The sequence below is a fragment of the Ruegeria sp. O6 genome (assembly GCF_056535045.1).
Window position 1 is genome coordinate 113028 of sequence record NZ_JBQERM010000004.1, and the last position, 56542, is coordinate 169569.

General features: G+C 58.5%; 58 protein-coding genes (2 of these 58 only partly in view). 11 read left to right on the forward strand and 47 right to left on the reverse strand.

Annotation, left to right across the window (positions count from 1 at the left end; all coding sequences use genetic code 11):
- The 31 genes from ACR0DY_RS07345 to ACR0DY_RS07495 form a co-directional block, all read right to left on the reverse strand.
- Positions 1-677 carry the 5' portion of a biotin--[acetyl-CoA-carboxylase] ligase gene (locus ACR0DY_RS07345; protein WP_480545719.1) on the reverse strand. The gene continues 73 nt to the left of window position 1, outside the view, so only the first 677 of its 750 coding nucleotides appear in the window; its start codon is at positions 675-677; the stop codon falls past the left edge of the window.
- Between the two features lie 54 nt (positions 678-731).
- Positions 732-2174, reverse strand: a complete 1443-nt coding sequence (gene nuoN / locus ACR0DY_RS07350) for an NADH-quinone oxidoreductase subunit NuoN (RefSeq protein ID WP_209597664.1) — start codon at positions 2172-2174, stop codon at positions 732-734.
- A gap of 15 nt (positions 2175-2189) precedes the next feature.
- Positions 2190-3734: an NADH-quinone oxidoreductase subunit M gene (locus ACR0DY_RS07355; RefSeq protein WP_480545720.1), complete on the reverse strand. Its 1545-nt coding sequence runs from the start codon at positions 3732-3734 to the stop codon at positions 2190-2192.
- Positions 3734-5887 carry an NADH-quinone oxidoreductase subunit L gene (gene nuoL / locus ACR0DY_RS07360; protein WP_480545721.1) on the reverse strand — a complete coding sequence of 718 codons (2154 nt, stop codon included), beginning with the start codon at positions 5885-5887 and terminating at the stop codon, positions 3734-3736. The genes ACR0DY_RS07355 and nuoL overlap by 1 nt, the downstream gene beginning before the upstream one ends.
- Positions 5888-5893: 6 nt before the next feature.
- Entirely contained in the window at positions 5894-6199 is a 306-nt protein-coding gene (nuoK, locus tag ACR0DY_RS07365; RefSeq protein ID WP_005984024.1) for an NADH-quinone oxidoreductase subunit NuoK, read from the reverse strand.
- A 4-nt stretch (positions 6200-6203) separates the two neighbouring features.
- Positions 6204-6692 carry a hypothetical protein gene (locus ACR0DY_RS07370; protein WP_480545722.1) on the reverse strand — a complete coding sequence of 163 codons (489 nt, stop codon included), beginning with the start codon at positions 6690-6692 and terminating at the stop codon, positions 6204-6206.
- Positions 6689-7291, reverse strand: coding sequence for an NADH-quinone oxidoreductase subunit J (locus tag ACR0DY_RS07375; protein ID WP_480516396.1), 603 nt, complete (start codon positions 7289-7291; stop codon positions 6689-6691). The genes ACR0DY_RS07370 and ACR0DY_RS07375 overlap by 4 nt, the downstream gene beginning before the upstream one ends.
- Positions 7288-7698: a carboxymuconolactone decarboxylase family protein gene (locus ACR0DY_RS07380; protein WP_170476531.1), complete on the reverse strand. Its 411-nt coding sequence runs from the start codon at positions 7696-7698 to the stop codon at positions 7288-7290. The genes ACR0DY_RS07375 and ACR0DY_RS07380 overlap by 4 nt, the downstream gene beginning before the upstream one ends.
- The gene (gene nuoI, locus ACR0DY_RS07385) at positions 7695-8189 is read right to left on the reverse strand and encodes an NADH-quinone oxidoreductase subunit NuoI (RefSeq protein WP_014874163.1); all 495 of its coding nucleotides are present in this window, start codon (positions 8187-8189) and stop codon (positions 7695-7697) included. Before nuoI ends, ACR0DY_RS07380 begins: the two co-directional genes overlap by 4 nt.
- A gap of 1 nt (position 8190) precedes the next feature.
- Positions 8191-9228 (reverse strand): NADH-quinone oxidoreductase subunit NuoH, encoded by a 1038-nt coding sequence (nuoH, locus tag ACR0DY_RS07390; protein ID WP_117868407.1) that lies wholly within the window; start codon positions 9226-9228, stop codon positions 8191-8193.
- Entirely contained in the window at positions 9221-9364 is a 144-nt protein-coding gene (locus tag ACR0DY_RS07395) for a hypothetical protein (RefSeq protein ID WP_480476092.1), read from the reverse strand. The genes nuoH and ACR0DY_RS07395 overlap by 8 nt, the downstream gene beginning before the upstream one ends.
- Before the next feature lie 68 nt (positions 9365-9432).
- A complete protein-coding gene (nuoG, locus tag ACR0DY_RS07400; protein ID WP_480545723.1) occupies positions 9433-11454 on the reverse strand; it encodes an NADH-quinone oxidoreductase subunit NuoG in 2022 nt (673 codons plus the stop codon).
- 5 nt (positions 11455-11459) lie between these two features.
- The gene (locus ACR0DY_RS07405; RefSeq protein WP_480481784.1) at positions 11460-11864 is read right to left on the reverse strand and encodes a DUF5333 domain-containing protein; all 405 of its coding nucleotides are present in this window, start codon (positions 11862-11864) and stop codon (positions 11460-11462) included.
- A 98-nt stretch (positions 11865-11962) separates the two neighbouring features.
- The gene (locus tag ACR0DY_RS07410) at positions 11963-12313 is read right to left on the reverse strand and encodes a hypothetical protein (protein WP_267362834.1); all 351 of its coding nucleotides are present in this window, start codon (positions 12311-12313) and stop codon (positions 11963-11965) included.
- 37 nt (positions 12314-12350) lie between these two features.
- Positions 12351-12767: an MAPEG family protein gene (locus ACR0DY_RS07415; protein WP_480481785.1), complete on the reverse strand. Its 417-nt coding sequence runs from the start codon at positions 12765-12767 to the stop codon at positions 12351-12353.
- A 6-nt stretch (positions 12768-12773) separates the two neighbouring features.
- Positions 12774-14072 carry an NADH-quinone oxidoreductase subunit NuoF gene (gene nuoF, locus ACR0DY_RS07420; protein ID WP_209504919.1) on the reverse strand — a complete coding sequence of 433 codons (1299 nt, stop codon included), beginning with the start codon at positions 14070-14072 and terminating at the stop codon, positions 12774-12776.
- A gap of 12 nt (positions 14073-14084) precedes the next feature.
- Positions 14085-14306 (reverse strand): DUF5337 domain-containing protein, encoded by a 222-nt coding sequence (locus ACR0DY_RS07425; protein WP_209598087.1) that lies wholly within the window; start codon positions 14304-14306, stop codon positions 14085-14087.
- Between the two features lie 30 nt (positions 14307-14336).
- Positions 14337-15437, reverse strand: a complete 1101-nt coding sequence (nuoE, locus tag ACR0DY_RS07430) for an NADH-quinone oxidoreductase subunit NuoE (protein WP_480898026.1) — start codon at positions 15435-15437, stop codon at positions 14337-14339.
- Positions 15437-16660 carry an NADH-quinone oxidoreductase subunit D gene (locus ACR0DY_RS07435; protein WP_267362846.1) on the reverse strand — a complete coding sequence of 408 codons (1224 nt, stop codon included), beginning with the start codon at positions 16658-16660 and terminating at the stop codon, positions 15437-15439. Before ACR0DY_RS07435 ends, nuoE begins: the two co-directional genes overlap by 1 nt.
- On the reverse strand, positions 16660-16782 hold the full coding sequence (locus ACR0DY_RS07440; protein ID WP_267362849.1) for a hypothetical protein: 123 nt from the start codon (positions 16780-16782) through the stop codon (positions 16660-16662). The genes ACR0DY_RS07435 and ACR0DY_RS07440 overlap by 1 nt, the downstream gene beginning before the upstream one ends.
- Position 16783: 1 nt before the next feature.
- A complete protein-coding gene (locus tag ACR0DY_RS07445) occupies positions 16784-16957 on the reverse strand; it encodes a hypothetical protein (protein WP_010442775.1) in 174 nt (57 codons plus the stop codon).
- Positions 16957-17562 carry an NADH-quinone oxidoreductase subunit C gene (locus tag ACR0DY_RS07450; protein ID WP_267362853.1) on the reverse strand — a complete coding sequence of 202 codons (606 nt, stop codon included), beginning with the start codon at positions 17560-17562 and terminating at the stop codon, positions 16957-16959. Before ACR0DY_RS07450 ends, ACR0DY_RS07445 begins: the two co-directional genes overlap by 1 nt.
- Before the next feature lie 12 nt (positions 17563-17574).
- On the reverse strand, positions 17575-18108 hold the full coding sequence (locus ACR0DY_RS07455; RefSeq protein WP_209504454.1) for a NuoB/complex I 20 kDa subunit family protein: 534 nt from the start codon (positions 18106-18108) through the stop codon (positions 17575-17577).
- On the reverse strand, positions 18099-18464 hold the full coding sequence (locus ACR0DY_RS07460; protein WP_209504455.1) for an NADH-quinone oxidoreductase subunit A: 366 nt from the start codon (positions 18462-18464) through the stop codon (positions 18099-18101). Before ACR0DY_RS07460 ends, ACR0DY_RS07455 begins: the two co-directional genes overlap by 10 nt.
- 193 nt (positions 18465-18657) lie before the next feature.
- Complete coding sequence (locus ACR0DY_RS07465) at positions 18658-19440, reverse strand: crotonase/enoyl-CoA hydratase family protein (protein WP_267362859.1); 783 nt, start codon at positions 19438-19440, stop codon at positions 18658-18660.
- Between the two features lies 1 nt (position 19441).
- Complete coding sequence (locus ACR0DY_RS07470; protein ID WP_267362861.1) at positions 19442-20293, reverse strand: hydroxymethylglutaryl-CoA lyase; 852 nt, start codon at positions 20291-20293, stop codon at positions 19442-19444.
- Positions 20294-20371: 78 nt separating this feature from the next.
- The gene (locus ACR0DY_RS07475) at positions 20372-22303 is read right to left on the reverse strand and encodes an acetyl/propionyl/methylcrotonyl-CoA carboxylase subunit alpha (RefSeq protein WP_480545726.1); all 1932 of its coding nucleotides are present in this window, start codon (positions 22301-22303) and stop codon (positions 20372-20374) included.
- 3 nt (positions 22304-22306) lie between these two features.
- Positions 22307-22732 (reverse strand): ASCH domain-containing protein, encoded by a 426-nt coding sequence (locus ACR0DY_RS07480; RefSeq protein ID WP_267362867.1) that lies wholly within the window; start codon positions 22730-22732, stop codon positions 22307-22309.
- A gap of 1 nt (position 22733) precedes the next feature.
- Positions 22734-24341, reverse strand: coding sequence for a carboxyl transferase domain-containing protein (locus ACR0DY_RS07485; RefSeq protein ID WP_480486221.1), 1608 nt, complete (start codon positions 24339-24341; stop codon positions 22734-22736).
- On the reverse strand, positions 24338-24712 hold the full coding sequence (locus ACR0DY_RS07490) for a hypothetical protein (protein WP_480481792.1): 375 nt from the start codon (positions 24710-24712) through the stop codon (positions 24338-24340). Before ACR0DY_RS07490 ends, ACR0DY_RS07485 begins: the two co-directional genes overlap by 4 nt.
- A complete protein-coding gene (locus ACR0DY_RS07495; RefSeq protein ID WP_480898029.1) occupies positions 24709-26232 on the reverse strand; it encodes an AMP-binding protein in 1524 nt (507 codons plus the stop codon). Before ACR0DY_RS07495 ends, ACR0DY_RS07490 begins: the two co-directional genes overlap by 4 nt.
- Before the next feature lie 136 nt (positions 26233-26368).
- On the opposite strand from ACR0DY_RS07495, the gene ACR0DY_RS07500 reads away from it, so the two are divergent.
- Positions 26369-26974 (forward strand): OmpW/AlkL family protein, encoded by a 606-nt coding sequence (locus tag ACR0DY_RS07500; RefSeq protein WP_209504463.1) that lies wholly within the window; start codon positions 26369-26371, stop codon positions 26972-26974.
- A gap of 50 nt (positions 26975-27024) precedes the next feature.
- Here ACR0DY_RS07500 and ACR0DY_RS07505 read toward each other — a convergent pair whose 3' ends face one another.
- The 3 genes from ACR0DY_RS07505 to ACR0DY_RS07515 all read right to left on the reverse strand — a co-directional run bounded on the left by ACR0DY_RS07505 (position 27025) and on the right by ACR0DY_RS07515 (position 30254).
- Entirely contained in the window at positions 27025-28188 is a 1164-nt protein-coding gene (locus ACR0DY_RS07505; protein ID WP_267362877.1) for an isovaleryl-CoA dehydrogenase, read from the reverse strand.
- 164 nt (positions 28189-28352) lie between these two features.
- Positions 28353-29543 carry a DegT/DnrJ/EryC1/StrS family aminotransferase gene (locus tag ACR0DY_RS07510; protein ID WP_480476061.1) on the reverse strand — a complete coding sequence of 397 codons (1191 nt, stop codon included), beginning with the start codon at positions 29541-29543 and terminating at the stop codon, positions 28353-28355.
- 39 nt (positions 29544-29582) lie between these two features.
- Complete coding sequence (locus ACR0DY_RS07515; protein WP_480545729.1) at positions 29583-30254, reverse strand: HAD-IA family hydrolase; 672 nt, start codon at positions 30252-30254, stop codon at positions 29583-29585.
- A gap of 134 nt (positions 30255-30388) precedes the next feature.
- On the opposite strand from ACR0DY_RS07515, the gene glmU reads away from it, so the two are divergent.
- The 4 genes from glmU to ACR0DY_RS07535 are packed head-to-tail and all read left to right on the forward strand — an operon-like array spanning position 30389 to position 34806.
- Positions 30389-31741 (forward strand): bifunctional UDP-N-acetylglucosamine diphosphorylase/glucosamine-1-phosphate N-acetyltransferase GlmU, encoded by a 1353-nt coding sequence (gene glmU / locus ACR0DY_RS07520; RefSeq protein ID WP_480545730.1) that lies wholly within the window; start codon positions 30389-30391, stop codon positions 31739-31741.
- Between the two features lie 3 nt (positions 31742-31744).
- Entirely contained in the window at positions 31745-33568 is a 1824-nt protein-coding gene (gene glmS / locus ACR0DY_RS07525) for a glutamine--fructose-6-phosphate transaminase (isomerizing) (RefSeq protein WP_480481798.1), read from the forward strand.
- Between the two features lie 3 nt (positions 33569-33571).
- Entirely contained in the window at positions 33572-34126 is a 555-nt protein-coding gene (locus tag ACR0DY_RS07530; protein WP_480481799.1) for a pyridoxamine 5'-phosphate oxidase family protein, read from the forward strand.
- Complete coding sequence (locus ACR0DY_RS07535; RefSeq protein ID WP_480481800.1) at positions 34120-34806, forward strand: DNA alkylation repair protein; 687 nt, start codon at positions 34120-34122, stop codon at positions 34804-34806. The genes ACR0DY_RS07530 and ACR0DY_RS07535 overlap by 7 nt, the downstream gene beginning before the upstream one ends.
- On the opposite strand, the gene ACR0DY_RS07540 is transcribed toward ACR0DY_RS07535, so the two are convergent.
- Positions 34794-35225, reverse strand: a complete 432-nt coding sequence (locus tag ACR0DY_RS07540) for a hypothetical protein (RefSeq protein WP_480481801.1) — start codon at positions 35223-35225, stop codon at positions 34794-34796. The genes ACR0DY_RS07535 and ACR0DY_RS07540 overlap by 13 nt on opposite strands.
- Before the next feature lie 90 nt (positions 35226-35315).
- Between ACR0DY_RS07540 and moaA the strand changes: the two genes are divergently transcribed.
- Entirely contained in the window at positions 35316-36323 is a 1008-nt protein-coding gene (gene moaA, locus ACR0DY_RS07545) for a GTP 3',8-cyclase MoaA (protein ID WP_267362895.1), read from the forward strand.
- A gap of 3 nt (positions 36324-36326) precedes the next feature.
- Complete coding sequence (locus tag ACR0DY_RS07550; protein ID WP_480545731.1) at positions 36327-37649, forward strand: 3-deoxy-D-manno-octulosonic acid transferase; 1323 nt, start codon at positions 36327-36329, stop codon at positions 37647-37649.
- A 42-nt stretch (positions 37650-37691) separates the two neighbouring features.
- On the opposite strand, the gene ACR0DY_RS07555 is transcribed toward ACR0DY_RS07550, so the two are convergent.
- The 5 genes from ACR0DY_RS07555 to ACR0DY_RS07575 are packed head-to-tail and all read right to left on the reverse strand — an operon-like array spanning position 37692 to position 44260.
- The gene (locus tag ACR0DY_RS07555) at positions 37692-38855 is read right to left on the reverse strand and encodes a M20 aminoacylase family protein (RefSeq protein WP_480898033.1); all 1164 of its coding nucleotides are present in this window, start codon (positions 38853-38855) and stop codon (positions 37692-37694) included.
- Positions 38856-38879: 24 nt separating this feature from the next.
- The gene (locus ACR0DY_RS07560; RefSeq protein ID WP_480545732.1) at positions 38880-40043 is read right to left on the reverse strand and encodes a M20 aminoacylase family protein; all 1164 of its coding nucleotides are present in this window, start codon (positions 40041-40043) and stop codon (positions 38880-38882) included.
- A 15-nt stretch (positions 40044-40058) separates the two neighbouring features.
- Positions 40059-41225, reverse strand: coding sequence for a M20 aminoacylase family protein (locus ACR0DY_RS07565; protein WP_267362903.1), 1167 nt, complete (start codon positions 41223-41225; stop codon positions 40059-40061).
- Positions 41226-41268: 43 nt separating this feature from the next.
- Positions 41269-42435: an acetylornithine deacetylase gene (gene argE / locus ACR0DY_RS07570; protein WP_480481804.1), complete on the reverse strand. Its 1167-nt coding sequence runs from the start codon at positions 42433-42435 to the stop codon at positions 41269-41271.
- Positions 42436-42439: 4 nt separating this feature from the next.
- Positions 42440-44260: an ABC transporter ATP-binding protein gene (locus ACR0DY_RS07575; protein WP_480545733.1), complete on the reverse strand. Its 1821-nt coding sequence runs from the start codon at positions 44258-44260 to the stop codon at positions 42440-42442.
- A 285-nt stretch (positions 44261-44545) separates the two neighbouring features.
- Here ACR0DY_RS07575 and ACR0DY_RS07580 point away from each other — a divergent pair, with 285 nt between their 5' ends.
- The 3 genes from ACR0DY_RS07580 (at position 44546) to ACR0DY_RS07590 (ending at position 48328) form a co-directional block, all read left to right on the forward strand.
- A complete protein-coding gene (locus tag ACR0DY_RS07580) occupies positions 44546-46252 on the forward strand; it encodes a peptide ABC transporter substrate-binding protein (protein ID WP_480481806.1) in 1707 nt (568 codons plus the stop codon).
- A gap of 95 nt (positions 46253-46347) precedes the next feature.
- The gene (locus ACR0DY_RS07585; RefSeq protein WP_480481807.1) at positions 46348-47355 is read left to right on the forward strand and encodes an ABC transporter permease; all 1008 of its coding nucleotides are present in this window, start codon (positions 46348-46350) and stop codon (positions 47353-47355) included.
- Positions 47348-48328: an ABC transporter permease gene (locus tag ACR0DY_RS07590; protein WP_480476031.1), complete on the forward strand. Its 981-nt coding sequence runs from the start codon at positions 47348-47350 to the stop codon at positions 48326-48328. Before ACR0DY_RS07585 ends, ACR0DY_RS07590 begins: the two co-directional genes overlap by 8 nt.
- 6 nt (positions 48329-48334) lie before the next feature.
- Here the strand turns inward: ACR0DY_RS07590 and ACR0DY_RS07595 are convergent, their stop codons facing one another.
- The 6 genes from ACR0DY_RS07595 to ACR0DY_RS07620 all read right to left on the reverse strand — a co-directional run bounded on the left by ACR0DY_RS07595 (position 48335) and on the right by ACR0DY_RS07620 (position 55057).
- Positions 48335-49471 carry an MFS transporter gene (locus tag ACR0DY_RS07595; RefSeq protein ID WP_480545734.1) on the reverse strand — a complete coding sequence of 379 codons (1137 nt, stop codon included), beginning with the start codon at positions 49469-49471 and terminating at the stop codon, positions 48335-48337.
- Between the two features lie 68 nt (positions 49472-49539).
- On the reverse strand, positions 49540-50817 hold the full coding sequence (locus ACR0DY_RS07600) for a DUF3422 family protein (RefSeq protein WP_209504482.1): 1278 nt from the start codon (positions 50815-50817) through the stop codon (positions 49540-49542).
- A 109-nt stretch (positions 50818-50926) separates the two neighbouring features.
- The gene (locus ACR0DY_RS07605; protein ID WP_209504483.1) at positions 50927-51283 is read right to left on the reverse strand and encodes a VOC family protein; all 357 of its coding nucleotides are present in this window, start codon (positions 51281-51283) and stop codon (positions 50927-50929) included.
- A gap of 155 nt (positions 51284-51438) precedes the next feature.
- The gene (locus ACR0DY_RS07610; protein WP_480898036.1) at positions 51439-52893 is read right to left on the reverse strand and encodes an NAD(P)(+) transhydrogenase (Re/Si-specific) subunit beta; all 1455 of its coding nucleotides are present in this window, start codon (positions 52891-52893) and stop codon (positions 51439-51441) included.
- A 13-nt stretch (positions 52894-52906) separates the two neighbouring features.
- Complete coding sequence (locus tag ACR0DY_RS07615) at positions 52907-54478, reverse strand: Re/Si-specific NAD(P)(+) transhydrogenase subunit alpha (protein ID WP_480481810.1); 1572 nt, start codon at positions 54476-54478, stop codon at positions 52907-52909.
- Between the two features lie 129 nt (positions 54479-54607).
- Complete coding sequence (locus ACR0DY_RS07620; protein WP_267364290.1) at positions 54608-55057, reverse strand: methyltransferase family protein; 450 nt, start codon at positions 55055-55057, stop codon at positions 54608-54610.
- A 172-nt stretch (positions 55058-55229) separates the two neighbouring features.
- Between ACR0DY_RS07620 and kynU the strand changes: the two genes are divergently transcribed.
- Positions 55230-56423, forward strand: a complete 1194-nt coding sequence (gene kynU, locus ACR0DY_RS07625; protein ID WP_480481811.1) for a kynureninase — start codon at positions 55230-55232, stop codon at positions 56421-56423.
- Here the strand turns inward: kynU and ACR0DY_RS07630 are convergent.
- Positions 56416-56542 carry the end of a TetR/AcrR family transcriptional regulator gene (locus ACR0DY_RS07630; protein WP_480481812.1) on the reverse strand. The gene runs 452 nt beyond the window's last position, so only the last 127 of its 579 coding nucleotides appear in the window; its start codon lies beyond the right edge, outside the window; it ends in the stop codon at positions 56416-56418. The two genes, kynU and ACR0DY_RS07630, sit on opposite strands and share 8 nt — an antisense overlap.

The following is a 56542-nucleotide window of genomic DNA, read 5'->3' on the forward strand; positions in this document are numbered from 1 at the left end:
TCTACCGTTTCGAAGGTCCCAACCGTCTCGGACGTTCCGGTACGGGCCGTGATAACCTCGCCCAGCCGGGCAGCACGGGACAGCCACGCAGTGCGAATGGGTTCGAACCCGTAGGTAACAAACTGAGTTTCATATTTGGCATAGGCCGAGGCAAGCTCGGTCAGAAAATCCTCGGGCGTGACGTTTGCACCGGTTTCCGACAACAGCGAGACGGGACGGATCGCGCCCGGTTCTACCGCGTCGGCGTCTGGGGCGTTGGCCAAATTCACGCCAATACCGATCGACAGATGCGCTACACCGCGCCCCTGACCGGCGCTTTCCAGCAAAATACCAGCAAGCTTACCTCCGTTCAGCAGTACGTCATTGGGCCATTTCAACGACAGCCCCGCCGCACGCCCTGTCACAGAGACGCAAGCGTCAAACAGAGCCAGTGCCGCAACAAAACTGCGCAGTGCCGCCTGTTCTGGTGCACCTTCGGGGCGCATCAAAAGGGTCGCGGCAAGATTGCCCATGGGGTTGGCCCATGACCGTCCGCGTCGCCCACGCGCAGCCGTCTGATGATGCGCCATGATCCAGACAGGACCACGGGCATTGGGGGCAATCCGCGCCGCTTCGTTGAGTGTGCTATCGACTTCCTGCACTTCGTGCAGACCATAGCCTTGTGGCCACTTGGTCATATCAAAAAGGCCCGGTCACGCGACCGAGCCCCTCTTTCAGATTGTTCATAACGTTCAGTTGACAAGAGTTGCTGCCGCGGCCGCGGCCGCTCCCTCGATCCCGAACTGATAAAAGACCCCGATCAGCATCAGCGCCGCGGACCCCATCAGGGCGACCCACAGAACAGGTGTCGACCGCGTTTCGATCGGGTCCTCGTTCTCGGCCCCGAAATACATGTAGAACACGATCCGCAGGTAATAGAAGGCGCCAATTACCGATGCGATGGCCGAAACCACAACAAGGCCGGTCAAATCGGCACTTACACCAGCCCGCCAAACACCAAATTTTGCAAAGAAACCCAGCATCGGTGGCACACCGGCAAGCGAGAACATCAGGATCAGAACAGCAAGGGCCTTGCCCGGATCACGTTTGGAATACTGGCGCAGCGCATCAATGTCTGTGACGGGTTTGCCGTCGCGTTCCATCATCAGAATAAACGCAAACGTGCCGATGTTCATGGTCACATAAATCGCCAGATACATCAGCATCGCCTGAATACCCAACTCGGTGCCAGCCGCCAGACCGATCAGCGCATAGCCCATATGGGCAATCGACGAGAACGCCATCAGTCGCTTGATGTCGCGCTGACCAATTGCGGCAACCGCCCCCAGCAGCATCGACAGCACCGACAGCAAAACAATCACTTGCTGCCAATCTTTGACCACGCCTCCGAAAGCGTCATGCAGAAGACGTGCGAACAAGGCCATTGCCGCGACTTTCGGAGCGGTGGCAAAGAAAGCCGTAATTGGCGTCGGCGACCCTTCATAGACATCTGGCGTCCACATATGGAACGGAACCGCCGACACCTTGAATGCCAGACCCGAGATCAGGAAGATCAGGCCAAACAACAGACCAACCGAGACGTCCCCATGATGGACCGTCTGAATAATGCCCGAGAACAGTGTCGTGCCGGTGAACCCATAGACCAGCGACGCACCATACAGCAGCAGACCTGAACTGAGAGCGCCCAGAACAAAGTACTTCAGCCCTGCTTCGGTTGATTTCGCGCTGTCACGACGCAGCGCGGCAACAACATAAAGCGCAAGGGATTGCAGCTCGAGCCCCATGTAAAGAGACATCAGATCGCCTGCGCTGACCATCATCATCATCCCGACGGCGGCAAGAGCCACCAGCAACGGATATTCAAAGCGCAGCAAACCCCGGCGTGCCATGTATTCCTGGCTCATCACCAGTACGGCACCTGCCGACAAAAGGATGGCAACTTTGGCAAAACGCGCGAACCCGTCATCTACGAACATGCCGTTGAAGGCCACGTTGGTACCACTGCCTTGGGTTGCGATCCAGATCGCCAGGACCGCCATCAAGCCCGCTGTGGTCCAGACCAGAACCGAAGCCAGCCCGTCTCTCGAGGTGTAGACAGCCCCCAACAGAGCCACCATCGCATAGATCGCCAGAACGATTTCCGGCAGGATAATTGTCAGATCAGCCTGGATCATGTCTCCAAAGCTCCCTTAATGCGAAGCGGTAGTCTGGGTCGCAGCCTCAGCCGCGGCCAGAGCCGTGTCATAGTTCGAAATGAGTGCCGTCGTCGATTGGCCGATCACATCGGTCACCAGCGACGGGTAAACGCCCAGAAGGATCGTCATCACGATCAGCGGGGCAAAAATCAGCCGCTCGCGCGAGCTCATGTCGGTCATCGCCTTCAGGCTTTCCTTAATCAGATCCCCAAAGACAACGCGGCGGTAGAGCCACAACGCGTAAGCTGCCGAGAAGATCACACCAGTCGCCGCAACAGCAGTCACCCAGGTGTTGACCTGGAATGTGCCCATGAGTGTCAGGAACTCACCAACAAACCCGCTGGTGCCCGGCAGTCCGACATTGGCCATGGTGAACAGCATGAAGACCAGCGCATAGGCGGGCATCCGGATGACCAGACCGCCATAAGCCTCGATTTCGCGGGTGTGCATCCGGTCATAGATCACGCCGACACAGAGGAAGAGCGCGGCCGAGATGAACCCGTGGCTCAGCATCTGGAAAATCGCGCCGTCAATGCCTTGCTGGTTCGCTGCAAAGATGCCCATCGTGACAAAGCCCATATGCGCCACCGAGGAATACGCGATCAGCTTTTTCATGTCTTCCTGCACCAGTGCCACCAGCGAGGTATAGACAACCGCTATGGCTGACATCCAAAGCACAAGATCAGTCATCACCGCCGTGCCAACCGGGAACATCGGCAGGCTGAACCGCAGAAAGCCGTAGCCGCCCATCTTCAACAGGATCGCCGCCAGCACAACCGAGCCCGCCGTCGGCGCCTGAACGTGCGCATCGGGCAACCAGGTGTGCACCGGCCACATCGGCATTTTCACCGCAAAAGATGCAAAGAAGGCCAGGAACATCAACGTCTGCATACCGCCGGTGACATAGACACCCAACACGCTGAAACTCTCGGATGCGAACTGATGGGCCATCAGAGCTTCGATATCCGTGGTGCCCGCGTCAGCATACATCGCGACCATGGCCACCAGCATCAGCACCGAGCCAAGGAAGGTGTAAAGGAAAAACTTGAAGCTGGCATAGATACGATCCTTGCCGCCCCAGATACCGATGATCAGAAACATCGGGATCAGACCCGCCTCGAAGAACAGGTAGAACAGCACAAGATCCAGCGCCATGAACACGCCCAGCATCAGCGTTTCCAGCAGCAAGAAGGCAATCATGTATTCCTTGACGCGGTCTGTCACATTCCAGCTGGCCAGAATGGTCAGCGGCATGATGAAGGTGGTCAGCAACACGAACAGAACGCTGATGCCATCCACACCCATCTTGTATTTCAGACCCATCAGCCATTCACCCTCTTCCACCATCTGGAAGCCGGTGTTCGAAGGATCAAAGCCTGTGTAGATGCCAATAGACACCAGAAACGTCACAGTTGTCGCCAGCAATGCAATCCACTTGGCGTTGCGCTGCGCTGCGACGTCGCTCCCGTGCAGGAACAGCGCCAGAATGCCTGCTGCGATGGCGGGGATAAAGGTGACAATAGATAGGATATTGTCCATTAGTGTGCGCCTCCGCCGATCGACATCCAGGTGACAAGGGCCGCAATGCCCAATACCATCCAGAAGGCGTAAGTAAAGATGTACCCGGTCTGCGCCTTGCCTGCGAGGCGGGTGAAGAAGGGAACAACGCCCATTGCAACCCCATTCAGGAAGCCGTCGATTGTATTGCCGTCACCGCGTTTCCACAGGAACCGGCCAAGGGCGACAGTGGGTTTGACAAAGATCGCGTCGTAGATTTCGTCGAAATACCATTTGTTCAGCAGGAACAGGTACAGCGGGCGCTGATTTGCGGCCAGACGCGCGGGTAGCGACGTGTTCACGATGTAGAACCAATAGGCCACGATAAAGCCAAGCACCATCGCAACAAATGGCGAAACCTTGACCCATTTCGGAGCCGCATGCGCATCGTCCAGAATGTGGTTGTCCGGCGCCATGTAAAGCGCACCTTCACCCGGCTCACCCGCAAACATATAATGGTGGTCCCCGCCCACTGCGGCATTCTCACCACTCGCGGCCTCGTCAGCATGGCTGTCAGCCGCATGGCTTTCATCGGCATGGCTGTCTTGGCCGTGCGACGCATCCGCTGCCGCGTGATCACCGGCCTCGGCATGCTCTGAAGCTTCTGCAACCGGAATACCGTAGAATTTGCCGACCTTGTCGGCATGGCCAAAGAAGTTTCCGTACCAGATCATGCCCGCGAATACCGCACCCAGCGACAAAACTCCCAGCGGCACCAGCATGACCATCGGGCTTTCATGTGCGTGATCATGCGTATGCTTGTCCCCACGCGGCTCTCCATAGAAGGTCAGGAAGATCAGACGCCAGCTGTAGAACGAGGTGAACGCCGCAGCGACAACCAGCAACCAGAAGCCATAGCTTGACCCGCCCGCATAGGCGCTTTCGATAATTGCGTCCTTTGACAGGAAACCGGCAAACCCAAAGGTGGTCAGCGGGATGCCAACACCGGTAATCGCCAGGGTACCGATCATCATCGCCCAGAAGGTATAGGGGATCTTTTTGCGCAGACCGCCATATTCGGTCATCTCCTGTTCGTGATGCATCGCGTGGATCACGGAACCGGCCCCAAGGAACAACAGCGCCTTGAAGAAGGCATGCGTGAACAAGTGGAACATCGCTGCCGAATACATGCCGACGCCCGCCGCCACAAACATGTAACCCAACTGGGAACAGGTCGAATACGCGATGACACGTTTGATATCGGTCTGAACCAGACCAACAGTGGCCGCAAAGAACGCAGTCGAGGCCCCAAGAACAGTGATGAACCCTGTCGCGCCCGGTGCGAACTCCATCAGCGGGGACATGCGGCAGACCAAAAAGACGCCTGCGGTCACCATGGTCGCAGCGTGGATCAGCGCTGACACAGGCGTCGGGCCTTCCATCGCGTCCGGCAACCATGTGTGCAGGATCAACTGCGCCGATTTACCCATCGCGCCGATGAAGAGCAGAACGCAGATCACTTCGATCGCGGTCCATTCCCCCCACAGGAAATGCAGCTTTTCTTCGGCCAAGGCAGGGGCAGAGGCAAAGATATCCGAGAAGTTGATACTGTCGGTCAGGAAGAACAGCGCGAAGATGCCCAGAGCAAAACCAAAGTCGCCGACCCGGTTGACTACAAAGGCCTTGATCGCCGCCGCGTTGGCCGAAGGCTTGCGATAATAGAACCCGATCAGCAGGTATGAAGCAACGCCGACGCCCTCCCAGCCAAAGAACATCTGCACCAGATTATCCGCCGTCACCAGCATCAGCATGGCAAAGGTGAAGAAGGACAGATAGGCAAAGAAGCGCGGTTTATAGCTTTCGCCTTCGCGCCATTGCGGATCGTGATCCATGTAGCCGAAGCTGTACAGGTGCACGAGCGCCGAGACCGTCGTCACCACGATCAGCATGATTGCCGTCAGTCGGTCCAGACGGATGGCCCAGCTTGTCGAAAGCGAACCGCTTTCGATCCAGCGCATGATCTCGATCTGCTGCGTGTGGCCGTCGAAGGTGAAGAACACGATCCAGGACAGCAGACAAGCCAGAAACAGCAGGCCCGTGGCCGTCCACATGGCGGCTTTCTCGCCAATGAACTTCCAGCCGAATCCGCAGAGCAGCGCGCCCACCAGCGGGGCAAAGAGGATGGTGGTTTCCATGTTCTCTTACCCCTTCATCATATTGACGTCTTCAACCGCGATGGTGCCGCGGTTGCGGAAGAAACAGACCAGAATGGCCAGACCTATCGCCGCTTCGGCCGCCGCAACGGTCAGCACGAACAGCGTAAACACCTGCCCGACCAGATCGCCGAGGAAACTGGAGAACGCCACGAGGTTGATATTCACCGCCAGCAGCATCAGTTCGATGCTCATCAGCAGGATGATGACGTTCTTGCGGTTCAGGAAGAGACCGAAGATGCCGATGACGAACAGCGTCGCCGCGACCGTGAGGTAGTGTTCAAGTCCGATCATCGTCTCATAGTCCCTCGAATTTCTCTTTCCCGTTGCGAAGTTCTGGGAACGCCGCCGCGCAGGCACAGTTTTCTTTCGATTCCGTGTATTCTTCGACTTGGAAAGCTCTCCGCACAAAGGTCGCTTTCACAGATTCCCACGAATGGCTTGCATCGACTTCGGCTAGTTTTTGTAGGGAGTCACTAGCCTCGTCAGTCCGATCCAACAATGTGTTGTCGTATTCCCTGTTGAGTCGCGTCACGACTCTAAGTGTTTGCCCGGTCTCGCAAGCTGAAATTTTTAGAAATTCCGATTCCGTGCATCCCAGTTCGTCGTCGCAAAGACCGCCAACTTCGTAGAACGCTAAAACTCCGTCACCGATTACTTGGTGCTCGGTTGCAATCCAATGATGTGACAATAACGGTTGGCCGTCGCACTCCGCTATTGGAAACGCGACTGCAGACAAGGGTACGCTTGCCAATGCTAAGCCGAATATGCCCGAGTTAATTTTCACAACCCCTGCCCCGGTTTCACGTCCTTCAACTCCATCGCCTTGGCCGGGTCACGCATCATCTGGCCGATAATGTCCTGACGTTTGATGTCCTTGCGGTGGCGCAGCGTCAGAACGATGGCGCCGATCATGGCCACCAGCAGGATCAGGCCCGCCAGTTGGAACAGAAGGAAATATTGATCGTAAAGGATGAGGCCAAGCGCCTCGGTGTTGTGGCGGTCTGTCGGGACCGGCTGGGCCAGATTGGCCGCAGCACCCTGTGCGCTGTCCCATGCCCCGAAGGCCATGACAAACTGCATCAGAATGATCAGACCAATCAGCAGGGCCAGCGGCATATAGCGCGCCATTTCGGCCTTGAGCTCGGCAAAGTCCACGTCCAGCATCATCACCACGAAGAGGAACAGAACCGCGACCGCGCCGACATAGACGATGACCAGCAGCATCGCCACGAACTCGGCCCCCAGCAGCACGAACAGCCCTGCCGAGGACAGAAACGCCAGGATCAGCCACAGGACCGAGTGCACCGGTTGGCGGCTGATCACCGTGAACAGCCCGCCGGTGATGGCGCTGATGGCAAACAGGTAGAAGGCAAAGACGGTCATTGATCCTCATCCTCGTTGTCGCCCATGACCTCTTGCGCCAGATCCAGCGCGCGGGTCATGGCCGGGATGCCGGCAAAGACCGACATCTGACCGATCGTTTCCACGATCTCTTGTTTCTTCGCGCCCGCTTCCAGCGCATGACGCACGGTCTGGCGCACGGCCGAATCCGCCTGCGCACCCTGGCAGGTCAGCCCGGCCAGCGTCAGAAGCAGACGCGTTTTGGCATCCAGCCCGTCCTTGTTGACGGTGTTGCCGAACATCATTTCCATGACCTCTTTGGGCATGGTTGGCCACAGCGCCTCGAACCCCTTGGGCGAGAAGCTTTCCATCGCCGGGTTCATCGCCTTGGCCATGTCCTGAGCTTGCTTCATCATCAGCTCGAACGGATTTGTCGGGCTGTCACTCATCGGTACGGTGCGTCCAGTTCCAGATTGCGCGCGATCTCGGCTTCCCAGCGCTCGCCGTTCGACAGGAGTTTTTCCTTGTCGTAGAACAGCTCTTCCCGGGTTTCCGTCGCGAATTCAAAGTTCGGGCCTTCGACGATGGCATCAACCGGGCATGCCTCTTGGCAGAAGCCGCAATAGATGCACTTGGTCATGTCGATATCATAGCGCGTGGTGCGGCGGCTGCCGTCTTCTCGCGGTTCAGCATCGATAGTGATGGCCTGTGCCGGGCAGACCGCCTCGCACAGTTTACACGCGATGCAGCGCTCTTCACCGTTTGGATAGCGGCGCAGGGCGTGTTCACCGCGGAAACGAGGGGACAGAGGGCCTTTTTCGTGCGGATAGTTCAGGGTGGCCTTGGGGGCGAAGAAGTACTTCAGGCCCAGTTTGAAGCCGACCCAGAAATCCTGAAGCAGAAAGTACTTGGCAGCGCGGGTGTAATCGATGTTTGCCATATCAGCCTCCTACGCTCCAACGGGCGAATGCGCCCCAGAACCAGTCGAATTTCGCCGCAAAGGCCACAAAGACCACCCAAACCAGCGAGAACGGCAGGAAAACTTTCCAGCCCAATCGCATCAGCTGGTCATAGCGGTAGCGAGGCGTGATGGCCTTGACCATCGCGAAGATGAAGAAGAAGAACGCCATCTTGGCGACCATCCACAACACGCCATCGGGCAGGCCCGGGATTGGCGACAGCCAGCCGCCGAAGAACAGCAGCGAGGTCAGCGCGCACATCAGGAAGATCGCGATGTATTCACCGGCCATGAACAGCAGGAAGGGTGTGGCCGAATATTCGACCTGATAACCCGCCACCAGTTCCGATTCCGCTTCGGGCAGGTCAAACGGTGGTCGGTTGGTCTCGGCCAGCGCCGAAATGAAGAACAGAAAGACCATCGGGAAATGCGGCAGCCAGTACCAGCTGAAGAAGCCGAACGACCCATCCTGCGCGCGGACGATGTCACCAAAGTTCATCGACCCGGTCGAGATGATCACACCGATGATGATCAGACCGATGGAAACCTCGTATGAGATCATCTGCGCGGCTGAGCGCAACGAGCCCAAGAACGGGTACTTTGAGTTCGACGCCCAACCACCCATGATCACGCCATAAACCTCAAGCGAGGACACGGCGAAGACATAGAGGATTGCGACGTTGATGTCCGACAGGACCCAGCCATCATTGAACGGGATCACCGCCCAGGCGATCATCGCCAACACGAAAGAGGTGAGCGGCGCGAGGATGAAAACCGTGCGGTCGGCCCCCGCGGGGATCACGACCTCTTTGACGACGTATTTCAACGCATCCGCCACCGATTGCAGCAGACCGTAAACGCCGACCACGTTAGGGCCGCGGCGCATCTGGACAGCGGCCCAGATCTTGCGGTCGCCATAAACAAGGAACAACAGCGAGATCATCACGAAGGCAACAACAGCAAGCACTTGCGCCAGAATGATGATGGCTATTCCGCCGGGGGTGTTAAAGAATTCAGCCATTGGTCCTCACACCGTGGGTATTCCGTTTTTCGCGCGCGATGCAAAGGCCCGATGCCTGCGCAAACTGCGGCTGGGTCGGCGCGTTGGTGTAAACAGCATCTGCCGCCATTGCGCCACCCTTTTTCTTTCGTTTCACGCACATTTCCGGCGCAGTCAGGTGCCACCCGACCACAGAGCTGGTTTGCGATATGAAACTGCTTTCGTTCATTCCGCCGCAATCTTCTCAGCTTTGCGGGCTTGCGCCTGCGCCGAAAGCTCGGCCATCAGTTGCGAGGCCCGAGCGATCGGGTTGGTCAGATAGAAATCCTTGATCGCATTGCGGAAGGTCGCCTTGCCCAAAGACCCGGCCTCCAGCGCTTGAACCTCATTCTCGATCACCTCGTCGATGCGGGCCAGATGGGGAACCGCCTCGATCAAGGCTGTGCGCAACTGCGCAAGCGAGTCATAGGGGAGTGTCGCCCCCAGCTCAGCCGACAGCGCACGCAGGATGGCCCAGTTTTCCTTGGCCTCACCAGGCGCAAACCCAGCGCGCATCGCCAGTTGCGGGCGGCCTTCCATGTTCACGAACAGACCGTTTTCCTCGGTATATGCCGCGCCCGGCAGGATCACATCTGCGCGATGCGCGCCCCGATCCCCGTGGCTGCCCTGATAAATCACAAAGGCGCCTTCGCCGATTTCGACCTCATCCGCACCAAGGTTATAGATCACATCCGCAGCATTTATTGCTTCCATACCGCCATCGTTGGTGGCGTCCACATCCATCGCGCCCACGCGCGACGCCGCAGTGTGCAAAATGATCAGGCCGCTTTCCGTATTTGCGGCAATTGTTTGCGCGGCAGCCAGAACAGCTCCTCCGTCCGCCTCCTGCAGCGCTCCCTGCCCGATGATGACCAGCGAGCGTTTGCCCCTGATTTCATCGTCGCCCCCCATGTCGACAACCTTTTGCAGCGCCGCGCGGTCATCGCCCACATGATGGTACGCATAAGTCAGATCGACCGCTGGACCTACCAAAGCGACTTCGGCCCCGTGCGCCCACGCCTTGCGGATACGCGCGTTCAAAACCGGTGCTTCATCGCGCGGGTTGGTGCCAATCAGAAGAATACGCTCGGCCGTATCGATGTCTTCAATCGCGGCGGTCCCGGCATATGCGCCACGGTTCCCGGCCGGAAGCTTGGCTCCATCGGTGCGGCATTCGACAACACCGCCCTGCCCTTCGATCATCTGCTTCAAAGCGAACGCAGCCTCGACCGGCGCCAGATCACCGACGATACCGGCTGGCTTCTCAGCGCTTTTCAGCGCCTCTGCGGCCTTGGTCAGTGCTTCGGACCATGAGGCCGGGCGCAGCTTGCCGTTTTCACGGATGTAAGGCTTGTCCAGACGCTGACGCCGCAACCCGTCCCAGACAAAGCGGGTTTTGTCACTGATCCACTCCTCGTTCACTCCGTCATGATTGCGAGGAAGGAAGCGCATCACCTCGCGCCCTTTGGTATCGACACGAATGTTCGATCCCAGCGCGTCCATGACGTCGATGCTTTCGATTTTGGTCAATTCCCACGGGCGGGCGGTAAACGCATAAGGTTTCGAGGTCAGTGCCCCAACCGGGCACAGGTCGATAATGTTGCCCTGCAGGTTCGAATCCAGCGTCTGATTCAGATACGAGGTAATCTCGGCATCCTCACCGCGCCCTGTCTGACCCATCTGAGTGATCCCGGCGACTTCGGTGGTGAAGCGCACGCAGCGGGTGCAACTGATACAGCGGGTCATTGCGGTGCCCACAAGCGGTCCCAGATCCAGATCATCAACCGCGCGTTTGGCTTCCTTGAACCGCGAACCGGACAGGCCATAAGCCATCGCCTGGTCCTGAAGATCGCACTCTCCGCCCTGATCACAGATCGGGCAATCCAATGGATGGTTGATCAGCAGGAACTCCATCACCCCTTCGCGGGCCTTCTTGACCATGGGAGAGTTCGTCTTGACTACCGGCGGCTGCCCTTCCGGCCCCGGGCGCAGATCGCGCACCTGCATCGCGCACGAGGCAGCCGGTTTCGGCGGACCGCCCACTACCTCAACCAGACACATCCGGCAGTTTCCCGCAATCGACAGACGCTCGTGATAGCAGAAACGCGGTACCTCGACCCCGGCTTGTTCACAAGCCTGTATCAGGGTCATCGCACCATCGACTTCGATTTCCTGCCCGTCGATATTGATCTTGCGGAGGTCAGACATGGCTCTCAATTCGCTCTCAAATAAACGCCAATGGCGCTGTTTCTTTGGATTTCTTTCTGCCCCAGAGAGCAGAATGTTTTGGGGTTGTCGTAGGACACGCCGTTATTCGCCAGATAAGCCTCGCCCTTGGTCCGCATCCGATCCTTTTCAGCATCCGACTCGACATAGGAGCGGATTTCCGTGTCCGAGTACCCCAGATTATTCGCTTTGGACCGCAGTCCCCACATCACACTGATCGCTTTCAATCGCCGCCCGCTGATCGACGGGCAGAACTCGGAAATCTCATTTGCAATGGCGATGTAGTAGAGTTCGTTGTCGATCTCTTTGACATCCCTCAAGGGCGGCTTTGCTTCTGTCACCGTCGGCAAGGCCATCAGCGATGCGAGGGCAACTAGTTTTACAACAGACATGGGTTTTCCTTTCGTCTTGGACTGTCCAAGACGAAGCGGTTTGCCGCTGCTAGGCAATAACACCCTGCCCGCCCACCGAAGATATGGAAAAACACCGGTCATGGCCGCTGGCAGGTTCCTGCAAATGTCAGTTGATCATTGCTGACGCTGAGGTTCTGCGGGTCAGTATCCGGACCCACCTTCCAAGCAATCCGAGACGATCCGAAGTTCTGGATGCAGAATTTGGTACCTTCATGACGTCCGGCCTCGCGCGCACCATCGAGTGAAGCAGAGACGCCTTTGACGACAACCGTAAAGTCCGCGGGCGAGGTTTTCTTGTTGACCACCTTCGCCTTGGCCCTGAACGACTTGCCGTCGAACAAAAGCCGGTCTGCCGACGGCTTCACCAGACCGCATGCAGAAACACCAGCCAGCGCCAACACAACAATAAGGGCTTTGGGGGCCTTCATACTTTCCCTCTTTGTTTTCTGTTCCGCTGCGTCGCCATCAAAACGCCGCCACCAATGCCATAAGCCCGATCACGACCATGCACACCCAGCCGATCACATACAGAATTGTCCGCGGACCGCTGCTTGGCTTGCCAATCCCTTTCAGGTGCACAACCAGCATCGCCAAGCGCGCAACCAACGCCACTGAGGCCAGCAGGTTTACCCAGAACGGGCTGACGCCCAGCAAAATCGCCGCTGTTATGACAGTCACAAACGCAGGAAGTGTTTCCGTTCCATTCAGATAGGCCCGGTTCAGACGATACGCCTTGTCGGCATAGTCCTGCTCGGGTGTCGCACCGGGTGCCAGCCCTTTGGCTTGTTTGGCCAGTGCCGAAAACGGCGCCAGAAACAATACAACCAGCGTGAATAGCACAACCGACGCAATCGCGTGGCTATATTCAGCAAACACTTCCATCTTCGTTCACTCCGCTGCCATCGCACCCATACGGCCCGATTTCTGAGCCTTGATGCGGTCTTCGATCTCTTCCCGGAAATTGCGGATCAGGCCCTGGATCGGCCAGGCGGCCGCATCGCCCAAAGCGCAGATCGTGTGTCCTTCGACCTGTTTGGTCACGTCGAACAACATGTCGATCTCTTCCAGTTCAGCCTCGCCGCGCACCAGACGATCCATCACACGCATCATCCAGCCGGTGCCTTCGCGACATGGCGTACACTGGCCACAGCTTTCATGCTTGTAAAACTTCGACAGACGCCAGATCGCCTTGATGATGTCGGTGGATTTGTCCATCACAATCACCGCTGCCGTACCCAGACCCGACCCCAGGTCGTTGCGCAGGTAATCGAAATCCATGATCGCGTCGCGCATGTTTTCACCGCGCACGCAGGGAACCGAGGATCCACCAGGGATAACCGCCAGAAGATTATCCCACCCGCCGCGAATGCCGCCGCAATGGGTTTCGATCAGTTGTTCGAACGGGATCGACATCGCCTCTTCGACGACACATGGGTTGTTCACGTGGCCCGAGATCGCAAACAGCTTGGTACCGGCGTTGTTCTGGCGACCAAATCCAGCGAACCAATCCGCACCCCGACGCAGAATGGTCGGCACCACCGCGATGGATTCCACGTTGTTCACAGTGGTCGGACATCCGTACAGCCCGGCACCCGCCGGGAACGGAGGTTTCATCCGCGGCATACCCTTCTTGCCCTCAAGGCTTTCGATCAGGGCTGTTTCCTCGCCACAAATATAGGCCCCTGCCCCGTGATGAAGGAAAAGATCGAAATCCCAGCCCGAACCAGCGGCATTCTTGCCAAGAAGCCCCGCGTCATAGGCCTCATCAATCGCAGCCTGCAATGCCTCACGCTCGCGGATGTATTCGCCGCGCAGGTAGATATAGCAGGTATGTGCGTTCATCGCGAAAGAGGCGATCAGACACCCTTCAATCAACGTGTGGGGATCATGGCGCATGATCTCACGGTCTTTGCAGGTGCCGGGCTCGGATTCATCGGCATTCACAACCAGATAGGAAGGGCGACCGTCGCTTTCCTTTGGCATGAACGACCATTTCAGGCCAGTTGGGAAGCCGGCACCGCCGCGTCCGCGCAGCCCGGAATCCTTCATTGTCTGAATGATCCAGTCCCGGCCCTTTTCAATCAGGCCAGCGGTGCCGTCCCAATGCCCGCGGGCTTGCGCGCCTTTCAGCGTGCGTTCGTGCATCCCGTAGATGTTGGTAAAGATCCGGTCCTGATCCTTCAGCATCATTCGTTACCTTCAGCTGTCCTGACGCATGCGCCAGAGTTGAAAAATGTTCACACCCGCATAAATGAATGCCGCCAGAGCGGCAAAATCAAACAGCAGCGCGTGCCGGGCTGTCAAACCCAGCGCGGGGCCAATGAACAGGTTCATGGCAAGCCAGATCACCATCGTCACCGCAATGACGATGCCGATATGTCGGCCCTTTCGGGCTATAGCCTGATCCTTGTCCTTGTCCATCATCCCCCGATGCCCGGATAGGGCACCCGTTTAGTCTTTGTAGGTGCCATCTTCCTTGGCACGTTTGGCAAATTCGGTTTCCTCACCCGCCGCAAGCTTGGCTGCCTGTTCAATCCAGCCATCGCGCTCGATCCGGCCCTTGAACTTCAACCGTGCATCGACCCAGGCGACCTGTTCCGGTGTCCAGGCAGCGATCTGATCATAGTGGAAGAAGCCCAGCTCGTTCAGCGTCTGCTCCAGCTTGGGGCCTACGCCTTTCAACAGTTTCAGGTTATCTGCCTTGCCGTCGCGCGCGCCTGCCAGTGTTTCGGGCTGGTCCTCTTTCGCTGCCTTCGCCTCAGCGGCCTGTTTCGCAGCAGGTTTCGCCGGGGCTGGCGCTTTGGGCGGCTTCGGTGCCGCTTTGGTCGCAGCCGCTTTGCCATCCTTGCCCAACCAAGGGGTCAGGATCGGAACCTCGGTCCCGTCGATGCGTTTGACCGTATCGCCAATACCGGTGGCCAGTTCGACGCTGGCGTTATACCGGGCCTTTCCAGCCTCATGATCGGTCAGACTGGTCAGCCCTCTGAGCGGTTCAGCCGCATAACGTCCGTTTTGTGGGCCCGGCGTCGGAACTTTCCCCGCCACCAGATCATCGAGGATCTTGCCAAAGCTCTCGGCGGTCAGGTCTTCGTAGTAATCCTTGCCGATCTGCGCCATCGGCGCATTGGTGCAGGAGCCAAGGCATTCGACCTCTTCCCAACTCAGCTTGCCATCAGCCGACAGTTCGTGCGGTTTCGCCGAGATCTTTTCCTTACAGACCGCAATCAGGTCCTCTGCTCCGCAGATCATGCAGGAGGTCGTACCACAAACCTGAATATGCGCAGCCGACCCAACGGGTTGCAGTTGGAACATGAAGTAAAACGAAGCAACCTCAAGCACACGGATATAGGCCATACCCAGCATGTCGGCGACGGATTCAATCGCCGGACGGCTCAGCCATCCCTCTTGTTCCTGTGCGCGCCACAGAAGCGGAATGACCGCGCTGGCCTGACGGCCTTCGGGGTATTTGGTGATCTGCGCTTCGGCCCATTGCTGGTTGGCAGCGGTGAAGGCAAAGCTTTCGGGTTGTTCGGGATGAAGACGGCGGAGCATTAGCGGTCAATCTCTCCAAATACGACGTCCATGGTGCCGATGATAGCGGCGACGTCGGCCAGTTGGTGGCCTTTGGCAACGTGGTCCATGGCTTGCAGGTGCAGGAAGCCCGGTGCGCGCAGTTTGGCGCGGTAGGGTTTGTTGGTGCCGTCGGCGACCAGATAGACGCCGAACTCGCCCTTGGGGGCTTCGACGGCAGCATAGACCTCACCGGCAGGCACGTGGAAGCCTTCGGTATACAGCTTGAAGTGATGGATCAGGCTCTCCATCGAGGTCTTCATGTCCGATCGTTTCGGTGGAGTGATCTTGCCGCGCGCCAGAACGTCACCGGGACACTCGCGGATTTTGGCGATGGCCTGACGAATGATCAGCAGCGACTGGCGCATCTCTTCCATGCGGACAAGGTAGCGGTCATAGCAATCGCCGTTCTTGCCGACGGGAATCTGGAATTCAAACTCATCATAGCACTCGTAGGGCTGCGCGCGACGCAGGTCCCAGGCCAGACCCGATCCACGCACCATCACGCCCGAGAAGCCGTATTTCTGGATGTCATCCTCGGACACCACGCCGATATCGGCGTTGCGCTGCTTGAAGATGCGGTTTTCGGTCAGCAGCCCATCAATGTCATCAAGGACGCTTGGGAATTCGTGACTCCAGGCCTCGATATCGTCCAGCAGTTCGGGCGGCAGGTCCTGATGGACACCACCGGGGCGGAAATAAGCGGCGTGCAGGCGGGCGCCACAGGCACGCTCATAAAACACCATCAGCTTTTCGCGTTCTTCAAAACCCCACAGCGGCGGGGTCAGAGCGCCCACATCCATCGCCTGCGTGGTCACGTTCAACAGGTGATTCAGGATGCGTCCGATTTCGGAATACAGCACCCGGATCAGCGAGCCCCGGCGCGGCACCTCGACCCCGGTTAGCTTTTCGATGGCCAGACACCAGGCATGTTCCTGGTTCATCGGTGCCACATAGTCCAGACGGTCGAAATACGGCAGGTTTTGCAGATACGTCCGGCTTTCCATCAGCTTTTCGGTGCCACGATGCAGCAGGCCGATATGCGGGTCGCAACGTTCGACAATCTCGCCGTCCAACTCGAGCACCAGACGCAAAACTCCGTGCGCCGCGGGGTGTTGCGGGCCGAAGTTGATGTTGAAGTTGCGGATCTTCTGCTCGCCGCTCAGCGCGTCCGTGCTGCCGTCATCATATCTTGAGCCGTCCATCAACGCCCTCGTTTCTTCTTTGCTTCGGCCCGAACCCGGACCTTTTCGGCCTCGACCGCCTTGACCGCAGACCCGGCCAGTAGAACCCCAAACGCGCCCAGAATGATCAACTCACCTATCATCTCAGCGGCGCTCCAACTCTTGCAGTTTCAGCCCGACCCACCACAGCAATGCGATCGTGCCAAAGGGAACCAGACACAGCAGGCACCAGTATTTGTTGATCCCGAAGAACGGCAAAATCTTCACCATCGGAATGATGGTCAGCGCAGACAGGATCAGCCACCAGATGCCACCCATTATTCGGTCTCCTGTTTCTCATCCCCTGGCAGAATGTAGTTCGCACCTTCCCATGGGGACATGAAATCAAACTGACGGTACTCCTGCACCAGACTGACCGGCTCGTAGACAACGCGTTTCTGCGCCTCGTCATAACGCACCTCGGTGTAGCCCGTGGTCGGGAAATCTTTGCGCAGCGGATGGCCACGGAAGCCATAATCCGTCAGGATGCGCCGCAAGTCTGGATGGCCCGAGAACAGGATGCCGAACATGTCGAACACCTCACGCTCGAACCAGTTGGCCGAGGGGTGGATATCGACTATCGAAGGCACCATGTCATCTTCGCGGATCGAAACCCGCAGACGGATGCGCTGGTTCTGGTACATCGACAGGAAGTGATACACCACGTCGAACCGCTTGGCGCGTTCGGGGTAATCGACGCCGGTGATATCCACCAGTGTCGAGAACTTGCAATTTTGGTCCGACCGCAGGAATTCTACGAATTCCACGAGGTTCGACGGCGCCACATCGACGTTCAGCTCACCATGGGTCACATCCCAGGACAGAACACAATCGGCTCGTTTCAGTTCAAGCTGGGTGCCGAGTTCTTTGAGTGCTTCGCTCATCTACCCTTCCCCTCAGCGTACAATTGTGCCGGTGCGGCGGATTTTGCGTTGTAGCTGTAGCAGACCGTAAAGCAGCGCCTCGGCGGTCGGAGGGCAGCCGGGCACATAGATATCCACCGGAACTACCCGGTCACAGCCACGCACGACAGAATAGGAATAGTGGTAGTAACCACCGCCATTCGCGCAGGACCCCATCGAGATCACATAGCGCGGCTCGGGCATCTGGTCGTAAACCTTGCGCAACGCAGGGGCCATCTTGTTGGTCAGCGTGCCGGCCACGATCATCACGTCAGATTGGCGCGGAGAGGCGCGCGGGGCGATGCCGAAACGTTCCGCATCATAGCGCGGCATCGAGGTGTGCATCATTTCAACCGCGCAGCAGGCCAGACCAAAAGTCATCCAGTGCAGCGAACCGGTACGAGCCCAGTTGATGATATCCTCGCTCGAGGTCAGCAGAAAACCTTTGTCCTGCAACTCGGCATTCAGGGCCTGGGTGGCGACTTCCTTGTCGACGCCAGCGGTGTTTGCACCGGTCATCACTCCCATTCCAGGGCCCCTTTCTTCCACTCATAGGCAAAGCCGATGGTCAGCACGGCCAGAAACACCATCATCGACCAGAAGCCGACATCGCTGATATCGCGGAACCCGACGGCCCAGGGAAACAGGAATGCGATCTCAAGATCGAAGATGATGAAGAGAATCGAGACCAGATAGAATCGGACGTCAAATTTCATTCGCGCATCGTCGAAGGCGTTGAAGCCACATTCATATGCGCTGACCTTTTCGGGGTCGGGATTGCGGACAGCCAGTACAACGGCGGCAAGAATCAGGACGATTCCAAGGCCTACGGCAACGGCCAGAAACACCAGAATCGGGAGGTACTCCCGCAGCAGGTCTTCCACGAATAGCTCCTTTCTTGCGCACGCATCTTGTCGGGTGCGCCGTCAATTGGCGTGTTGACTGGACATTCTCTATCCCCGCCGGGTCAGAGGGTCAACCGAACACAGCCCCGTTCACCATCAAACATACGCTTGACAGCGCGGCATAGAATCGCATTTCGCGCGTTTTGCATTGGCTTGCGGAAACTCGGTAAACTTACTTATTCCATGCAGGTTTACGTTTTTCGAAGAACGCCGCGATCCCTTCACGCGCCTCTTCCGTTTCCCAGCGTTCGACCAGTTCGTTGATGGTCTGGTCGATTGTGGCATCATCAATACGAGGTCCCAGAGTTCGAACCAGCGCCTTGGCAGATGCAACCGCCCCCGGCGCGCACGAAAGATAGGGCCGAACTTCCTCTTCTATCGCGGCCGCAAGCTGCTCGGAGGGCACAGCCTTTGCCAGCAATCCCAGATCAACCGCTTCGGGCGCATCGAACAACCGGGCCGACATGAACACACGCCGTGCCCGCGCCTCACCCATACGAGCGATAACATAAGGGCCGATTGTCGCCGGAATCAGCCCCAGCCGGGTCTCGGTCAGTCCCATCTTCAGACTATCTACACCGATGGCAACATCGCACACGGCGGCCATCCCAACGCCTCCGCCAAAGGCGTTGCCTTGTAGTGCCCCGATCAGGGGTTTGGGCATTGTGTTCAACGCCTGCAACATCTCGGCCAGCTTGCGCGCCTCGACAAATCGCGTCGCCTTGTCGGCCGCCATCTGGTCCTGCATCCACCCCAGATCACCACCGGCGCAAAACGTCTTTCCCGCAGCGGCCAGAACGACCACCCTGACAGAGCCATCCTGACCCAGTTGCGACGCGGCCTGTGTCAGCTCGGTGATCATTTGACCCGACAGCGCGTTGTGCTTTTCCGCCCGGTCCAGAGTTAACGTGGCAACACCGCGTTCGTCTGCTGAAATCGAGATTGTTTCGAACATGTTAGCCTCTCAACGCCTTGGCCATCTGCGCGGCCTCTTCGACCACATCGATATCCAGACCGGTTTGGTAGCCCAACCGGTGCAAATGCGCTGCAACGGTTTCAGTCGCGACATTGCCCGCGGCCCCCGGAGCATACGGGCAACCGCCAAGCCCACCCACGGCCGCATCGAACACGCGCACCCCCAGCGAAAGTGCCGCATCGATATTGTCGATTGCACGCCCATTGGTGTCATGAAAATGCCCGGCAAGCCGCGTCACAGGAACCCTTTCCCGCACCGCCAGAAGCATATGAGCGATCTTGTCTGGCGTGCCTTGCCCGATCGTGTCCCCCAATGACACCTCGTAACAGCCCAACGCAAACAGCCGGTCGGCAACTTCGGCCACTTTCTCGGGCGGGGTCGGGCCGTCATAAGGGCAATCCGTCACGCAAGAGACATAGCCGCGAACCGGAAGGTCGATATGGCGCGCCGCTTCGAGAATCGGCGTGAACCGTTCGATTGACTCGGCGATCGAGGCATTGATGTTTGCCTTGGAAAACCCCTCGGAAGCAGACGCAAAAATGGCAATCTCATCCGCTTTGGCGGCCAGCGCATCCTCGTATCCGCGCATATTCGGCGTCAACGCCGCGTACCGCACTCCGTCCGCGCGGGTAATACCGGCCAGAACTTGCGCCGACCCCGCCATTTGAGGAACCCATTTAGGAGAGACAAAGCTTGCAACTTCGATCCGTCGAAATCCGGCGCGGCTGAGGCAATTGATCAGCGCCACCTTGTCGGCAACCGGTATCTCACGTGTTTCGTTTTGTAGCCCGTCGCGCGGTCCAACTTCGTAGATTTCGACCAGATCACCCATGTCAGAACCCCTTATGGCTTGTTCTCATTCCAAATACGGATCGCGCGACCGTGCCACGTCAAACCGCGCGGGTACAGATCACTCTTCTTCCAAACGCACCAAAGCCGCCCCAGCCTCGACCTGCGCGCCATCTTTGACCAGCACCTCGGCCACCACACCATCTCGCGCGGCCAGCAACGAATGCTCCATTTTCATCGCTTCGAGAATAGCCAAACGGTCGCCTTCTTGAACGGTTTGCCCCGCGGTGGCAAAGACTGCCTTGACCAGACCCGGCATCGGCGCCTCGATCACGTTGGTGTCACCCGTCGCGCTGGCATCCCGGTCAAGCGGATCGATAACGTCGAAACTGCGACCGTAGTCAGTAAATACGGTCAAAGTAGTTCCGCTGACAGCCACCCGGGGCATCGGTGCGCCGCTCAGCGCCCACCGCCCCGAGATCCGCTCGGCCACGACACGGTGTTCGCCCAGCTGCCAAAGCTGGCGATCCGACCCGTCGACTTGCACGTCCAGATCAAGAACTTCTCCCTGATCGGACAATTGCACCGCCCGATGCAACGGAGCCCAGAGCGAAAACCCGGTGTCAGGCGCGACATCCACCAGATTCAGTGCGGTCATCGCGGCCGCAACAGCGGTTGTGGCAGACGTCGTCGCTTCCCGCACCAACCCATCAAGATCGCGCCCGATCAGGCCCGTATCCACATCACCCGAGGCAAATCCATCATGGCGGGTCAGCGCGCCCAGAAAGGCGAGATTCGTAACGGTGCCCGCCACTTCGGTTTCCCGCAGCACTCGGTTCAACGTCTCAAGCGCGACGGCGCGGGTCGGACCGTGCACCACCACTTTGGCAATCATCGGATCATACCACGGGCTGATGGTGTCACCTGTGCGAACGCCACTATCCGCACGGCAGTTGGCCGGGAAAACCAGATGGGTCAATGTACCTGTCGCCGGCAAGAACCCTTTTGGTACATCCTCGGCATAAAGCCGGGCCTCGAATGCGTGACCCGAGATCGACAGATCATCCTGTTGCCTGGGAAGGCTCTCTCCTGCCGCAACGCGCAACTGCCATTCGACCAGATCGACGCCAGTGATGGCCTCTGTTACCGGATGTTCCACCTGTAGGCGCGTGTTCATCTCCATGAACCAGAACCTGTCGGGGCGCAGCCCGTCTGAGGCATCGACAATGAATTCAACCGTGCCTGCGCCCTTATACCCGATCGCCTCGGCGGCGCGCACACCAGCCTGACCCATAGCCTCGCGCATCTCAGCCGTCATACCCGGCGCCGGAGCCTCTTCGATCACCTTCTGATGGCGGCGTTGCAACGAGCAGTCGCGTTCGAACAGATGCACGGCATGTTTACCATCGCCAAACACCTGCACTTCGATATGGCGGGGTTTGGCCACGAATTTCTCGACCAGCACGGCGTCGTTGCCAAAAGCGGTCTTGGCCTCGCCCCGCGCGCTGTCGAGCGCGGCGGCGAAATCCTGAGGCCGTTCAACAAGGCGCATTCCCTTGCCGCCACCGCCCGCAACGGCCTTGATCAGAACCGGATAGCCGATGGCGTCAGCCGCCCCCGCCAGGTGTTCGGGATCCTGATTGTCGCCGTGATAGCCGGGCACCACGGGCACGCCAGCCTGTTCCATCAACACCTTGGCCGCATCCTTGAGGCCCATTTTGCGGATCGCATCCGCTGATGGGCCGATAAAGGTCAAACCCGCAGCCTCGACCGCGTCGACGAAATCGGGGTTCTCTGACAGGAAGCCATAACCGGGATGGATCGCCTGCGCGCCGGTATCCAGCGCAGCCTGAATAATTACATCGCCCTTCAGATAGCTTTCCGCTGGCGCGGGACCGCCGATACGAATGGCCTCATCCGCCAACTGCACATGCTTAGCCGTAGCGTCCGCATCGGAATAAACAGCCACGCAAGATACGCCCATCTTCTGAGCGGTTTCCATAACCCGGCAAGCAATTTCGCCCCGGTTGGCAATCAGGATTTTGTTGAACATAGCTTACCCCTCAACCGCCAGATCTTCGACAAGTCGAAATCGCTCGCATAGCAGCTCCATCTCCGGATCAAATCCGCCATTGCGTTCGAAATACTGGCGATGCCCCTCTCTCCATCCCTCAAGCGTTTCATTTTCGCCCTCTGCCAACGCGAAATCCTCGGTTACGTCGCAGTATCGGCAGGTCGAGACCTCGACCGTTTCGATCACCAAGGCCGGACGGTCGTCCCATTCCAGCGCAATATCTCTCCGACCGACCACAGGAGTGTCAGGGCTACCTTCGGGATAGTCGCGCAACGCACCGCAGGTTGCCGTTTTCCGCCCTGATCGTACCAATGCCAGAAGCTCAGCACTCAGCCGGGCATTGTCACCAAACTTGAAAGTCTGGGCACCCGGATAGCGTGCCATGACGTCATTCAATGAAACGTTCATCTTACATCCTGAACACGCCGAAACGTGTCTCCTCTATCGGGGCGTTCAGTGCGGCGCTCAGAGACAAGGCGAGCACATCGCGGCTTTTGCGCGGGTCGATGATGCCGTCATCCCAGAGACGGGCCGAGGCATAAAGCGGGTGCGATTGCTCTTCGAACATCTCCAACGTCGGACGTTTAAACTCGGCCTCTTCCTCGGCCGACCAGGTGCCGCCCTGTCGTTCGATCCCATCGCGCCTGACGGTGGCCAGAACACCGGCTGCCTGCTCGCCCCCCATCACCGAAATCCGCGAATTCGGCCATGTCCACAGGAACCGCGGCTGATAGGCGCGTCCAGCCATGCCATAGTTCCCGGCCCCGAACGAGCCGCCCACCAGCATCGTGATCTTGGGAACGCTCGTCGTTGCAACTGCCGTCACCATCTTGGCGCCGTGGCGGGCGATCCCCTCGTTCTCGTATTTGCGGCCGACCATGAAGCCGGTGATGTTCTGCAAGAAGACCAGGGGCGTTTTGCGCTGCGAACACAGCTCAACGAAATGCGCGCCCTTTTGCGCGGCCTCCGAGAACAACACCCCATTGTTGGCAATGATCCCGACGGGACACCCTTTGACATGGGCAAAGCCGGTGACCAGTGTCTCGCCAAACCGGGGTTTGAACTCATCAAACCGCGACCCATCGACAAGCCGCGCAATCACTTCACGGATGTCATAGGGCGTGCGCAGGTCGGCGGGAACAACTCCCAGAATTTCCTCCGGATCATAAGCAGGCTCCTCGGGTGCGTCGAACCGTAGGCCGGGCTTCAGCCCGGCACCCCCCAATGACCCGACAGCCCGCCGCGCCAATGCCAGCGCATGCGCATCATCTTCGGCCAGATAATCTGCCACACCCGACAGGCGTGTGTGCACATCGCCGCCACCCAGATCCTCGGCGCTGACAACCTCACCCGTCGCAGCTTTGACCAATGGTGGCCCTGCCAGAAAGATTGTGCCCTGTTCCTTTACGATGATCGTCACATCGGACATTGCAGGAACATAGGCTCCACCCGCCGTGCATGATCCCATCACCACGGCAATCTGAGGGATACCCTTCGCGCTCATCCGCGCCTGATTGTAGAAGATACGCCCAAAGTGGTCGCGGTCTGGGAACACCTCATCCTGATTGGGCAGGTTCGCGCCGCCACTGTCGACCAGATAGATGCACGGCAGATTGTTTTCCTCGGCAATCTCCTGCGCGCGCAGGTGCTTCTTGACGGTCATCGGATAATAGGTGCCGCCCTTCACGGTGGCATCGTTACACACCACCATGACTTCGCGCCCCTGCACCCGGCCAATCCCCGCGATGACCCCGGCACAAGGTGCTGCATCGCCATACATCCCATGTGCCGCTGTCGCCCCGATTTCAAGGAACGGCGACCCCGGATCAAGCAGGTTCGCCACCCGCCTGCGCGGCAACATCTTGCCTCGGGATTCATGCCGCGCGCGGGATTTCTCGCCCCCGCCCATGCGGGCTGCTTCGGCAGCAGCAGAGATTTGCGCCAGCGCATCGAGATGAGCGGTGCGGTTTGTCTTGAAGCCCTCGGAGCCGGGCATGGCTTTGGATGTGAGTTTCATTTGTAGATATCCACCTTCAATGCCCGATTACTTATGGGCAAGACCACCACTGCGAAGTAAATTATGTAGAAGATTACGCTCTTTGCAGAAGACGAGAGGGGCCAATTGAACAGCCCTTCAGGGTTGTTCAAATTGATACTAATCTCATCCAGTGCCAAGAATGGCAAAGGCAGCGTCATCAGAAAAAGCAATAGTAAGAAATGAAAAACCCCATTCTTGGACTTAACGCGCAGCCAAGCTTCGCAGTTACCACACCTTACAGCTGGCACGTACTCCTCACTGCCAACCATAGTGTTCAAAACACTCAAGGGCTGCGGCACCCCACATTTAGGGCACTTTAACCCTGACAGACGCCGCAGAATCTTATTCATTTCAATTCCCCCGCCGCCCGCGCCTTCAGTTCCTTTCGGATCACCTTCCCCGTCACCGTCATCGGCAGCTCCTCCAGAAACGCCACCTCGCGCGGATACGAATAATGCGCCAGACGGTCTTTGACCCAGTCCTGCAACTCGCGCTCCGTGGCCTCAGCACCCGTCTTCAACACTACATAAGCCTTGACGATCTCGGTCCGCAGCTGGTCAGGTTTTCCGACCACGCCTACCGTCGCCACCGCCGGGTGGGTCAGCAGGCAATCCTCGATCTCAGCTGGGCCAATGCGATACCCGGCGGAGGTAATCACGTCATCGTCCCGACCGACAAATCGCAGATAGTCGCCCTCCCACACGCCGCGGTCGCCGGTGATCAGCCAGTCGCCGCGAAACTTGTCTGCGGTCGCTTCGGGGCGGTTCCAGTATTCCAGCAGCATCGAGGCCGAGCCGTGCCGGATGGCGACGTCGCCCTCGTCCCCGGTCGGGTTTCCGTCCTCATCAATCACCGCAACCTCATGCCCCGGCACCGGTTGGCCGATACAGCCGGGGCGCACAGGGAAATCTTCGGCGCAGGAGGATACGACCATGTTGCACTCGGTCTGGCCGTAAAACTCGTTGATCGTCAGACCAAAGGCCTTCTGTCCCCATGCCAGCATTTCGGCACCCAGCGGTTCACCCCCGGACGCGACCGAGCGCAGACCGGGGATCACCTGATCTGCTGCCTTGAGCATTCGCAGCGCCGTTGGTGGGAAAAAGACGTTCCGCACCCCGCCACGCGCGATGATGTCAGCGCAGGCCTTGGGGGTGAATTTCTCAAGCCGTGCCGCGACAACAGGAATGCCCAGCGCAAGACCCGGCATCAGCACGTCGAACAACCCGCCGATCCACGCCCAATCCGCCGGGGTCCAAAGACAGTCGCCTTCGCGCAAGTGATTATGGCTGATCGAAACGCCTGGCAAATGACCGGTCAGGACCCGGTGTCCATGCAGCGCGCCCTTCGGGCTGCCGGTTGTGCCCGAGGTATAGATCAACACAGCCGGATCGTCAGGGCCGGTCGTGGCGAATGTTACAGCGGGGCCATCTTCGCCAATCACCGATGCAATCAAGGGCGTGGCCAGATCACCCAACAGATCAGCCCCTTCGGCGTCGGTCAGTACAATCCGGGCACCAGCGTCACTGACCCGCGACCGCAACGCGTCCTGCTTGAACAGTTTGAACAAAGGGACCGACACAGCCCCGATCTTCCAGATCGCCAGATGGGCCGCCGCGCACCATGGCGACTGGCTCAGCAACACTCCGACGCGATCACCGGGTTGCACATGGCGCAATAATGCGCGGGCTATTCCGTCTGTCATTTGCGACAGCTGCGCAAAGCTGATGTGCTGCGGGTCAGGTCCGGTCAAATCGATCAGCGCGACCCGGTCCCCCGCATGCCGCAGGCACTGCTGCGCCATGTTCAGCCTGTCCGGCAGATCCCAGCCTCCATCCGGGCGCAAACCCGGTATGCGCTCAGCGGTTAGCACGGCGAATTTTCCCTATATTTCCTGCACTTCTCGGTTCAACTGCACCCAACTCCTTCACATAAACTTGATGCAGATCAGAGTGGGCAGTTCCAATCGCTGCAACACCAAGGTCATCAACAGAACCAAAGGCAAGACAATGACCAAGAAACTCGCCGCATTGACCCTTTCCACCGCGTTGGTTGCTCTGGCTGCTCCTGCGTTTGCCCAATCTCAGGGGGATTGGACGCTCGGCATCGGTGTGGGGTACCTGGACCCGAAATCCAACAACGGAACACTGGCCGGCCTGAGCGCCGATATCGACTCGGATACGCGCCCGATCTTCACCGCCGAGTATTTCATCCAGGACAATCTGGGGATCGAGCTGCTGGCCGCGACCCCGTTCAAACATAACGTCACCTTGGGCGGAAGCGTGGACGCTGGCAGCGTCAAGCATCTGCCGCCCACCTTGTCGCTGAACTATCACTTCCCGACCAATAGCGCCTGGAAGCCCTATGTCGGCGCCGGTCTGAACTATACCATCTTCTTTGACGAGCAATCTGCCCTTGGCAACCTCAAGGTCGATGATTCCTTCGGCGTTTCGCTGCAAGCCGGTCTCGACTACATGATCACCGACAAAGGTGCGGTCCGTCTGAATGTACGCTGGTTCGACATCGACTCGGACGTCACGCTGAACGGAGCCGATATTGGCACTGCGAACATCGACCCTTGGCTGGTCGGTATATCCTACGTTCATCGCTTCTGATCCTTTGATCGAAACGCCCCGCTGTAACCTCGTCTGCGGGGCGTCTTCATTCAGCGCATTTCGTTCATCATTTCCCGGCCGATCAGCATCCGTCGAATCTCGCTGGTGCCTGCGCCGATCTCCATCAGCTTGGCGTCCCGGAAGATCCGGCTAACCGGTGCGTCAGACAGAAACCCTGCCCCGCCCAGCGCCTGAACCGCCTGATGCGCCTGAACCATCGCCTGTTCGGATGCGTAAAGACAGCACGCCGCTGCATCCTGCCGGGTGACGTCCCCACGATCACAGGCCTTAGCCACCTCATAGACATAGGCCCGCGCCGAGTTCATCGCGGTATACATGTCGGCAATCTTGCCCTGCATCAGTTGGAAGCTGCCAATCGGTTTGCCGAATTGCTTGCGCTCGGCCAGATACGGCATCACCTCATCCAGACAGGCGGCCATGATGCCGGTGCCGATCCCGGCCAGAACCACGCGCTCATAATCCAGACCTGACATGAGCACGGCTACGCCCTTGCCCTCTTCTCCCAACACGTTCTCGAACGGCACTTCGACATCTTCAAAGATCAGTTCAGCCGTGTTCGACCCGCGCATCCCCAGCTTGTCGAAATGGGGCGAGGTCGAAAAACCCTTCATCTCTTTTTCAATCAGAAATGCGGTAATGCCTTTTGATCCGGCATCGGGGTCCGTCTTGGCATAAACCACCAGTGTATCCGCGTCCGGCCCGTTTGTGATCCAGTACTTGTTGCCGTTCAGTCGGTAATGGTCGTTGCGTTTTTCCGCCCGCAGCTTCATCGACACCACGTCCGAACCTGCGGAAGGTTCCGACATCGCCAGCGCACCCACATGTTCTCCCGAGACCAGGCGCGGCAGGTATTTCTGTTTCTGCTCTTCCGTACCGTTCAGCTTGATCTGGTTCACACACAGGTTGGAATGCGCCCCATAAGACAGCGAAACCGAGGCAGAAGCGCGCGCAACTTCTTCGACAGCAATTGTATGCGCCAAATAGGACATGCCCGCACCGCCGTATTCTTCTGGCACGGTGACACCCAAAAGACCAAGCTCTCCCATTTCTTTCCACAGTTCATTCGGAAAGCTGTTCTTGGCATCAATCTCAGCCGCCATCGGCTTGACACGCTCCTGCGCCCACCGATGCACCATCTCGCGCAGGGCGTTCACATCCTCACCCAGATCAAACTTCATCGTGGCCATGAACATCTGTGTCCTCCCTCCGCATTAATGAACAAGTGTTCAATAAATCTCTAACAGCGAATCTGTCTTCGGTCAATCTTTGTGAAAGCCCGGACCAAAACGCGAAACGCCGCCCAAACCGGGCGGCGCTCTCAAGGGTCGAGTGTGCGCTGAAAGCGCACTCTGTTTTGCTAGGATTGATAAACTGCGCCCACTTCGGCTCGGATGATGCGCGCGATCACTTGGCAATCCTCCAGTGAAAAGGTCAGCGGCACACGCATATCCATGATGCCTGCCAGAACACGATCACTTTCCGGCATTCGTTCGCTTTCAAAATATCTCCAGCTGTCATAGCGCGACGTGAACCCTGTTGGCTCAGCCCCGCCAAACCATTTGATCTCGACCCCACGCGCGGCGCAGCGGCTGATAACGTCGGCTATCCGCTCAGGCGACCAATCCAACAGCAGGAACTGGATCGAAGACCCGACATAGGTTTCCTCTTCGGGTCGCTCGACAATCGTCAGGCCCGGAGTGCCGCGCAGCCCGGTCTCGATCTCGCGATAGCGCTCGTTCCACCGTGTCACCTGCCGGTCCAGATCCCGCAACTGAGGGCGTAGGATGGCGGCACGCAAATTGTCCATGCGACCGGACACATTGGGTGTGGTGTACTTTATCCGCTCGAACACTTCAGGTCCCGGCGCTGCCAGATGGCGTTCATACAGCATGTATGACCCCGACAGCATTGTGGCCTTGGCCGCCAGTTCCGCGTCATCAGTAACCAGCAAACCGCCCTCGCCCGAGTTCACGTGCTTATAGGTCTGGCAGGAATAACACCCGATCGCCCCCTGCCGCCCCGACAACTGACCACGCCAGGCCGCGCCCATCGTGTGTGCGCAGTCCTCGATCACGATAACGCCTGCCGCGTCACACATCTGCATCAGACGATCCATGTCACACAGATGCCCGCGCATATGGCTGAGCATCAGGACACGGGCCTGATCCAGTTTGCCCTCAAGATCCTCCAGATCGATGGTCAGGTTTTCGGTGACGCCGACAAAGATCGCCCGCGCTCCGACCGATGCAATTGATCCCGGCACCGGAGCCAGAGTGAACGCATTGGTCAGAACCGGGTCGCCCGGCTGCACACCGACGGCCCGCAACGCGGTGGCAAGCGCATAACCGCCAGAGGAAACCGCCAAGCAATACTTGGCCCCCATCTGTGCAGCAAACTCCTGTTCCAACAGGGCCGTTTCCCCCAACTCACCGGGGACCACGTTATAGCGATGCAGCCGCCCGTGACGCAGGACAGCCAGCGCTGCCTCGATTGCGTCGTCTGGAAGGGGTTCCTGCTGCGTGAAATTACCAATGAATGTTTCCGTCATGGTCTTTTTCTGGATCTCCGACAGGGTCCGGTCAAGGTTTCAGGCTGCCGCACCGATCAGATCAGGCACAAGATCGGGCAAGTCGTCAAAGTGATGCAGCAGGGCTTCGGGCTCCAGCGCTGCCATGTCCTCCCCTGACGGCCCGAAAGTCACCAAAACCGATGGGACCCCTGCCGCTCGGGCGGTATTGCGGTCGGTATCCGAATCTCCGATCAGCACGCACCAGGCTGGATCTCCCCCGGCCCGTCGCGCAGCCTCGCGCAGAGGGGCCGGGTCCGGCTTGCGCACCGGCAGCGTATCCGCACCTACCAACGAGGCAAAACGATCCCGCACTCCCATGCGCGTCAGTAACAATTCGGCCAGATGTTCCGGCTTGTTGGTGCAAATGCCGACACCGTAGCCCGCGTTACTCAGCATCTCGACGGCTTGTAACGCTCCCGGATAGAAACTTGTGTGGGTGTCGATATCCTGCGCGTAAGCCTCAAGCAGAACCGGATAATAGGCCTGAACGGTGTCCTCGTCGTAAGCTCCAACGCGTTTCAGCCCTTGGGTTAACATCATGCGCCCGCCGCGCAACGCAATGCCTGCATCCTGCCCATGGACCAGCACATCACCATGCCCCATTTCGCGAAAACAATGGTTCGCCGCTGTCAGCAAATCGCCCGATGTATCCGCCAATGTGCCGTCCAGATCGAAGATGACGGTCCGCATGTTGCCTCCTGTTTCGGCAGGTTTTCGCCGTGTCCTGTTTCAATCGGCAATCTTGTTTGATGGCCGAACAGCTTGCGCCTTTGCCCTCAGCGGATAAAACGGTCGGCAACAAAACACAAAGAGAAAACGATTTCATGACCATTGCCCTTGTCATCCTTGCCGCCGGAAAAGGCACCAGGATGAATTCGGATCTTCCCAAAGTCCTGCATCCCATCGCTCAGGCTCCGATGCTTGTTCACGCGATGCGCGCCGGGTCTGTCCTGTCGCCCGAACGTACGGTGATCGTTACCGGCCACGGGTTCGAGGCTGTAGCAAAGGTTGCTCAGGACGAAGACGAAGATGCCCGGATAGCCGTTCAGGAAGAACAGTTGGGTACGGCCCATGCGGTCGGTCAGGCCAGGACAGCACTGGAAGGGTTCGACGGTGATATCGTGGTTCTTTTCGGCGACACCCCGTTTTTACAACCCGACACGCTGGAACGGATGGTCGAGGCTCGATCCCAAAATGACCTGGTCATCCTTGGGTTCGATGCGGCTGATCCGGCCCGCTATGGCCGGTTGGTCATGAATGGCGACACGTTGGAACGCATTGTCGAATTCAAAGACGCATCAGATGAAGAGCGCGCCATAACATTTTGTAACTCGGGCCTTTTAGCTTGTAATGCCCAGTTGCTTTTTTCGCTGATTGACGCCGTTGAAAACAACAATGCCTCTAGGGAATACTACCTGACAGACGTAGTTGAGATCGCCCGCAACCGCGGTCTGAACGTAACCGCCGTCGCCTGTGACGAGGCGCAGACGCTGGGCGTGAACTCACGCGCTGATCTGGCCGCCGCCGACGCCGTATTTCAGGCGCGCGCGCGGGCAGAACTGCTGGATATGGGTGTCACATTGATGGCACCGGATACGGTATACCTGTCCGCAGACACTGTGATTGGGCGTGACACAGTTATCGAACCCAACGTGGTCTTTGGCCCCGGAGTGACCGTCGAAAGCGGCGCGAGCATCCGGGCCTTCTCCCATCTGGAAGGGTGCCATGTCAGTCGCGGTGCCATCGTCGGCCCCTACGCGCGGCTGCGCCCCGGCGCGGAACTGGCCGAAAACACGCGGGTAGGCAATTTCGTTGAAATCAAGAATGCCGAAATCGCCGAAGGCGCGAAGGTCAACCACCTCAGTTATATCGGGGACGCATCAGTGGGTGCTGCGACGAATATCGGCGCGGGAACAATCACCTGCAACTATGATGGCGTGATGAAGCACAAAACCACCATTGGTGCGAATGTCTTTATCGGCTCCAACACCATGCTCGTGGCCCCAGTCACTGTGGGCGATGGCGCAATGACAGCGACAGGCACCGTGGTGACCAAAGACGTAGCGCCCGAGGCGTTGGCCGTGGCGCGCGCCAAGCAGGAAAACAAACCCGGCTACGCGCGAAAACTGTTTGATATGTTGAAGGCGAAGAAGGCTCGCCGCGATAACGAGGCCTGAGATATGTGTGGAATTGTAGGTGTCTTGGGCCAGCATGAAGCGGCCCCTATTCTGGTAGAAGCCCTGAAACGGCTGGAATATCGCGGCTATGACAGCGCCGGGATTGCAACCGTTAATGACGGTGTCCTGGGTCGTCGGCGTGCGGTCGGCAAACTGGTCAACCTCAGCGATCTGTTGGTGCATGATCCGCTGCCCGGTAAATCCGGCATTGGTCACACCCGATGGGCCACACATGGTGCGCCTTCCGTCAACAACGCGCATCCCCACAAGGCGGGCCCGGTGGCCGTGGTTCACAACGGAATTGTCGAAAACTACCGCGACCTGAGGGCGGAACTGGCCAAACACGGTGTCGCCTTCAAGACCGAAACCGACACTGAAACCGTCGCGCTGATGACGGAACATCACCTCAACACAGGCATGTCCCCGGTCGAGGCCGCCTTCAAGACTATCGACAAGTTGGAAGGTGCTTTCGCCCTTGCATTCCTTTTCGATGGTGAGGACGACCTGATTGTAGCGGCCCGCAAAGGATCACCCCTGGCCATCGGCCACGGCGATGGTGAGATGTATGTGGGCTCGGACGCCATTGCCCTTGCGCCGCTGACCAACCAGATCACTTATCTTGAGGAAGGCGACCGCGCGGTTCTGACCCGAACATCGCTGGAAATCCGCAACGAAGCCGGTGAACTGGCCAACCGGGAAAAGCGCAAGATCAAGCTGGATCATGCGCGCGCCGACAAGGGCGAGCACAAGCATTTCATGGCCAAGGAAATCGCTGAGCAGCCTATCGTCGTGGCCGAGGCCATCCGATCCTACCTGCCCACGGGCGGTGATCGAGTGGTGTTCCCCAACGCCGAGCTGGATTTCAGCAAGCTGGACCGCCTGACCATGGTCGCCTGCGGCACCGCGTTTTACGCCTGCCTGACCGCGAAATACTGGTTCGAACAACTGGCCAAGATGCCGGTCGAGGTCGATATCGCCAGCGAGTTTCGCTATCGTGAACCTCCGATCACGGGTCGCACACTGGCGCTGTTTGTCAGCCAGTCAGGAGAAACCGCGGACACCCTGGCCGCGCTGCGCTATTGCGAGGGCAAGGCGGACAAGATCGTTTCTGTCGTCAATGTCCCTGAAAGTTCGATTGCTCGGGAAAGCGATATCGCCCTGCCGATCCATGCTGGCGTTGAAATCGGTGTGGCTTCGACCAAGGCCTTCACCTGTCAACTAAGCGTTTTGCTGATGCTCGCGCTCAAGGCGGCGACAGATCGCGGCACCCTGACGGATGAGGAAATCGCCGATCATGCCGCTGCGCTGCGCGGATTGCCGACCGTGCTGAACACGGCACTGGATCAGAACCGGGCGATCCGCAAGGCGGCCCAACGCCTGTCCGAGGCGCGCGACGTTCTGTTCCTGGGCCGTGGCCTGATGTATCCGCTGGCAATGGAAGGGGCGCTGAAGCTCAAGGAAATCAGCTACATCCACGCCGAAGGTTATGCGTCAGGAGAGTTGAAACATGGCCCCATCGCCCTGATCGACAAACATATGCCCGTGGTTGTCATGGCGCCCCGAGACACGGTGTTCGACAAGACCGTGTCAAACATGCAGGAAGTGATGGCGCGCAAGGGCAAAGTGATCCTTGTGTCTGATGATGATGGAATTGACGAGGCCGGAGACGGAGTCTGGAGCACGATCCGGATGCCGCATGTTCACACCAGTCTTGCGCCGATCCTTTATTCGGTTCCCGCACAGTTGCTGGCCTATCACACAGCTGTAGCCAAAGGGACGGATGTAGACCAGCCGCGCAATCTGGCAAAATCAGTGACGGTAGAGTGACCCATGTCCAAACAGTTTCCCCGGCTTGATGACGCGCATCAAAAGTTCATCGAAGATCAGCATATGTTCTTCGTCGGCACCGCCGGGACCGAGGGAAAGGTCAATATCTCGCCCAAAGGTATGGACTCGCTGCGGGTGCTGGGGCCAAACCGCATCGTCTGGATGAACCTGACTGGCAGCGGCAACGAGACGGCGGGGCATCTGATGCAGGTCAACAGGATGACACTGATGTGGTGCTCCTTCACCACGCGCCCACTGATCCTGCGCACATATGGCACAGCCCGCACTCTGCACGTCAGAGATGAGGGCTGGGATGAACTGGCCAATCTTTTCCCCAACCACCGCAGCGCGCGACAGATCTATGACCAGTCGATCGAAATGGTTCAGACCTCTTGCGGGTATGCAGTGCCGTTCATGGAATTCAAGTCCGACCGCGACACGATGCAGAAATGGGTCGATGGCAAGACGGACGGCGACATCCGGTCTTATTGGGCCGAAAAGAACAGCCAGACGATTGACGGCGAACCGACAGGCGCTCCGGTCTGCCCCCAATGCTGACCCCTTTTCTTGATCAGATCAAAGCCCATGCCGACCCCGAACGTGCGGGTCAGATGGCCAGTTATCACAAGGCGGATCGCGTCTATCTGGGTGTCGCCAATCCGGTTCTCAACGATCTGACCAAAACATGGCGGCAAGAGCTGGATGTGAACAAACGCGTCACGCTGGCCAGGGCGCTGTGGCAAACCGATATCCACGAAGGGCGCCTTGCCGCGGCCAAGCTTCTGACCCAGGCCCGCATCCGGCCCGACGATCAGGTTTGGGACCTGCTTCAAAGCTGGCTACCGGATTTTGACGCCTGGGCCGTCGCCGATCATGCCTGCATGGCGATGCAAAAACGACTGATGGCCGACCCCGAGAGACTGATTGTCGTCGAACAGTGGACTCAGTCCGATCACATGTGGACCCGGCGCGCGGCCCTTGTCGCAACACTGCCCTGGACCAAACAGAACCACCCCAAGCCCGAAGACCTGCAACGTCGCGACTGTATCCTCGGCTGGGCCGCCGGATATGTCCCTGACCGCGACTGGTTTATTCAGAAATCAATCGCCTGGTGGCTGCGGGAACTGTCCAAACACGACCCCGAACGCGTGATCGCGTTTTTGGACAGACATGGTGGTGCCATGAAGCCGTTTGCCCGCCGCGAAGCCGCCAAATACCTGAAAAGTCAGTCGGCATAAACCGCGACTTCGACCAGTTCGTCCAATGGCACCAGAAGGGCCCGCATGGCATCCAGCGACAAGCGACTGCCGCTACTTTCCGGGCCTGCGGCAGGAACCAGAGTGATATAGGCCTGCGCGCCGGTTTTGGGCACAACAACCCGCGCCGTTACCTCGCTATCGACCAGCGGCGTCTGCATCCAGCGTCCTGGCGTGGTCGGATCACCAAGCCCGGCAATGGTTGTTTTGGCCCCGACCCAACTGGGGCGTGCCGCAACCGGTTCGGGCTGAAGAACCTCCTCAGCGACAACCGGCGCAGTTTCGACATCCGATACGGCCTCAGCCGCCTCACCCCCGGACCCGAATACACGTTCCGTCGTTGCCCGGACAGTGTCGCACCCGGTCAAAACAACGCATAGAAATACAAATGTCTTTTTCATGCCCGGAAACTACAACCCCATGCTGGCGTGATCCAGTGCAAAGCGCAGTTCGCACTTGTCGCAGGCAGGTTACAGCTTTACCTATGTCGCATGTCTGCTCCGCTCATCGACCCGTTTGCCCGCGCCATCACATATCTCCGCGTCTCCGTTACGGACCGCTGTGATTTTCGTTGCGTCTACTGCATGTCCGAAAACATGACCTTTCTGCCCAAGAAAGACCTTCTTACGCTGGAAGAGCTGGATCGCATGTGCTCGACCTTTGTAAGAATGGGCGTTGAGAAACTGCGCATTACCGGCGGTGAGCCATTGGTTCGTCGCAATATCATGACTTTCTTCAACGCCATGACTCGCCACTTGGACAGCGGTGCGTTGAAAGAGCTGACGCTGACGACAAACGGTTCGCAACTGCATCGCTTCTCCGAAGATCTATATGCCGCCGGTGTGCGCCGTGTGAATGTATCCCTGGATACTCTGGATGACGACAAATTTGCCAAGGTCACACGCTGGGGCCGCCTCAAACAGGTACTGAACGGCATCGACGCGGCGCAGAAGGCAGGGCTGCGGATCAAGATCAACGCTGTTGCGCTCAAGGGTTTCAACGAACCCGAACTGCCCAAGATCACTGAATGGTGCGCCGAGCGCGACATGGACCTGACCTGGATCGAGGTCATGCCGATGGGCGATATCGGCAACGAGGATCGCCTGGACCAGTACTGGTCGCTCAAGGACGTGCGCAAAGAGTACGAAAACCATTACACAATCACGGATCTGGCCGAACGCACTGGCGGCCCGGCCCGCTATATCAGGCTGGAAGAAACCGGTCAGAAGATCGGCTTCATCACGCCCCTGTCCCACAATTTCTGCGAAAGCTGCAACCGCGTGCGCCTGACCTGTACTGGCGAGCTTTATATGTGTCTTGGGCAGGAGGACATGGCTGATCTGCGCGGCGCATTGCGGGATCACCCCGATACAGAACAGCCGCTTGAAGATGCCATCCGCGCGGCGATCAACCTGAAACCAAAAGGTCACGACTTCGACTATTCCCGCCAGTCCGTCGATGGCCGGATGAGCCGCCATATGAGCCATACAGGCGGCTGATACATGCCGGATCCCCAAGACCGACCCACAGCGCTGTACTACCTGTACTGCGCTCTGATCTCTCTGGCCGCACCTCTGGTCTGGAGAACCGTCCGAAAGAAACTTGAGGCTGCGGGCGTAGCAGCCAACCGCCAGCACGAACGTCTTGGCCATGCCAGTCAGCCCCGCCCCGCAGGGCAGTTGATCTGGTTCCACGCCGCCAGCGTCGGCGAAAGCCTGTCGGTCCTCACTCTGATCAATCGGCTGGGCACCTGCCTTCCCAAATCCGAGTTTCTGATCACCTCAGGCACGCCAACCTCAGCGGCCCTGATCGAAAAGCGCTTGCCGCCCCGCACCCGGCACCAGTACCCGCCGCTTGACACAGCCGGCCCGGTTCAACGCTTTCTGGACCATTGGCAACCCGATGCCGGGATCTTCGTCGAAAGCGAGATCTGGCCGCGGTTGATTGTCGAAAGCGCAGGGCGCGACATTCCACTGGCTCTGCTGAATGCTCGATTGTCGGACAAATCTGTCGCCGGATGGAAGAAGCGCCCTAAAACGGCAAGGTTTATTCTGAATAAGTTTCGCCTGTTCCTGACGCAAAACGACAAAACAGCTGCCGACCTGATTGCCATGGGTGCCCCTGCCCAACGCGTGCAGCCCGGCACCAACCTCAAGGCCATGTCCGATCCTCTGCCTGTGGACCAGAACACGCTGGATGACATTCGCGCGCAATTAGCCGCCAGACCGGTCTGGATCGCCAGTTCCACCCATGCCGGAGAAGAAGACAGCGTTCTGGCAGCCCACAAAGCATTGTTGCAGCATTGGCCCGACCTTCTGCTGCTACTGATCCCACGCCACCCCGAACGACGCGGTGAGGTTGCAGAACTTCTGAACAACGCGGGGCTCAAGGCGTCCTTCCGGTCAAAAAACGCACCGATCACAGATACGACGCAGGTGTATGTTGCCGACACACTGGGCGAAACCGGAACCTGGTACGCGCTTTGCCCGATCGTTTTCCTTGGGGGGTCACTGAAAGAAATTGGCGGACACAACCCATTTGAACCGGCACAGGCCGGGGCCGCCGTGATCACCGGCCCGGGGTATTTCAACTTTGCAGAAACCTTTGCCCCGCTGATCGACGCCAAGGGCGCTGTCGAGGTCCAGACATCCGCTGACCTCTCTGAGGCCGTTTCACATTGGTTGTCGGACCAGAATGCCCTTCAAGCGGCCCGAAGGGCTGCACAATCCTGCGTCAATACGCAGTCGACCGCCTTGGATGCCGTCGTCGAAACCCTCTGCACGGTGCTTGATCTGCAAGCAGAGGATCCCGCTTCATCTGGCTAGAAATATCCCGGGGGTGTGGGGGCAGAGCCCCCACGCTCTCCATCAGGCGGCTGGCATCCGCTGTTCGACAATCTCCGCCCACCAGCTGCATCCGGCCGGAATGGCTTCGTCGTTGAAATTGTATTCCGGGTGATGAACCATTGCGGTGTCACCGTTGCCCACAAGAATATAAGCGCCTGGGCGTTCCTCCAGCATGAAGGCAAAATCTTCGCCCCCCATGACCAAAGGTGCCTCGTCGCAATCACCGGACACCGACCGGGCCACATCCGCCGCAAACTCTGTTTGCTCGTCGCTGTTCACCATCACCGGATATCCACGAATATAGGTCACGTCAGCGGTGCCGCCAAACGTGGCCGCAACACCGTTGCAAATCGCGTTGATCCGCTTTTCAGCCAGATCCCGCATGCCCTTGCTCATGGTGCGCACCGTGCCTTTGATCTGCACGGTCTGAGGGATCACATTGAACGCCTTGGATGACGTCTCGAACGATGTCACTGACACCACAACCTGATCGATCGGGTCGGCATTGCGCGAAGAAATCGTTTGCAGCGTTAGGACAGCCTGCGCTGCCAGAACTGTGGTATCCACGGTCTCATGCGGTTTGGCCGCATGTCCGCCGCGACCCTCAAAGGTGATGTCGAACTGATCGGTTGCCGCAAAGAACGACCCCGGTCGGATTGCGAACTTGCCGACAGGCTGTCCCGGCCAGTTATGCATGCCGTAGACTTCCTGAATGTTCCAGCGGTCCATCATGCCGTCTTCGCTCATTTCGCGGCCCCCGCCGCCGCCTTCCTCAGCAGGTTGGAAGATCACGACAACGGTGCCGTCAAAGTTGCGGGTTTCCGACAGGTACTTTGCCGCCCCCAGCAACATCGCGGTGTGCCCGTCATGACCACAGGCATGCATCGCACCCGGCGTTTTCGAGGCATAGTCCAACCCCGTTGCCTCATGTATCGGCAACGCATCCATATCTGCGCGCAGGCCGATCACCTTTCCCTTGCTGTCCGACTTGCCTTTGATCACCCCCACAACGCCGGTACGTCCGATACCGGTCACAACCTCATCGCATCCGAACTCTTTCAGCTTCTCGGCCACCTTCGCGCTGGTGCGGTGGGTCTCAAACAGGATCTCTGGATTTTCGTGCAAATCCCTTCGCCATTCCGTGATTTCATTCTGCAATTCGGCAAAGCGGTTCTTGACTGGCATGTCTTTTCTCTCTCCTGATTCAGGTCACGCCGCCGGCATCCGGCGCTCGACCATTTCCGCAAACCACGAGCACCCAATGGGGATGATCTCGTCATTGAAATTGTATTCGGGGTGGTGCAGCCCGGCACTGTCACCGTTGCCCAAGACGATGAATGCCCCGGGCCTCTCTTCCAGCATGAACGAGAAATCCTCGCCCCCCATCACCATCGGCGCTTCAATGCAACTGCCCCCGACCGACACCGCAGCCTCTGCTGCATATCCCGTCTGGGCTTCGGCATTGATCGTCACTGGAACACCGCGCGTATAGGTGACGTTCACGGACCCGCCAAATGTTGCAGCGGTCCCTTCCGAGACTTCCTTCAGCCGTTGTTCGATCAGGTCGCGCAACTCGTTGGAATGGGTCCGCACGGTGCCGCGTATCCGTGCCGATTGCGGGATCACGTTGAACGCTTTCGAGGACGTCTCGACCGAGGTCACAGACAGCACGGCCTGCAAAATCGGATCCGCGTTGCGCGACACGATCGTCTGCAACGCCACGATCAGCTGCGACAGCATCACCGTTGTATCAATCGTCTGATGAGGTTTTGCCGCGTGGCCGCCGCGCCCTTCAAGTTGGATGTCAAACTCGTCCGCCGCTGCCAGCAACGGGCCTGAGCGAATGGCAAACTGCCCGGTGGGAACACCCGGCACATTGTGCATCGCATAGACTTCCTGAATGCCGAACCGATCCATCAGACCGTCCTTGCACATGGCCTCGGCGCCATTCCCACCCTCTTCGGCAGGCTGAAAGATCACAATTGCCGTGCCATCAAAGTTGCGGGTTTCCGCCAGATACTTGGCGGCCCCCAAAACCATCGCAGTATGCCCGTCATGACCGCAGGCATGCATCGCATTCGGTATTTCTGAGGCATAGTCCAACCCGGTCTGTTCCTGCATCGGCAGGGCGTCCATATCGGCGCGCAAGCCAATCACACGGCCCCGCGTATCGCTTTTGCCGCGAATGACCCCGACGACTCCGGTGCGACCGATGCCGGTCACGACCTCGTCGCAACCAAACTCGTTCAGCTTTTCCGCAACCAGCGCACTGGTGCGGTGGGTGTCGTACAGAATTTCCGGGTGTTGGTGAATGTCACGCCGCCAACCGGTGATCTCATCATGCATCTCTGCGAGACGGTTCTTGATCGGCATGTCATTCTCCCTGTTTCATGCGACAGGCAATCGTCGTTCCACAAGCTCGGCAAACCAGCTGCAACCGGCGGGGATCGCGTCGTCGTCAAAGTTGTATTGCGGGTGATGGCACATGGCCGTATCCCCGTTCCCGATAAAGATGTACGCGCCGGGGCGTTCTTCAAGCATATAGGCAAAATCTTCAGACGGCATGATCGGGTCCGTGCTGTCGTTGACCTTGCCCGCAACCGCAGCTGCCGCCTCGGCGGCATAGCCTGTTTCGGCCTCGGAATTCACTGTCACCGGGTATCCCGGTGTCCAGATAACCTCCGCCTTCGCGCCAAAGGCCGAGGCCGTATCCTCGGCGATCCGGCGCACGCGTTCTTCGGCGATTGTGCGATACTCGGGGTCAAGTGTCCGCACGGTTCCCTGCAAACGAACCGTATGAGCGATCACGTTCGACGCTACGCTGTCCGTCACAAACGTCCCAACGGTGAGGACAACTCGCTTGATCGGGTCAACGGTCCGGGACACAACCGATTGCAAGGCAACAACGATGTGCGAGGCCACCAGCGTTGTATCCACCGCCTCATGCGGTGCAGCGGCGTGTCCGCCCTTGCCAGTGACGGTGATTTCAAACTCATCGGACGAGGCCAGCAACGCACCGGGTCGAATTGCGAACTCTCCCACCGGAAGACCGGGCATATTGTGCATGCCATAGACCTCGTGAATGCCCCAGCGGTCCATCAACCCGTCCTGACACATGGCCAGACCGCCGGCCCCGCCTTCCTCGGCAGGCTGAAAGATCAGAACTACGGTGCCATCGAAATTGCGCGTTTCGGAAAGGTACTGCGCGGCCCCAAGCAGCATCGAAGTATGCCCGTCATGTCCACAGGCGTGCATCTTGCCCGACACGGTCGAGGCATAGTCCAGCCCTGTCGCCTCTTCAATCGGAAGCGCGTCCATGTCTGCACGCAGGCCGATGACGCGCCCCTGCGTATCCGTGCGCCCTTTGATCACCCCGACAACGCCCGTTTTGCCAACGCCCGGAGTGATCTCGTCCACTCCGAATTCTTTCAGACGGGCAGCGACAAACGCCGCAGTTTCATGGACGTCATACATCAACTCCGGATGGGCGTGCAGGTGGCGACGCCATTCGGTGATCTCGCCATGCATTTCCGCAAGTCTGTTTTTCACGGGCATCTCAAGACCTTTCTCTCAACCGCTGGCACCGTATTACACCGGGCTAGACGCATAGTTTTTCAACCAATCGCTGCATGAATTTATGACCGGCTTCGAATTGTTCAATCGTAATGAACTCATTCGGCTGATGGGCCTGTGCTATGTCTCCGGGTCCGCATATCACGGCAGAATACCCGGCCTCCTGAAATTGGCCTGCCTCGGTCCCGTAACTGACCACATGGCTTGCGTTGTCTCCGGTCAGGGCGCGTACCAGAGCTTCGGCTTCACCATCCTCTTCCGGGATCAACCCCGGAATCGCGAAGTTTTCAGTCAGTTCGATGCGGGTATCCGGGTGAACGGCCTGCATCTGAGCCTCAATGTGCCGAACCTGTTCGAAATAGGCATCGCGCCATTGGGCCTGCGTTTCATCGGGCACAGTCCGGAAATCCATCATGAACCGGCAGTCTTTGGCGGTAATGTTATGGGCTGTTCCGCCTTCAATCATACCGACGTGGCAGGTTGTCCAGGGTGGATCGAACACGGCAGCAACGGTACTGGGTTGCGCCGCCATGTTTCGCGCGTTCTGTTGGTTGGCCCAGTCGATCAACGGGGCCGCCGCCATGATGGCGTTGACGCCTGTGTGCATGATCGAGCTGTGAACTTCGAACCCGACCATATGGGTGTCAAAGCCGAACCCACCCTTGTGACCCGTCACCGCCTGCATCATCGATGGTTCGCCCACAACCACCGCCGAGCCTTTGGGAAGAACGCCCTGCATCGCCTCGATCATCGGCGGCGCCCCGGTACACCCGACTTCCTCATCAAAACTCAGCGCAAGTTGGAGCGGTCGTTTCACACGTGCGTAATGCGCCTCGACCAGCGCCCAGATGGCAAGCGCATCAAATCCCTTCATGTCACAGGTGCCGCGCCCGAAATATTTGCCGTCCTCCTCGGTCACGGTGAAGGGGTCGGTGTCCCAGGGTTGCCCGTCAACCGGTACGACATCCGTGTGCCCGGACAGTACAACTGCGCCTTCTTCCAAAGGGCCAACATGCGCAAAGATCGCCGCCTTATGCGGCTGATCCGGATCAGGCCAGCGGTGCGACGTGATCCCATGGCTTTGCAGGTATTCTTCCACCCAGCCGACCAACGGCAGGTTGGTGTCACGACTCACGGTTGGGAATGAGATCAGCTTGGTCATGATCTCAAGCGGCGTCAGGCGCTTGGCCATCGTGTCAGTACCCACTGTCTGTGGTCAGGATAAAGTGACCCGGTTCAACCTCTTGATATTGCGAGGGTTCCGGTTTGTAATCGACAGGATGGATCGGTGACGGGATCGGTTTGAAGTTCAGGTCTTTTTCAGTCTTTCGCTTGTTCGGATCAGCAATTGGAACTGCCTTCATCAATGCCTGCGTATAGGGGTGTTGCGGGTTTTCAAACACACGTGCACGCGGGCCCAGTTCCACAATGCGGCCCAGATACATAACGCCGACATAGTGGCTGACACGTTCAACCACGGCCATGTCATGACTGATGAACAGATAGGACAGCCCCAGATCGGACTGCAGCTCCATCATCAGGTTCAGAACCTGCGCCTGAACCGACACGTCGAGGGCCGAGACCGCCTCATCCGCGATGATCAGCTTGGGGTTCAGGGCCAGTGCGCGGGCAATCGCGATCCGCTGACGCTGTCCCCCGGACATTTCATGCGGGAAACGACGCATGAAGCTGCGCGGCAGCTGCACCTTGTCGAACAATTGCGCGACGCGGTCCTGCAATTCGGATCCCGACGCCACGCCATAGTTGCGCATCGGCTCGGCAACCTGATCGACCAGCTGCATCTGTGGGTTCAGCGAGGCGAACGGGTCCTGAAAGATCATCTGCATGTCCAGCCGCGCCTTGCGCAGGCCGGACGGGTCCAGCTTCATGATATCGACACCGTCCAGATTGACCTCGCCCGCCATCGGCTCGACCAGCCGCAGGATCGAACGCCCGGCCGAGGACTTTCCGCACCCGGATTCGCCCACAAGGCTGAGTGTCTGACCTTTGTTCAGTGTGAATGACACATCCTCGACCGCATGAACGTTCGAGATCGTGCGCCGCAGAAGACCACCTTTGACAGGAAACCGCGTGGTCAGGTTCTTTACCGTCAACAAAACTTCTTCGGTTCCGGGGATGGGTGCAATTTTCTGCCCCTCGACACCCAGCAACTTCATCGGTTCGGGTGCCGACTTGCCCTGCATTTCACCCAACTTCGGCACTGCGGCCAAAAGCGCCTTGGTGTAATCATGCTGCGGGTTTTCAAAGATTTCCCTGACGGTCCCCTCTTCGACCTTGTTGCCGCGATACATGACGACAACACGGTCAGCCATCTGCGCAACAACCGCCATGTCATGGGTGATGAACATTACCGCCGTACCGGTTTCGCGCTTGAGGCGATCCATCAGGGCCAGGATCTCGGCCTGAATAGTCACGTCTAGCGCCGTGGTGGGTTCATCCGCGATCAGCAAGCGGGGTTCGCAGGCCATCGCCATTGCGATGACGACACGTTGGCGCATCCCGCCCGACAGCTCATGCGGGTACTGTTTCAAACGACGCTCAGGCTCGGGGATACGAACCTGGCGCAACAACTCAAGCGCCCGGTCCTCGGCCTGTGACTTCGACATCTGCTTGTGGATGCGCAGACCTTCGGTCAACTGGCGACCAACGGTAAAAACTGGGTTCAGCGCCGTCATCGGCTCCTGAAAAATCATCCCGATCTCGTTGCCGCGAATCTGTTTCATCAGATCCGGATCGGCTTTGGACAGGTCCATCTCGCCCCCATCGCGGCGATCAAACAGAAGTTCACCACCCGCGATTTCACCCCCACCGAACTCGACCAGCCGCATCAGCGACAGCGACGAAACCGATTTTCCAGACCCCGATTCGCCAACGATACAAACGGTTTCACCCGGTTTGACCTCGAACGAGACATCCTCAACACCGACAACGGGGCCATCCTTCGTCTGAAACTCCACCCGCAGTTTTTTAATCTGTGCAATAGGCTGATCCAGCACGCGCGCGCTCCCTTGACGACGGTATTCTTTTTCTGAATTCCGAACGCTAAGGCGGGCCGCCGGGAAAAGTCAAACCCATTACACATTTTCGCGACGGCACTACTTGCATTTTTCTCAGGTTCTGTTTCGATACGCCATGTAACCGACCTGGGGAGGCGGCGCAGACCGAAATCGTTAGCGCTATTATCTTTGTTGATCAGAACCTTACCTTGGGGCGGCAACGCCAAACCCGCAGGCCTTGCGGAGATAATCGAGACACGAACGTGTCCAACTTGGGAGTAACTTATGAAAATCAAAACCCTTTTGCTTGGTGCGATTGCAAGCACGGCGATGGCCCCGATGGCCTTTGCCGAGCGCGGATCGGACGGCAATGTCAGCATCATTTACTGGCAGGCCCCGTCGATCATGAATCCCTACCTGTCCAGCGGCACCAAGGATATCGATGCCTCCGCGTTGGTTATCGAACCCCTTGCGCGATATAACGAAGATGGCGAACTTGTGCCCTGGCTGATCGACGAAGTTCCGACCGTTGAAAACGGCGGCGTGTCCGAGGATCTGACCTCGATCACATGGAAAATTACATCCGGCCTTGTCTGGTCAGACGGCAGCCCGTTCACCAGCGCCGATGTCAAGTTCACACATGAATACTGCACGCATCCCGAAGGCGGTTGCGCCCAGCTTGTGAAATTTGAAGGTGTCTCCAGTGTGGAAACACCCGACGATCTGACGGTTGTGGTAAACTTCGAAAGCCCAACCCCCAACCCCTATGGCCCGTTTGTCGGCGGTGAAAGCCCGATCCTTCAGGCCGCCCAGTTTGCAGAATGCCTGGGCGCGCGGGCTCCGGAATGCACGGACGCCAACTTTAACCCGATCGGCACCGGCCCGTTCACGGTAACCGAGTTCCGGCCAAACGACGTGATTACGTTGGCGGCGAATGAAAACTATCGCGATCCTGCCAAGCCCGCATTTGCCAGTGTGACCTTCAAAGGTGGCGGCGATGCAACGGCGGCTGGCCGCGCGGTGATGGAAACAGGCGAGTTCGACTATGCCTGGAACCTGCAACTTGCGCCCGAAGTGATCGCGCAGATGCAGGAAGGCGGCAAAGGCACCCCGGTCGCGGGCTTTGGTCCGCTGGTCGAGCGTATCATGCTGAACCAGACCAACCCGTCGCCCGATCTGCCGGAAGGCGAGCGGTCAACGGCCCAGCATCCGCACCCGTTCCTGACCGATCCGGCGGTTTACAAAGCGATGTCGCTGGCCATCGACCGTCCGCTGCTGGTCGAGGTCGGCTATGGTCAGGCGGGCAAGGTGACCTGTAACTGGGTTCCGGCCCCAGCTGCGTTCAACTCGACCTCGATGACCTGTGACAAGCAGGATATCGAAGGCGCGAAAAAGCTGCTGGATGATGCGGGGATCGTTGATACCAACGGCGACGGCATCCGCGAAAAAGACGGCGTTCCGCTGAAAATCGTCTATCAGACCTCGACCAACGCCGTCCGTCAGGATTTCCAGGCGCTGATCAAGGAATGGTGGAGCCAGATCGGCATCGAATCCGAGCTGCGCAACATCAACGCATCGGTCTTCTTTGGCGGTGATCCGGGCTCGCCCGATACCTTCCAGAAGTTCTATGCCGATGTTGAGATGTACGCCAATACCTTCTCGGGCACCGACCCGCAGGTGTATCTGGCCAACTTGCTGTGCTCGGATGCGCCGCGCCCGGATTCGCAATGGCAGGGACAGAATATCTCGCGCTGGTGCAGCGAAGAGTATGATGCGATGCACGCCCAGCTTGCCAAGACCGCCAATTTCGACAAGCGCGCGGAACTGGGCCGCAAAATGAACGATTTGGCGGTTGAAGGCGGCGCAATGATTCCGCTGGTTCATCGCGGTCGTATCTCTGCCCATTCCAATACCTTGGGCGGCGTTGTCCTGAATGTCTGGGACAGCGAAATGTGGAACGTCGCGGACTGGTATCGCAAAACCGGTTCCTAAACTTCACAAGTGCGAAACCGCGCCCCGATCCTCATCGGGGCGCGGCATTACACGAGCGCTCCAACAAAATGACGCATCTGCAAAGGCACCTTTGAATGCTCAACTTCACCATTCGACGACTGGTGCTGGCCGTACCCACGCTGCTGTTCATCAGCCTCATTATTTTCCTGCTTCTGGAACTTGCGCCCGGCGATCCGATGGCCAGCCAGCCGCTGACCGTACCTGCGGACGTGCGCGAACGGATGCGCGAGGCGCTTGGCCTTGGTCAGCCGATGCATATCCGGTTCTGGAAATGGATCGTGCAGTTCTTCTGGATTGAACCGCAGGTGCTTGTCGACTCGATCTTTGGCACCACCTTTTCCGAAGGCGACCTGCGTGTGATTTCGTGGCAGACCCGCTCACCCGTTATGGACATCGTCGTTCAGCGGATCCCGCAGACCCTGTGGGTTGTCGGCACCGCCTATGTGGTCGCCATCCTGATCGCGCTGCCCATCGGCATCTATTCGGCCTACCGCCAATATTCCTGGTTCGATCAGATGGGTACCTTCGTGTCGATGGTTGGCTTTTCCGTTCCACCCTTCTTCTCGGGTGTTCTGGTGATCGTCATTTTCTCGGTCCAGCTGGGGTGGTTCCCGTCGATCTATGACACCACACTGGTGGTCAACAGCTGGGACAGTTTCGTTGTGCAACTCAAACAGATGATCATGCCGGTCATGGTTCTGGCCTTGCAGATTACAGCGCAGCTCAGCCGGTTCATGCGCGCGTCCATGCTGGATAACCTCAATCAGGATTATGTTCGCACCGCCCGCGCCAAGGGTCTCAGCGAATACACCGTGGTCATGGTTCACGTTCTGCGAAACTCGATGATCCCGGTGGTCACCGTGATTGCGCTGGGTATTCCGTCCATCTTTGGTGGCGCCATCATCACCGAGCAGGTGTTCAAAGTGAATGGCATCGGTCAGCTGCTGATCGGAGCGATTCAGGCCAATGATCTGCCGATGGTGCAAACCCTGACCTTCATCTTTGCCGTACTGATCGTGCTGTTCAACCTGATCGCTGACGTACTTTACGGCATTCTGGACCCGAGGATTCGATATGACTGATCATGATCGTACCGATACACTGGTCCCGGACGAAGGATTTGCACCTGCCTCGACAGCCTTGCCAACGGCCGGCGTGATGGAAGAACTGGCCACCCCTCCCCGCAGCCAATGGCGCGATGTGTGGGATCAGTTCAAGACCCACAAAGGCGCAATGGTCGGTGCGATCCTGTTTATCATCATCGTCGCCGGTGTTTATTTGGGCCCGTATCTGTGGAGCATCGATCCAACCCAGATCGATATCCGGTCGCGCAATCAGGGCCCCAGTTGGGCGCATCCCTTTGGCACCGATCAATTGGGTCGCGACATTCTTGCGCGCATGATGTCGGGTGGTCAAACCTCAGTCTCGGTTGGCATAACCGCGATGTTGCTGGCGCTGTTTCTGGGATCGTTCATCGGCGTTCTGGCAGGATTCTTCAGACGGCTCGATGGGCCGCTGATGCGCCTGACCGACCTGTTTCTGGCCCTGCCCCTGCTGCCTTTGCTGCTGGTCATGATGCTTCTGTTCCGCGAGCCCCTGTCAGCGGCTTTTGGGCTGGAGCGCGGGATATTCATCCTGATCGTCTGCGCCATCGGCATCACCTCATGGATGCCGACTGCGCGGATCGTGCGCGGTGATGTGCTGGCCATCAAGGAACGTGAATTCGTTCTCGCCGCGCGCTCCATCGGCACCAGTAACAGCCAGATCATCACGCGGCATATCCTGCCGAACGTTCTGTCGCCAATCATGGTGTCGGCAACGCTGGGGATTGCCACAGCGATCATCACCGAAAGCGCGCTGTCCTTCCTTGGGTTGGGCTTCCCGCCCGACTTCCCGACATGGGGCCGCCTGTTGTTTGATGGTGTCGACTATCTTCAGCAATACCCCGAGCGTGTATTCTGGCCCGGTCTGGCAATCTCGCTGACTGTGCTGAGCGTCAACTATCTGGGTGATGGTCTGCGCGACGCGCTGGATCCCCGCATTCGCGGACGCTGAAACAAGTTAGTCGGCGCGCTTCAGCGCGCCGGCCAACAGCACGATCAGAACGGCCAATGGCAACAGCACGGCAAACGCCAGGCGCAGGCCGAACAGTTCCGCCAAGAATCCGATCAGCGGCGGCCCAATCAATAACCCGCCATATCCCAGCGTAGCGACACTTGCGATGGCTTGCCCCGGCGGCACATGCGGATCACTGGCTGCACGGCTGAACGCCAGCGGCATGATCACCGCATACCCTATGCCCATCAGCGCAAACCCCGCCAATGCGGGCAAGGGCGCGACCGAAGAAACCACAGCGAAAACGCCCAGTGCCGCGCAGATCCCGCCAAACCGAGCCGTGGCGACAGGACCAAACCGCATAATGACAATCGCGCCTGCAAGGCGAAACGCCACCATCGTCACGGAAAACACGGCATAGCCCAGTGCGGCAACACTTTCGGGCGCACCGGAAACGTCTCGCAGGAAAATCGCGCTCCAGTCTGCGACGGCGCCTTCACCCAATGCACCACACATGGCCGCGAATCCGACCAGTATCAGCGCACCCGAGGGCAAAGCAAAAACCGAGCTTTGCGACCGCTCGGACCGTTTCGACGTCCAGCGCACCCACGACGAGGCCAGCGCGAAGGCAACAACCGCGCCACCCGCCACTAGGAAGTGCACCAGCACCGTCAGCCCCATCTGAACTGCCACATACCCGCTGAGCGCGCCAAGACCGGCCCCAAGGCTCCACATGGCGTGGAATGATGACATTACGGGTTTGTCATAAGCCTGCTCGACTTCGGCGGCCCAGGCATTCATTGCCACATCCATCGATCCGTGGAACGCGCCGAAAACAAACAAACAAAACGCCAGCGCCCAAAACCCGCCAGCCACAGCAAGCAGAACCAGCGACAGCGTGTACAGAACGGCCACAATCCGGGTAATCGCAACAGCGCCATACCGATCCGTCAACCGCCCTGTGACCGGAAAGGAACAGACGGCCCCGGCCGCCATGAACAACAACCCGTACCCCAACGCGTCATGAGACAAATCCAACCGGTCGCGCACGGCCGGAATGCGCGAGGCCCAGATGCCAAACAAGGCCCCGTTCAGGATGAACATGGCCGCAACTGCCCGCCATGCCGAGAAAACACCAATCAACAGAGAACCTCGTGCTGTCTGCCCGCCCCACCCGTTCTACAGGTTGGGCGCAAATTGGCAATTGCAGCTTAACCCAGGCGTTTGCGGATGCGCCGAACGGCGAACCATACGCCCGCCACTACCGGGATCGTCGCCGCCGCCGTCAGCGTTCCCTTGCTTATACCAGTGGCCGTCAACGGATACAGAAGATAGCCAACCAGTGAGACTGCATAATAACTGATGGCCACCACAGAAAGCCCCTCGACCGTGTGTTGCAAGCGCAAGGCAAGATCGGCCCGACGATCCATGCTTTCCAGCAGGGCCTGATTTTGTGCACTCCGCTCGACGTCCACCCTAGTGCGCAACAACTCACCCGCACGGATGGCCCGGTCAGACAGCGCCTGCAGGCGGCGTTCTGTTGATTTCACGGTACGGATCGCAGGATCATAACGGCGCATCATGAAATCGGCAAAGCTTTGACCACCTTCGAACCTTTCCTCGCGCAGGACGTCGATCCGTTGATTCACCAGCGCCTCGTAAGCGCCGGTTGCCCCAAACCGGAACGAACTGCGGGCCGAAATGGTCTCGAGCTCGGTCGATGTGGCCAGCAATTGAGGCAACAGCGCATCTGGTGGTGTGGTGTCATCTGTCATTTCAACCATCAGCTTCGCCAGCTGGGCGTCCAGTTCCTCGATCCGGGGGGCCAATTGTTTGACGCGGGCAAAGCCAAGCATCGACATCGCCTTGTATGTCTCGATCTCGCACAGCCGCTGGATAATACGCCCTGTTCGGCGCGTGCCCGTGCCTTCGGTCACGAACAGGGCAAAACGCATGTGACCAGCCGGGTCGATACGGAAATCGCTAGCGCAAATTGCCGAAGCATCCAACACCCGAGACACGGCAAGACTTTCAGGTTCGAACCAATCAGCCAGAGCGACCTTTACAGCCGCATCTTCCGGGCGCGGTACCACCCGCATCAGCAACGAAGTGATCCTCTGGCCCGGGCTGGCCATCAGCCAATCCGGGGGAAAAACCTCGAAATCGGCGGGGTTGAAAGGGCGGCCGCTGACGTTCGGCACAATCGCCGTATACGTGACAAACTCTGTGTGCTGCTCCCATTTCAGCCAATGGCGTCCGATCTGCCCGGCATAATGCGTGGCCCCCGGCTGCGGATGTTGCGCCCCATGTCGGTCAAGCAGATCAATCAGATGGGCGATATCCTGACTGCGGTCCCGAGCGACGGCTGCTTCCGGCTTCTTGATCGCAAGAAAGGCGACCGTGCACGGCGTATCGGCGGCCGGAAACGGGCGGGCATGAAGTTCATTGGCCAGCGCATAGCGCAGCGGGTGATCATCGATTGGCGTCATTCAGAGGCTCCGATAGCGGTGTCCGCACTATACGTCACAACTCGGATACATCAATTCTTATTTTATTTCATATACTTACACGAATACAAAGGTATACAAACCGACTATCTCATTGATTTGGCTGCCACAGCTCGATCGGATTACCTTCCGGATCGTGAAGCCGCGCGAACTTTCCGATCTCACTGTCCCAGTCGGGGCGGGTCTCAACAGCGATTCCGGCAGCTTCAAGCTGCTGTATCATCGCGCCCAGATCGTCGACCCGAAAATTGATCATCCATTGCTGATCCGGGTTTCCGAAATACTCAGTGTCTTTCGCGAACGGCGCAAACACCGTATACCCTTCGCGTTGCTTCCAGGGCACCGGATCATAGTGGTTTACGCCCAGATGTTCTTCGTACCAGCGGCTTAATGCCTCGGGATCACTGGCCCGAAAAAATACGCCCCCTATACCGTTCACTTTCTCCATGCTTCGCTCCAACAATACGCATGTCTATTATACCACAACCCGCCCGCTTCATCTGGCCATAAATATCCTGGGGGTTTGGGGGCAAAGCCCCCAATAGTACAAGTAAAGAAAAGGGCGCCCAAAGGCGCCCTTTGCAATTGGATCAGACCGGTGGATCAATCGATCATCGGCAGCAGCTTGTCCAGCGACGCTTTGGCGTCGCCATAGAACATGCGGGTATTTTCCTTGAAGAACAGCGGGTTTTCGATACCCGAATACCCCGTACCCTGACCACGTTTGGACACGAAGACCTGCTTGGCCTTCCAGCATTCCAGAACTGGCATACCGGCAATGGGACTGTTGGGATCTTCCTGCGCCGCAGGGTTCACGATGTCGTTCGAGCCGATAACGATGGCCACATCCGTATCCGGGAAGTCGTCATTGATCTCGTCCATTTCCAGAACGATGTCATAGGGCACCTTCGCCTCGGCCAGCAGCACGTTCATATGGCCCGGCAAACGACCCGCGACCGGGTGGATCGCAAAACGAACCTCTTTACCCTTGGCGCGCAGCTTACGGACCAGTTCGGAAACCGATTGCTGTGCCTGCGCAACCGCCATCCCATAGCCGGGGATGATGATCACGCTGTCGGCATCGTTCAGGGCAGCAGCAACGCCATCCGCCTCGATGGCCACCTGCTCGCCCTCAACTTCCATCTGCGGACCGGAAGTGCCGCCAAAGCCGCCCAGGATCACGCTGACAAAGTGACGGTTCATCGCCTTGCACATAATGTAGGACAGGATCGCACCGCTTGAGCCCACCAGCGCACCGACCACGATCAGCAAGTCATTGCCCAGCGAGAAACCAATCGCCGCCGCGGCCCAGCCCGAATAGCTGTTCAGCATCGACACAACCACCGGCATGTCCGCGCCACCGATACCCATGATCAGATGATAACCGATGAACAGCGCCGCCAGGGTCATCAGGATCAGCGGCAACAGCCCGCCAGACGCAGTGTACCAGATCAGACAGATCAGCGAGAGACCCGCTGCCGCCGCGTTCAGCGCATGACCACCGGGCAGCTTCGTCGCCGCCGAAGTCAACTTACCCGCCAACTTGCCATAGGCCACGACCGAGCCGGTAAAGGTGATCGCACCAATGAAGATGCCTAGGAACAGTTCCACATGCAGGATTGCCAGTTCGGCCGGCGTCTTCTTGGCGATAAGTTTGGCAAAGGTGCCCAGATCATGCAGATTCGCCTCTTTCGCCGTATCCACAATTGCCATGACTTGTGCCACGTTGCCGATTTCAAAATGCGCGTTGAAGCCGACGAACACAGCCGCCAGACCGACCAGTGAATGCATCGCGGCGACCAGCTGCGGCATCTCGGTCATCTGGACGCGCTGCGCCACATATTGACCGATCAGACCGCCACCCGCGATCAGCAGCAGCGACAGCAACCACAGGCCGGAACCGGGGCCAACCAGCGTGGCGAAGACCGCCAGCGCCATACCGACGATGCCGTACCAGACCGCGCGCTTGGCGCTTTCCTGGTTCGACAGACCACCCAGCGAAAGGATGAATAGAACAGCCGCAACAACATAGGCGGCAGTAGTGAAGCCAAATTCCATGTGCCCGGCCTCCTTAAGATTTCTGGAACATGGCGAGCATGCGCCGGGTTACGAGGAAGCCGCCGAAGATGTTGATCCCGGCCATGAACACGGACAGTGCCGCCAGCAGAATAACCAGGAACGACCCGGACCCAATCTGCATCAACGCCCCAACGATAATGATCGACGAGATCGCGTTGGTGATCGCCATCAGCGGCGTATGCAGGCTGTGCGAGACATTCCAGATCACCTGGAAGCCCACGAAAATGGCCAGCACGAAGACGATGAAATGCTGCATGAAGCTGGCCGGGGCAACCAGCCCCACCAGCAGCATCAGCGCACCGCCGACACCCAACAATGTAAACTGCTGCCTGGTCTGCGCCTTGAAGGCCGCAATCTCCTGCGCCTTTTTCTCTTCCGGGGTCAGTTCCTTGACCTCGGGCTTTTTCTGTGCGGCGATCGCCTGAATCTTGGGCGGCGGTGGCGGGAAGGTGATTTCACCTTCATGCGTCACGGTCGCGCCGCGGATCACATCGTCTTCCATGTTGTGATTGATCTGACCGTCCTTTTCGGGCGTCAGATCGGTCATCATGTGACGGATGTTGGTTGCATAAAGCGACGAGGATTGCGCCGCCATCCGGCTGGGGAAGTCGGTATAACCGATTATGGTCACGCCATTGTTGGTGACAACTTTCTCATCCGGCACGGTGCCTTCGACGTTACCGCCACGCTCGGCTGCAAGGTCGATGATGACCGAACCCGGCTTCATCGCCTTGACCATATCCTCTAGCCACAGCTTGGGCGCCGGACGGTTGGGGATCAGTGCGGTGGTGATAACGATGTCCATCTCGGGCGCAAGTTCGCGGAACTTGGCCAGCTGGGCGTTGCGGAATTCTTCCGACTGGACCGAGGCATACCCGCCTGTGGCCGCGCCGTCCTGCTGCTCTTCCTCGAAGTCCAGATAGACGAACTCAGCCCCCATCGATTCGACCTGTTCGGCCACTTCAGGGCGCACGTCGAACGCGTAGGTGATCGCGCCCAGCGACGTGGACGTCCCGATTGCGGCCAGACCGGCCACACCGGCCCCAACGATCAGCACCTTGGCAGGAGGAACTTTACCGGCGGCGGTCACCTGGCCGGTGAAGAAACGGCCAAAGTTGTTGCCTGCTTCGATCACGGCGCGATAGCCTGCGATATTTGCCATCGACGACAGCGCGTCCATCTTCTGCGCGCGCGAGATGCGTGGCACCATCTCCATGGCGATCACGTTGGCGCCCTTGGATTTGGCCAGCTCCATTCCTTCTTCGTTGCCCGCAGGATTGAAGAACGAAATCAGGGTCTTGCCCTTGGTCAACCGTTTCAGTTCGGCCTCAGTCGGGATACGAACCTTGGCAATGATATCCGCAGTCTTCCACAGCGACGCTGCGGTCTTGACCACCTCAACGCCTACGGCCTCGTATGCGGCATCCGAAAAACCGGCAGCCGCGCCCGCGCCTTTCTCGATCAGGCACTCATAGCCCAGTTTCTGCAATTGCACGGCCGAGTCGGGCGTCATTGCAACCCGGTTCTCACCGTCCAGTATTTCCTTTGGCGTGCCTATCTTCACTGGCAGTCCCCCTAATTTTTACTCTGTCCGAGCGGGTGGTCGGTATTCTTTGTTAAGCAAAGATGTATCCTGCGCAACATTATTTCGCAAGCGCAGCATTTTTTACGTAACATCACAAAATCAGCCACCTTAGATCCAACGCCGCGTCTTGCGTTCATAGCGTGCGAAATCCGTGCGGAACTGCCGGCGCAGGCGGTCTTCTTCCGGCAGGATAAACCGGCGCTCCAGCACCCAGACGAAGACCGGAACCAAAACCAGTGACAACACGGCGTCAAACCGCAGAATCAAACCCGCAAGAATCAGTACGTCCCCGACGTAGATCGGGTTTCGACTGCGTTTGTAGATGCCCGTTTGCACCATCGCGGTCGGTGTCTCATGGGGAATGACAGTTGTTTTATGGCGGCGAAACTCGACAATGGCCAGAACGGCCATCAGAACGCCACCGCCGATCAGAACTCCACTGAGAAGGTCGGTCAGGCCGCTCTCAAGTGACAGGCCCAGCGCCATGTATCTGGCTTGTGCCCATGCCAGCACCGCAAAAGCGATCAACCAAACTGGCGGTACATCTATCCAGCGCATTCTAAGCCCTCATGAACGACGACAGTGTCGGGTATATGTCGCTTCTGACCGACGTCCTACCGTTTTTCGGCCAGATTAGCAAAAGACCAGTATGTCGCATCGATAGACAGACATGTCAGGATCGGCTACCCCAAATGCAACAAAAGACGACCACACAAGTGAGTGAGCCTTCATGACCGATTTTGCAGCAACCAAAGCCATGTTCGACCTGCCCGAGGGCGTGATTTATCTGGACGGCAACTCTTTGGGCCCGCTGCCTAAAACGGCTGCGTCTCGTGTGCAGAACATGCTGACCGAGGAATGGGGGCAAATGCTGATCACCGGCTGGAACAAAGCCGGTTGGATGGGCCTTCCCACAGGGCTTGGAGATCGAATTGGCCGCCTGATCGGAGCCGAGCCAGGCAGCGTCGTGACCGGCGATACCCTGTCGATCAAGGTTTATCAGGCCGTGTCCTCTGCCCTTGAACTGAACCCGGCCCGCAAGGTTGTGCTTTCTGACAATGGGAACTTTCCGTCAGACCTGTACATGGTCGATGGCCTGCTGCGATCCCTTGGGAGCCCATACGAACTGCGCGTCGTCGACCCGCAGGACGTCGCAGATGCAATCACCGAAGAGGTCGCAGTCCTGATGCTGACCGAAGTGGATTACCGCACGGGCCGGATGCACGACATGAAGGCACTGACGGAACTGGCCCACGCCAACGGTGTCGTGACGGTTTGGGATCTGGCGCATTCCGCAGGGGCCATCCCCGTTGACCTTGCAGGGTGCAATGCAGATTTCGCAGTCGGGTGTACTTATAAATACCTCAATGGCGGCCCCGGTGCGCCCGCGTTCATTTATGTTGCGCCCCGACTTGCAGATAGTGTGCGCCCGGCCCTGTCTGGTTGGCTGGGGCACGAAGCGCCCTTTGCCTTTGACCTGGACTATCGCCCCGGAAGCGGGATTGAGCGTATGCGCGTGGGAACACCTCCGATCATCCAAATGACCGCACTTTCGGCGGCCATGGACATCTGGGATATGGCCGACATGGCGGATGTGCGCGCCAAGTCCATTGAATTGACCGAGCTTTTCATTCGTCAGGTCGAGGCGACCTGCCCAGACTTGCAATTGGACAGTCCGCGCGCGCCCGAGCAGCGTGGCAGTCAGGTTTCATTCCGCTTCAAGGAAGGCTACGCCGCGATGCAAGCGCTGATCGCGCGTGGTGTCGTCGGAGATTTCCGCGCACCTGACACAATGCGGTTTGGTTTCACGCCGCTGTATATCGATGAAAGCGACGTCGAGCGTGCAGTCGGGATTCTGGCGGATGTCATGCAGAACAAGCTTTGGGACACGCCCGAGTACAAAACCCGGCAGCGCGTTACCTGATTTCCAGCCCGGCCCCGATCAGGGCCGCCAACTGGTTGGTGCGCCTTTCAAATTCCTCGGCGTCTGACGCAGTCAGCTTGATCCCCTTCAGCGTGACCGTAAGTGTTTTCGCCGTTTCT

Excerpts from the sequence above, each read along its gene's own strand:
- ACR0DY_RS07505 (WP_267362877.1), bottom strand. The coding sequence starts at position 28,188 with ATGTTCATGGCCACGATGAAGTTTGATCTGGGTGAGGATGTGAACGCC.
- ACR0DY_RS07455 (WP_209504454.1), bottom strand. The coding sequence starts at position 18,108 with ATGGGAGTGATGACCGGTGCAAACACCGCTGGCGTCGACAAGGAAGTC.
- ACR0DY_RS07490 (WP_480481792.1), bottom strand. The coding sequence starts at position 24,712 with ATGAATAAGATTCTGCGGCGTCTGTCAGGGTTAAAGTGCCCTAAATGT.
- ACR0DY_RS07435 (WP_267362846.1), bottom strand. The coding sequence starts at position 16,660 with ATGGACGGCTCAAGATATGATGACGGCAGCACGGACGCGCTGAGCGGC.
- ACR0DY_RS07375 (WP_480516396.1), bottom strand. The coding sequence starts at position 7,291 with ATGACCGTCTTTGCCTTCTACCTGTTTGCCATCAGCGCCATCACCGGC.
- nuoL (WP_480545721.1), bottom strand. The coding sequence starts at position 5,887 with ATGGAAACCACCATCCTCTTTGCCCCGCTGGTGGGCGCGCTGCTCTGC.
- glmS (WP_480481798.1), top strand. The coding sequence starts at position 31,745 with ATGTGTGGAATTGTAGGTGTCTTGGGCCAGCATGAAGCGGCCCCTATT.
- kynU (WP_480481811.1), top strand. The coding sequence starts at position 55,230 with ATGACCGATTTTGCAGCAACCAAAGCCATGTTCGACCTGCCCGAGGGC.
- ACR0DY_RS07405 (WP_480481784.1), bottom strand. The coding sequence starts at position 11,864 with ATGTCTGTTGTAAAACTAGTTGCCCTCGCATCGCTGATGGCCTTGCCG.
- ACR0DY_RS07510 (WP_480476061.1), bottom strand. The coding sequence starts at position 29,543 with ATGACGGAAACATTCATTGGTAATTTCACGCAGCAGGAACCCCTTCCA.
- nuoF (WP_209504919.1), bottom strand. The coding sequence starts at position 14,072 with ATGCTGAAGGATCAGGACCGGATCTTTACCAACATCTACGGGATGCAC.
- ACR0DY_RS07415 (WP_480481785.1), bottom strand. The coding sequence starts at position 12,767 with ATGGAAGTGTTTGCTGAATATAGCCACGCGATTGCGTCGGTTGTGCTA.
- ACR0DY_RS07355 (WP_480545720.1), bottom strand. The coding sequence starts at position 3,734 with ATGGACAATATCCTATCTATTGTCACCTTTATCCCCGCCATCGCAGCA.
- ACR0DY_RS07535 (WP_480481800.1), top strand. The coding sequence starts at position 34,120 with ATGCTGACCCCTTTTCTTGATCAGATCAAAGCCCATGCCGACCCCGAA.
- ACR0DY_RS07610 (WP_480898036.1), bottom strand. The coding sequence starts at position 52,893 with ATGGAATTTGGCTTCACTACTGCCGCCTATGTTGTTGCGGCTGTTCTA.
- ACR0DY_RS07440 (WP_267362849.1), bottom strand. The coding sequence starts at position 16,782 with ATGATAGGTGAGTTGATCATTCTGGGCGCGTTTGGGGTTCTACTGGCC.
- ACR0DY_RS07580 (WP_480481806.1), top strand. The coding sequence starts at position 44,546 with ATGAAAATCAAAACCCTTTTGCTTGGTGCGATTGCAAGCACGGCGATG.
- ACR0DY_RS07410 (WP_267362834.1), bottom strand. The coding sequence starts at position 12,313 with ATGAAGGCCCCCAAAGCCCTTATTGTTGTGTTGGCGCTGGCTGGTGTT.
- ACR0DY_RS07540 (WP_480481801.1), bottom strand. The coding sequence starts at position 35,225 with ATGAAAAAGACATTTGTATTTCTATGCGTTGTTTTGACCGGGTGCGAC.
- argE (WP_480481804.1), bottom strand. The coding sequence starts at position 42,435 with ATGGCCAAGCGCCTGACGCCGCTTGAGATCATGACCAAGCTGATCTCA.
- ACR0DY_RS07605 (WP_209504483.1), bottom strand. The coding sequence starts at position 51,283 with ATGGAGAAAGTGAACGGTATAGGGGGCGTATTTTTTCGGGCCAGTGAT.
- ACR0DY_RS07465 (WP_267362859.1), bottom strand. The coding sequence starts at position 19,440 with ATGTTCGAAACAATCTCGATTTCAGCAGACGAACGCGGTGTTGCCACG.
- nuoI (WP_014874163.1), bottom strand. The coding sequence starts at position 8,189 with ATGGCAAACATCGATTACACCCGCGCTGCCAAGTACTTTCTGCTTCAG.
- ACR0DY_RS07445 (WP_010442775.1), bottom strand. The coding sequence starts at position 16,957 with ATGGGTGGCATCTGGTGGCTGATCCTGTCTGCGCTGACCATCATTCCG.
- ACR0DY_RS07380 (WP_170476531.1), bottom strand. The coding sequence starts at position 7,698 with ATGAGTGACAGCCCGACAAATCCGTTCGAGCTGATGATGAAGCAAGCT.
- ACR0DY_RS07475 (WP_480545726.1), bottom strand. The coding sequence starts at position 22,303 with ATGTTCAACAAAATCCTGATTGCCAACCGGGGCGAAATTGCTTGCCGG.
- ACR0DY_RS07470 (WP_267362861.1), bottom strand. The coding sequence starts at position 20,293 with ATGGGTGATCTGGTCGAAATCTACGAAGTTGGACCGCGCGACGGGCTA.
- nuoE (WP_480898026.1), bottom strand. The coding sequence starts at position 15,437 with ATGCTCCGCCGTCTTCATCCCGAACAACCCGAAAGCTTTGCCTTCACC.
- moaA (WP_267362895.1), top strand. The coding sequence starts at position 35,316 with ATGTCTGCTCCGCTCATCGACCCGTTTGCCCGCGCCATCACATATCTC.
- ACR0DY_RS07565 (WP_267362903.1), bottom strand. The coding sequence starts at position 41,225 with ATGCCCGTGAAAAACAGACTTGCGGAAATGCATGGCGAGATCACCGAA.
- ACR0DY_RS07585 (WP_480481807.1), top strand. The coding sequence starts at position 46,348 with ATGCTCAACTTCACCATTCGACGACTGGTGCTGGCCGTACCCACGCTG.
- nuoG (WP_480545723.1), bottom strand. The coding sequence starts at position 11,454 with ATGTCTGACCTCCGCAAGATCAATATCGACGGGCAGGAAATCGAAGTC.
- ACR0DY_RS07500 (WP_209504463.1), top strand. The coding sequence starts at position 26,369 with ATGACCAAGAAACTCGCCGCATTGACCCTTTCCACCGCGTTGGTTGCT.
- glmU (WP_480545730.1), top strand. The coding sequence starts at position 30,389 with ATGACCATTGCCCTTGTCATCCTTGCCGCCGGAAAAGGCACCAGGATG.
- ACR0DY_RS07600 (WP_209504482.1), bottom strand. The coding sequence starts at position 50,817 with ATGACGCCAATCGATGATCACCCGCTGCGCTATGCGCTGGCCAATGAA.
- nuoN (WP_209597664.1), bottom strand. The coding sequence starts at position 2,174 with ATGATCCAGGCTGATCTGACAATTATCCTGCCGGAAATCGTTCTGGCG.
- nuoH (WP_117868407.1), bottom strand. The coding sequence starts at position 9,228 with ATGGCTGAATTCTTTAACACCCCCGGCGGAATAGCCATCATCATTCTG.
- ACR0DY_RS07450 (WP_267362853.1), bottom strand. The coding sequence starts at position 17,562 with ATGAGCGAAGCACTCAAAGAACTCGGCACCCAGCTTGAACTGAAACGA.
- ACR0DY_RS07515 (WP_480545729.1), bottom strand. The coding sequence starts at position 30,254 with ATGCGGACCGTCATCTTCGATCTGGACGGCACATTGGCGGATACATCG.
- ACR0DY_RS07590 (WP_480476031.1), top strand. The coding sequence starts at position 47,348 with ATGACTGATCATGATCGTACCGATACACTGGTCCCGGACGAAGGATTT.
- ACR0DY_RS07620 (WP_267364290.1), bottom strand. The coding sequence starts at position 55,057 with ATGCGCTGGATAGATGTACCGCCAGTTTGGTTGATCGCTTTTGCGGTG.
- ACR0DY_RS07425 (WP_209598087.1), bottom strand. The coding sequence starts at position 14,306 with ATGGACAAGGACAAGGATCAGGCTATAGCCCGAAAGGGCCGACATATC.
- ACR0DY_RS07555 (WP_480898033.1), bottom strand. The coding sequence starts at position 38,855 with ATGCCAGTCAAGAACCGCTTTGCCGAATTGCAGAATGAAATCACGGAA.
- nuoK (WP_005984024.1), bottom strand. The coding sequence starts at position 6,199 with ATGATCGGACTTGAACACTACCTCACGGTCGCGGCGACGCTGTTCGTC.
- ACR0DY_RS07530 (WP_480481799.1), top strand. The coding sequence starts at position 33,572 with ATGTCCAAACAGTTTCCCCGGCTTGATGACGCGCATCAAAAGTTCATC.
- ACR0DY_RS07485 (WP_480486221.1), bottom strand. The coding sequence starts at position 24,341 with ATGAAACTCACATCCAAAGCCATGCCCGGCTCCGAGGGCTTCAAGACA.
- ACR0DY_RS07480 (WP_267362867.1), bottom strand. The coding sequence starts at position 22,732 with ATGAACGTTTCATTGAATGACGTCATGGCACGCTATCCGGGTGCCCAG.
- ACR0DY_RS07550 (WP_480545731.1), top strand. The coding sequence starts at position 36,327 with ATGCCGGATCCCCAAGACCGACCCACAGCGCTGTACTACCTGTACTGC.
- ACR0DY_RS07560 (WP_480545732.1), bottom strand. The coding sequence starts at position 40,043 with ATGCCGATCAAGAACCGTCTCGCAGAGATGCATGATGAGATCACCGGT.